Here is a 57093-nt window from a genome sequence, read left to right as displayed (position 1 = left end):
ACAGCGGCGCAACAGTCACACTGGCTGCGCCCGCACAGCGCGTCATCAGTCTCGCGCCGCATGTCACCGAACTGCTGTATGCCGCGGGCGGTGGCGCGAAAATGGTCGGCGCTGTGTCCTATAGCGACTATCCGGCTGAAGCGAAACAACTGCCACGCGTTGGCGACAACAAGGCGCTCGACCTCGAACGGATCGTCGCGTTAAAACCCGATCTGATTGTCGTGTGGCGGCATGGCAATGCACAGCGCCAGCTTGATCGCCTGCGCGAGATGCACGTGCCGCTATTCTTTAGCGAACCGCATCATCTCGAGGATGTTGCCGTGTCGCTGACGAAGCTCGGGCAATTGCTCGGCACCTCCTCGACCGCCGACGCAGCGGCGGCAGCATATCGCCGGGACATCGCACAGTTGCGCACGCAGTATGCGAACCGGCCGCCTGTCAGTGTGTTCTATCAGGTGTGGGATCAACCGTTGATGACGCTCAACGGCGAACATATGGTCAGCGATGTGATTGCGCTATGCGGCGGCCGCAATGTGTTTGCGAAACTCGAACCGCTGGTGCCGACCGTTTCAACCGAAGCAGTGCTCGCAGCAAACCCGGAAGCGATCTTCACCGCCGCGCCCGGCGCGACCAAACCGGACACAACCCTGCCGAAACTCAATACATGGCGCACATGGCCGAGTCTGAAGGCGGTGGCGAACAACAATCTGTTCGCCATCGACGGCGATCTGATCAACCGGCCGGCGCCGCGTATTGCGCAAGGGGCGAAGCAGATGTGCGAAGACCTGGATCTGGCGCGTTCGCGGAGGAAAAGCGGCGCGCCGTGACGCAAGCCCTCACGCATTCCACCTCACCAGCGCCCACTGCTGCGCCTCATCATCCCTGCGCAACCACACCACCCCGGCCATCTCCAGCGACCACCGTAGACTACGTTCCAGCGGGACGTCCAGCACCAGCGAAGCGATCACCCGCATGACACCGGCATGCGTGACGACATACGCCGGCGACAATTCGCGCGTCTGCGCGAACGCGTCGAACCACGCCCGCACCCGCGCGACGAATTGCGCGACGCTCTCGCCGCCGTGCGCACGCGCGTGTTCGAAGTTGGCCGCCCACTCGTCGAGCAGCTCTCGATCGATCGCGTCCCAGCGCTGCTGCTCCCAATCACCGAAGTCCATCTCTTTCAGCCGATCGTCATGACTAAGCGCACAGCCGAAATCGTTCGCCATGACGGCCGCCAGCGTCGCGCAACGTGTCAACGGACTCGACATCAACACACGCGGCGGCGGTACCTGCAAGGTGGCCAGTTTCAATGCGAGGGCACTTGCCGATATCTCGGCGTCCTCGGCGAGCGCCACGTCGCTGTGGCCGTAGCACACGCCCGAATCGAGCGCGACGGCCGGATGACGGATCAGGACGATATCCATGCGAGCCCCACGAGGTAGATGCTCAGTTCAAAGATCTGTTGCGCGAAGCCGAGGCAATCGCCGGTGTAGCCACCGATGCGTCTGACGAAATAGCGGCCCAATGCAAAGCGCAGTGCCATCAATACCGCGAACGTCACGCAGGCGAAGCGCCAATTCGGCGAATCCAGCCCGTTCGGCCAGAGCAACAACGGCAAACCGAACACCGCGGCGCACAGCAACGCGGGACCGCTCAAGCGCTGCGCGACCGGTTTGGCCTTGCCTTCGGCGCGCACATAGTCGAGCGTGGCCAGATAGCTGATCGCAAACACGCGGCTCGCCGCATGCGCGGCAATCATCAGACTTGCGGCTCGCATCGGCGGCAACGCGGAGAGCGTTTGCCACTTCAGTGCTAGCGCGATCACGAGCGCGATGGCGCCGAAAGCACCGATGCGCGAATCATGCATGATGCGCAACACGTCCTCGCGCGTATAGGCGCCACCGAACGCATCGACGCAATCGGCGAGGCCGTCCTCGTGAAACGCGCCGGTCACGAGAAGCGACACGGCCATCGACAGCAGCACCGCTACGCCGGGTGGAAAGACGTGCAACGCCGCGAGATAGACCAGCGCGCTCAATCCGCCGATCAATAGACCGACGAGCGGAAAATAACGCGCCGCCGCATTCAGATAGTGCGGCTCATAGCCGACCCAACGCGGCACCGGCACGCGTGTGAAATAGCTGAGCGCCGTGAAGAAATAGCGCAGCTCCGCGAGCGGGTTCATGAGTAAGCCGAATACACGTTTCTGTATGACGGCGCCTCGTGTAACAGCGCTTCGTATAACGGCTCAAGCATCGCGATTCGCGACGCCGGCCGATTCGAAGCTCGCCATTTCGTTGACGAACGCCACCGCCGCGCGCAGCAGCGGCACTGCAAGCGCCGCGCCGGTGCCTTCGCCGAGACGCATATCGAGCGAAAGTAACGGCAGTGCGCCGAAATGATCGAGCATGCGCCGATGCCCCGCCTCGTTCGACGCATGCGCGAACACACAATACTCGCGCACGTTCGGTGCGAATGCATCGGCTACCAGCAATGCCGCGGTCGCGATGAAACCGTCGATAAGGATCGTCATGCGGGCCTGCGCGGCAGCGAGATACGCGCCCGTCATCATGGCAATTTCGAAACCACCGAACGTGGCGAGCACCGTGAGCGGATCGTTGGACACAGCGTGATGCGCGAGCGCCGACGCGAGTACGTTGCGCTTTTTCGCGAGACCCGCGTTGTCGAGACCCGTACCGCGGCCGACGCATTCGTCGATCGGCACGCCGCACAGGCGGCTCATCAGACACGCGGCCGACGACGTATTCGCAATGCCCATCTCGCCGAAGCCGATCACGTTGGTGCCGAGCGACGCGTGATACCGCACGCGAGCCGCACCCGCCTGCATCGCGGCAACCGCCTGTTCGTGCGTCATCGCGGGTTCACGCGCGAAGTTGCGCGTGCCGGCCGCAACTGGAATGTCGATGAGACCGTCAGTCGATGGCAGCGGCGTCGCAATGCCTGAGTTAACTACTTCGAGCTCGACGCCCGACACGCGGCTCAAAGCGTTGATCGCCGCGCCGCCCGCGAGAAAGTTAGCGGCCATTTGCGCGGTCACCGCTTGCGGATAAGGGCTCACGCCTTCCTGCGCAATACCGTGGTCGCCTGCGAACACGATCATCGCTGGACGTTCAACCGTGGGGTGCGTCGTACGCTGGATCAACCCCATCTGGCGCGCGAGCGTCTCGAGCCGCCCAAGACTGCCGGGCGGCTTGGTCTTGGTATCGATGATGTGTTGCAGTTCGGCACGCAGCGTTTGATCGAGCGGTTCGACTTCGGTCAATCCCGGCAAACCTGGCAAAGAGGTCATAGACGTTTCTAGAAGAGAGAATGTTTTTATAAAGCGCTTAGCCTGCCGTTGTGTCATCAGCGGTAGTCGATTCGTGACGCGAGCGCGGCGCGGGAATCAACGCCTCATGCTCACCGTCGCGAATCAGAATCAGCGGATAGCCGAATGCGCGGCTCGTCAGCGTAGGCGTTAGCACATCGTGCACCGGTCCAGCATACGCTCCGCCGTTGCCGTCGAGCAGCAACGCGTGCGTCGCAAAGCGGCGCGCGAGGTTCAGGTCATGGCACGAAAACATCACTGTACGCCGAGGCTCGCGCGTCCAGGCGGTCAGCGCTTCCAGACAGTCGATCTGGTGGTGCAGATCCAGATGCGAGAGCGGTTCGTCGAGCAGCAGCAACGGCGCCTCCTGGCACAACACCGCCGCCAGCGCGACGCGTTGACGTTCGCCGCCGGAAAGCGACAGCACATCGCGCGCAGCGAATGCGGTGAGACCCAAACCATCCAATGCGGCATGCGCGGCAGCGCGATCGGCCTCGCCCTCCCACCCCCAGCCGGTCAGATGTGGAAAGCGGTTCAGCATCACGATATCGAGCACGCTCGCGCTGAAAGCGTCCGCTGCGCTTTGCGGCATCAGCGCGCGACGCTGCGCGAGCGGCAACGGCTGCCAGTCGGCGAGACGCACACCGTCGAGTTCGACATGCCCCGTCGACGGTTGCGCCAGACCGGCGAGGGTGGATAGCAAGGTCGTCTTGCCCGCACCGTTGGGGCCGGCGATACACCAGATCTCGCCGGCATAGAACGTATGCGTGAACGCGTCGAGCAAGGTGCGCATGCCCACACGTAAGGTGAGGCGTTGCGCGCTGAGCGCAGGATGCGGAACGTTGTGTGCGTTCATCATCGGCGCCTGCGCAACAGCATCCACAAAAACACCGGCACGCCGACGATCGATGTAATGACACCGACGGGCAATTGCCCCGGTGCAATCACGGTACGCGCAATCAGATCCGCGCCCATCACCGCGACACCGCCACCAAGCGCCGCAGCGGGCAGCAGCATGCGCTGATCGTTGCCGAACGCGAGCCGCAACATATGTGGCACCACGAGCCCGACAAAACCGATGGTGCCTGCCGTGGTCACCGCCGCGGCGGCCGCCAGCGACGCCACCAGATACACGCGCAAACGCAGCGGCATCACAGCGACGCCGAGCGCCTGCGCGGCGGCGTCGCCCCGCAGCAGCACATTCAGACGCGGCGCTGCAGGCACGATTGCCACTAGCACAACGAATAGCGCGGCGAGCGCGGTCCACGGCATCGCGCCGCCATTCAGATCGCCGGTCAGCCAGAACAGCATGCCGCGCAGACGACTGTCTGGCGCGAGGTTGAGCAGCAACGTAATAACCGCGCCCCAGCCGGCCGCGATCACCGCGCCGGTCAGCAGCAAACGTGGCGATGTATCTTGCGGCTCGCCTCGCCACAACTCGCGACGAGCGAGGCCGAGCACCAGCAGGATCGACACGAAGGCGCCTGCGAACGCGCTGGCATCGACGATCCACCACGCGCAACCGGCGATCATCGCGACCAGCGCGAACGTCGCCGCACCTCCCGACACACCTAACACGTAAGGTTCGGCCAACGGATTGCGCAACAGCACTTGCAGCAGCGCACCCGCCAGCGCAAGCAACGCGCCGCAAGCGAAACCGGCCACCGCGCGCGGCAAGCGCAGCTTGCGCACGATCTCGCCGGCCAGATCGGCGGACTCGACATGCGACGCATGCGAAGGCAGCAGCGCCGCCAACACGTGCGCAGGCGCGAGCGACACGCTGCCCAGCGCGAGCGACGCCATCAGCACAGCCAGCGCGATGCCCGCGAGCGCGAGCCAGATCGCGGCTGCGCGCTTCGCACTCATCACGCGCAGCGTAGTCGTGGGCATCGGGCTTGAGCTGCGGTTCATCGGTGCCTTCTCATGCAAGTACATTCGTCACTGCTGCTGCCAACCAGCCGCGACAGACGCACCACGTCGCGGCGAGTTATACGATTAGGCCGTTTCATAGTTCTTGTTTAACAGGTTCGGGATTCGCGCGGCCACGTACCACGCCTTCGCGGCAGCCTCGCAGAGGCGAGCAACGCCACACGAGCGAGGGGGACTGCATGGGATGATATTCCTGTGGATAGCGTGCCCGGCCCGCCTCCCCGCCGGCCGATGCGTAATGAGGCACCAGCGGAGGCACCGGCGAGGCACCCGCATAAGCACCCGCGCTATTTTACGTTTTTACGTTTGCGCTGGGACGACCCGCTCCCCGTAGCCGATATTCGGGCTGGCGGCACATCGATCGCGCCTTCCCACGCGTCACGCGCGGTGGCACACTCGCGGGTTCAGCTTCAAACACGCGATCAGAATCGACCTGCATGACAAATGCGGTCGCTTACCGTTGCGGGGGCAACTCAGGTTCGCGCGCTCAGGCAAACGGCGCGCCCTGCTTCCCGTTTAACTGCGTGCACGGTGGACAAGCGCGCGCGGGCACCAGAGTGCGGCCAGTTTAGGAGCGGCCTTCGGCTCCGTCAAGAATGGTTAATCCGTGCGCAATCTGTTCTGTTATGTGCAGGTTATTGTCCGATGCACGAGTCGTTTTTCATCATAAGGTCGATAAAAGCCTGCACAAAGCGATGTTGTTACGTCTCGAAACGAGACAATTGTCGGAACCTGCGGCATTCCGCGCTAAAATGCGATGTCTTTAGAGGACGCAGCAGATGCTCACCGAACTCGAAACACTTTCACAAAATATCGGCAAGCTGATCGCGATCAGCCAACGCCACAATGAAGCGCGGCTCGCGCTCGAAGATCAGCTCGCCCAAGCGCGTGCCGAAGCAGAGGCCACGCGCACTGAACTCGCGTTGATGCGCGAAGAGCGCGATGCACTGCAGGCGGAACGCGACACGCTGTCGGCAAAGATCGACGACGCACAGGTACGCCTGAATGCGATCCTCGAAAAGCTGCCGCGGGCTCGCGCGCATAGCGAGCCAGACAATCAGCTCGATCTGCTCGAGGCCGCGCCGCATGAGGTCGAAGCGGAGAGCGACGTCACCCGCCATGGAGAAAATGCATGACCACCAAGCAGATCGAAGTATCGATTCTCGGCGTGCCCTATCGCCTCGCCTGCTCGCCGGAAACTGAAGGCGCGCTGCTTGAAGCGGTTGCACGCGTCGACGCCGAGATGTCGAAGATCCGCAACAACAGCAACGTACGCGGCACGGATCGCATTGCCGTCATGGCCGCGCTGTCGCTGGCATCGGAACTGCTTAAGCTGCAATCGAGCGTGCGACACGGAGAAGCATTTCCCGCAGAAGAAATCCGGCGTACAATGCATCAAATGAACGAACAACTGGGTACTGTGATTCAGCAGTACAGCGTGCAGTAAGTATCTAGTGGCCGGTCCTGAGACCGGCTGCGGATTCAAGCGAAATGCATGAGCGAAGACTCACGCAAACGGTTGAATCCAATCGGTTTGACTTCCCTGCCTGGTTCGCCAAGGTCATATATTCCTTGAACCAATGCCATGTGCACGGTTGTGGAAATTTGTAGCACGGGTGTGCGCGTCACTCTGTCTGATGTACCCGAAGTGCTGCTAACTGCGACCAATTCTGAACCCCCGGTTCAGGATGCCGGCCTAGCGGCTAAGGCGGGGACCTATTCAAAACGGCATCGGACTTCGGTTCGGTGCCGTTTTTCTTTGGGCCTCGATTTTTCTTGCTGCATCAACCCCTTAACGTTCAATTCGATTCATGCGCTACTGGCTAATGAAGTCCGAACCGGACGAAGCAAGCATCGACCATCTCGCCCAGGCGTCACAACACACGTTGCCGTGGACGGGCGTGCGCAACTATCAGGCGCGCAACTTCATGCGCGACATGATGCAGGTCGGCGACGGCGTGCTGTTCTATCACTCGAGTTGTCCTGAGCCGGGCATTGCGGGACTCGCGGAAGTATCGTCCACCGCCTATCCCGACCCAACTCAATTCGACAAGAAGAGCCCCTACTACGACCCGAAGTCGTCGCAGGAAACGCCGCGCTGGCTGCTCGTCGATGTGGCGTTCAAGAAGAAGGTCCCGTTGATTCCGCTTGCCGCGCTGCGCGAGCATGAGGAATTGAAGGACATGCGCGTGCTCGCCAGAGGCAACCGCCTGTCGATCACGCCGGTCACTGAAGCCGAATGGCGCTTCATCACCAGGCGTCTCGTTTGACGTTGCATACGCACATGCGACCCACTGTCGCATGCAATCATGCGCAATGCTGCCTGCGGATGAAGGCAAAGCTTGAAGAAACGTCAAATTAGGGAACCAAGCCCAGGTTACAAGCGCCTAACGGACTCGCAAACGTTGTGCCAATGCATGACGTTCGCACCAATCGTGCACAACCTGTTCAAGCAAGGAGTCCAAGAATGACGAAAAACACCGCACGTGCACTCGCTCTCGCTCTCGTATGCGCCGCCCCTGTCGCGCTCGCGCTGACACCGACCATGGCCCGCGCGCAGAGCGTAGCGCAGTATCAGCCCGCGGGCGTGCTCTCGCTGAATGCGCAGGCAAGCGCTGAAGTGCCGCAAGACGTTGTCGACATCACGCTGTTCTACGAGCAGGAAGCGAATGATCCGTCCGCGCTTACCTCGACGCTGAATCAGCGTGCCGATGCCGCTTTGGAAAAAGCCAAGGGTGTGAACGGTGTCACGGCTCGCACCGGTTCCTTCTCGATCTACCCGTCCACCGATCGTGACGGCCGCATTTCCGCATGGCGTGGTCGTACCGAAGTTGTGCTCGAATCGCACGACTTCGCCGCGGCGTCGAAGCTCGCAGGCCAGATGGCATCGATCATGCAGGTCGGCAACGTGCAATTCTCGCTGTCGCCGGAAGCGCAGCGTACTGCGGAGCAGAAGCTCACGGGCGAGGCCATCAAGTCGTTCCGCGAGCAAGCGGCTTCGTCGGCGCAAGCGTTCGGCTACAGCGGCTATTCGATTCGTGAAGTCAACGTCGGTCACAACGGCGTCATGCCGCGTCCGATGATGATGATGAGCGCGCGTGCAATGGGTGCCGATGCGAAGGCATCCGCGCCGGTACCGATTGAAGGCGGTACGTCGACCGTGACTGTCAACGTGTCGGGCTCGGTGCAGATGAAGTAACGCGTTTTACGCTAGACGTCATGCTGTAAAGGAAAAAGCCACGGCATGCCGTGGCTTTTTTCATTGGCTGCTCACTACGATAAAGCGTAGCGCTCAGTTCGCGCCGGCCGCCTGCACCGGTTCGCGCCGCGCGCGGCGATAGGACCACACCAGCAGCCCGATACCAACGAGGATCATGGGCAGCGAGAGCCATTGACCCATTGAGAGACCCATGGCGAGCAGGCCCAGGAAGTCGTCCGGCTCACGTGCGAATTCCACCGTGAAGCGGGCCAGCCCGTAGCCGATCAGGAACACAGCGGAAATGGCGCCCATCGGCTTCGGTTTGCGCGAGAAGAAGAACAGCACGAAGAACAGCGCCACGCCTTCGAGCGCAATCTCATACAACTCCGACGGATGACGCGGCAGCATGTGATATTGCGCGAACACTTCGTTCAGATGCCATTGCGCGGCCAGTTGCGGATGCGTGGTGAGCCATGCGGCGTCGTCCGGCGCGGCGCCTGGAAAGAGCATCGCCCACGGCGCCGTCGGATCGGTCACACGGCCCCACAACTCGCCATTGATGAAGTTGCCGAGGCGTCCTGCCGCGAGCCCCGTGGGCACCATCGGCGCGACGAAATCGGTGACCTGCAGCCACGAGCGTTTGCGCTGATACGCGAACAGCACCATCGCCAGCGTCACGCCGAGAAAGCCGCCGTGAAACGACATGCCGCCTTCCCACACCTTGAAGATGTCGAGCGGATGCGCGAAGTAAAAGCTTGCCTTGTAGAACAGCACGTAGCCGAGCCGGCCACCGAAAATCGTACCGAGCACGCCGTAGAACAGCATGTCGTCGATGTCTTTGGCGGTCCAGCCTTGCGCGGCGACATACGGCAAACGCAGCCGCAGCCGGCCGACAACGATCGCCGCGATGAAGGCGACGAGGTACATCAGTCCATACCAGCGCACAGCGAGCGGCCCCAGATGAATGGCAACGGGGTCGAAATTCGGGTGAATGAGCATCGTGTTGTTATGGGCAGTTCAGGTTCAGAAGCGGATTTCTAGTCGGTTTTCAGGTAACAGCCAGCGGTTTGCGCACCCTGCGGCGCATGCGTTGGACGGTTCGGCTTGCAATGCGTTCGCGGCAGCGTCGAGTCTAAACGCAAGGCGCCGCGAACTGCGTCTCGATGGTGGCCGCATGGACGCGCACGATCTCGATGAAGCCGGCCAGCACCGGACTCACCTCCGCCGTGCGCCAGACCAGCCCCGTCTCGATCGCCGGCACCGATCCGGCGAGCGACCGGTACACAACCCCCGTGCGGCGCAGGTTACGCAACGATTGCGGCACCAGTGCGACGCCGATTCCGGCCGACACGAGGCTCACGATCGTCTGCATCTGGATCGCCTCCTGGCCGACCCGGGGTGCGAGGCCCGCCATGCCGTAGCAATCCATAATCATGTCATAAAAGCTTGGCGCCAAACGTCTTGGGAAGATCACGAGCGCCTCGTCGGCGACATCGCGCAGGCTAATCGGCGTGTCCAGCCACTCGGCGCGCGGGTCTGCCTTGGACCCCGCGGCGCTGCCCACGCGCGCCGCCGTTTCCGTCGACATTGCGATCACCAGCGGCTCGCGGGCGATCGGCAGCCACGAGAGCTGGGTGGCATGGCGTGACGGTAGAGGCGCGATCACGAGGCCCGCATCGATGCGACCGGCCACGAGTTCGTCGACCTGCACGTCGCTGGTGGCCTCGGTCAATTCGAGGCGCACCCGTGGATGGCGGGCGCCGAAATCGCGCAGTAACGGCGGCAGCAGGCCGTAATCAGCCGTTGAGACGAAAGCCAGCGATAACGCCCCCGCCTCGCCTCGCGCGACGCTCTGCGCGAGCGGCCGCAACCCCTCGGCACTCGCCAGCAGGCGCTGTACTTCCGGCAGCAAATCGGCGCCCACCGAGGTCAGTTCGACCGAGCGCTTGGTGCGTGCGAACAGCGCCACGCCGAGCGTCGCCTCCAGCGCGCGGATGGCCTGCGACAACGGCGGCTGCGTCATGGAAAGGCGCGCCGCCGCCCGTCCGAAGTGCTTTTCTTCGGCGACGGTCACGAAATAGCGCAACTGGCGCAGGTCAGGGATAGCAGGCAGCATGATTGATACATTTTACGACCTAATCGAGCCTGAATAATATATTGGACACGCGCTTAGCAAAACTGCATCCTTGTGCGACGCGTCGGAACTAAACTGGACTGAAGCGCCGTCGTACCTGCCGGCAAGTGCATTGGCGACGTCGGCGCAGCGCCTGCCGCACCCACTGGGCGGCAAACACGCAGCACGGATCAAAACAAAACAGATCGGAGTTCCCCATGGCATACAACCGTCGTTCGAAGAACATCACGCAAGGCGTGGCGCGTTCACCGAACCGCTCGATGTACTACGCACTTGGCTATCAGAAAGAAGATTTCGACAAGCCGATGATCGGCATCGCCAACGGCCACTCGACCATCACGCCGTGTAACGCGGGCCTGCAGCGTCTGGCCGACGCGGCCGTCGCCGCGGTCAAGGGCGCCGACGCGAATCCGCAGATCTTCGGCACGCCGACGATTTCGGACGGCATGTCGATGGGCACCGAAGGCATGAAGTATTCGCTCGTGTCACGCGAAGTCATCGCCGACTGTATCGAGACGTGCGTGCAAGGTCAGTGGATGGACGGCGTGGTCGTGATCGGCGGCTGCGACAAGAACATGCCGGGCGGCATGATCGGCATGTTGCGAACAAACGTGCCAAGCATCTACGTGTATGGCGGCACGATCCGTCCGGGCAACTGGAAGGGCACCGACCTGACCATCGTGTCGTCGTTCGAAGCAGTGGGCGAATTCACGGCCGGCCGGATGTCGCAGGAAGATTTCGAAGGGGTCGAAAAGAACGCGTGCCCGTCTACGGGTTCGTGCGGCGGCATGTACACCGCCAACACGATGAGCTCGTCGTTCGAAGCGCTGGGCATGTCGCTGCTGTATTCGTCGACGATGGCCAATCCGGACCAGGAAAAGGTCGACTCGGCGGCCGAATCGGCACGCGTGCTGGTCGAAGCGGTCAAGAAAGACCTGAAGCCGCGCGATATCGTCACCAAAAAGTCGATCGAAAACGCGGTGGCCGTGCTCATGGCCACGGGCGGCTCGACCAATGCGGTGCTGCACTTCCTCGCCATCGCGCACGCGGCTGAAGTGGAATGGACCATCGAAGACTTCGAGCGCATGCGCAAGAAGGTGCCAGTGATCTGCAACCTGAAGCCGTCGGGCCAGTTCGTGGCGACCGATCTGCACAAGGCCGGCGGCATTCCGCAAGTCATGAAGATTCTGCTCGACGCAGGTCTCCTGCACGGGGATTGCATCACGATCACCGGCAAGACGATCGCTGAAGAACTGAAAGACGTGCCGAGCAAGCCGCGCGCCGACCAGCAGGTGATCTTCCCGATCGAGCAGGCGCTGTACAAGGAAGGCCACCTGGCGATCCTCAAGGGCAACCTGGCCGTTGACGGCGCGGTCGCCAAGATCACCGGACTGAAGAACCCGGTCATCACCGGCCCGGCGCGGGTGTTCGACGACGAGCAAAGTGCGCTGGAAGCCATTCTGGCCGACAAGATCGTCGCCGGCGACGTCGTCGTGCTGCGTTACCTCGGCCCGAAGGGCGGCCCTGGCATGCCGGAAATGCTCGCGCCGACGTCGGCGATCATCGGCAAGGGGCTCGGCGAAACCGTCGGCCTCATCACCGACGGCCGCTTCTCGGGCGGCACGTGGGGCATGGTGGTCGGTCACGTCGCGCCGGAAGCGTTCGTGGGCGGCACGATCGCGTTCGTGCAGGAAGGCGACTCGATTACGATCGACGCGCACAAGCTGCTCCTGCAACTGAACATCGACGACGCCGAACTGCAACGCCGCCGCGCGGCATGGCAGCAACCGAAGCCGCGTTACACGCGCGGCGTACTGGCGAAGTACTCCGCGTTGGCACTGCCGGCCAACAAGGGCGCGGTAACGGGCTAAGCGCACTTTGGGCGCACGCTGATTCGCCCCGGTTCTCCGGGGCGAACCCGTAGCACGGTTCGAAGCCACGTAAGTTGCATAAGCTACGTAAAAGCGCAAAGGGGCGCACGGGAAACCGTGCGCCCCTTTCCTTTTATAATGCGTGCACCACGAGTCGGGCACCTGCACCGACGGAGACCAGAATGAAATCAATGTCGTATGCAGCGCTTGCAGCGGCCGGCGTGCTGAGCGTTGCGTTAGGCGCCGGCAGTCCGGCGGCACACGCGGAGACCCCCGCCGGCCTCGTGCTTGCCCAGCAGCAGAACTGCATGAGTTGTCACGCGGTGACGCGTCCCTTCATGGGGCCGGCGCTGCATGACGTCGCCGCGAAATACGCCGGCCGCGAAGATGCCGCCAGCTATCTGAAGCACAAGATTCTGGATGGCAGCACGGGGGTGTGGGGCTCAGTGCCGATGCCCGCAAATACACAGCTCACCCCCGATCAGGCGGCTACGCTGGCGAGCTGGGTGATGACACTCAAATGATGACGCTCAATTGAACGCCGCTTGGCGAAAGGGGTGAGCGCGCCTGGATAAAGACGCGCCCTCTGCCACGGTCAGGCGTTGCCCGAGCGCCGCGCGATCTCCTGATTAACCGCTTCCTTTACCCAGCCGGTCAATTCAGTCTCCAGAGCCAGCGCCACTTCGCGCGTAATCTGGTTGACGAGCCATGACGTGTGATCCTGCAACGCATCGCGGCAACGCGCTTCGATGATGCCCCGCCCCTCGCCCGTCAGAAAGCCCGCGAACCGTCCACGCAAACGTTCGGCGATGACATCCGCATCGAGATTCGCGTGCGGCTGCGCGGGTGATTCGTAAGCCATATCCGGCGGCACGGTCGCGCCGGCCTCGATCGGCGCATGCGGTTCAGCCCGATCGAAAACGCCTGCTGACGGCACAAAGGCCGGCTCATGTGCGTGCCGGTGATCGGCTGCGTGGTGCGCTCTCGCGCGTTTTTTCGGGTGAGCGTGTTCTGCCGGATGCACGTGCTCTGTCCCATGCGCGGGCTGCGGTGTGCGCGCCGGCTCTTCCTGCGCGTGCAAGGATTCCGGTGCAGGCACGGATTCCGGCACCAGGACCGGTTCATGTGCGGTCCCGGGATCAGACACTGACTGAGTAGCCGACGCATGATGCGCCGGGGCAGGATTGCCCGGTACGAGAATCTCGTGCAGAACCGGGATCGAACTATCGTTAGGATCGGACACGTGCACTCTCCGTGTTTGAGTCCAGCCTGAAGCAGGCCGCGTACGCGTCGAATCCCTATGACAAAACACCACGCGACGCGGTCGAGATGAAACCTAGCTGCCTTGCTTGTAGTTGTTCAAAGCATAGCCGCGATCACGATAGAAACGATAGCGTTCGCGGCCCGCAGCGAGTTCGTCGTGTGCGTTACCGACCACTTCCAGCAATCTTTCGAAGCGCGCGAACTGCGCCGGCACCGTGGCGCCGAGATTGAGCAGCACCTGATGGTGCGGCACATCATCGAGGCTCGACGCCAGCACGATCGGCGTTTGGGCGGCGAGCGGCGAGCCCGCCATGCAGTGCGGCACGAAGTCGAGTGGTGAGAACGTCCACAATTGTTCGTCGAAAGCCCGCAGGCGCTCGGGCTCAGCCAGCACGATGGTCGGCTGGCCCGCCTGATACGCCTTGCGGATCAGGCGGCACGCATACAGCAGCGAATCGCCGACGTTCGAGTGAAAATCGATTCTCGTCATCGGCGGCTCCGCTTTGCGTCTACCGCTACGCCCACAACCTTACTGCAATGCGTCATTGTGCAGCGCGACCGTCCGCGGCCCGATCGATCAGGAACTGCGCGAGCAACGGCACTGGACGGCCGGTCGCGCCCTTCGCCGCCCCGCTCTTCCATGCGGTGCCCGCGATATCCAGGTGGGCCCACGGATACGCTTCAGTGAAGCGCGACAGGAAGCACGCTGCCGTCACGCTGCCCGCCGGACGACCGCCGATGTTGGCGAGATCGGCAAAGTTCGACTTGAGCTGATCCTGATACTCGTCGTCGAGCGGCAAGCGCCATGCCGGGTCGGAAGCTTCACGCGAGGCATCGAGCAGTTCGCCCGCCAGCGCGTCGTCTTTCGAGAACAGGCCGCTGTTGTGATGACCCAGCGCGATGATGCAGGCGCCCGTCAGCGTGGCGATGTCGATCACCGCTGCCGGCTTGAAGCGCTCGGCATAGGTCAGCGCGTCGCACAGGATCAGCCGGCCTTCGGCGTCCGTGTTCAGCACTTCGATCGTCAGGCCCTTCATGCTGGTGACGATGTCGCCCGGCTTGGTGGCCGTGGCCGACGGCATGTTCTCGACGGCCGGGATGATGCCGACCACGTTGATTTTCAGGCCCATTTCGGCGACGGCGCGCAACGTGCCCAGCACCGAACCGGCGCCGCACATGTCGTACTTCATCTCGTCCATGCCTTCGCCCGGCTTCAGCGAAATGCCGCCGGTGTCGAACGTGACGCCCTTGCCGACCAGCACCACCGGCGCGGCTTTCGCGGCGCCGCCCTGGTACTGCAGCACGATGAACTGGGCCGGTTCGACCGAGCCCGCTGTGACCGACAGGAACGAGCCCATCTTCAGCGCTTCGCATTGCTTCTCGCCGAGCACTTCGACCTTCAGCTTCCAGTCTTTGGCAAGCTTCTTCGCCGTGTTGGCGAGGTAAGTCGGCGTGCAGACATTGCTCGGCAGGTTGCCGAGGTCGCGCGTCAGGTCCATGCCGTTGGCAAGCGCGGCGCCCTGCTTGGCAGCCAGCTTGGCGGCCTTCTCGTCGCCGGTATTGACGCTGAACACGATGCGCTTCAAGGCGCGCGCTCCGTTCTCCGGCTTGCTCTTCATCTGCGTGAACTTGTAGGTCAGCTCGCGCAGCGCGAGGATCGCGGCGCGCACGCCCCAATCGGCCGAGCGCTCGAGGATCGGCAGTTGGGCGAGCGTGAAGGTGACCTGGACGATCTTGGTGCCGAGCAGTGCGCGCCAGGCGGCCCGCACGGCTTCGCCGTAGGCTTTCTGACTGAAAGCATCCTGCTTGCCGAGGCCGACCAGCAGCACGCGCGAAGCGCCGATGCCTGAGACTTCGTGCAGGAACAGCGTGGTGCCGGCCTTGCCGTCCATGTCGCCTGCCTTGATGATGCGGGTCAGCAGGCCCTTGGTGGCCGCGTCGATCTCCAGCGCAGCGCCCGAGAGCGTTTGCGACTCGAACACGCCGATTACGATGCAATCGGATTTTCCGGTCAGGAAACCGTTTGACGAGCCTTTGGTCCAATCACAGGCTTTTATGCTAAAGTCCATCGCGCTTGTCCTCGGATAAAGTCTGGGCTTAGGATGAAAGCCGCAATTATCCGCTATTTTTCCCGCGGCGGCTGCACCGGAGGCGTGACGGGAACCAATCCGTGCGTCACTGAGAGCGCCCCCTCTCATCACCAATAATGATCTTCGAACGCTCCCTCCAGCGCGAACTCGCGTATACGGCTGGTGCCGTGTTCATGGTTCTGCTCACGCTCGTGCTGACGACGATGATGATCCGCATCGTCGGCTTCGCCGCTTCGGGCGAGATCGACCCGCGCGACGTGCTGGTCCTGATCGGCCTGACCGTGATCGGCTACGTGGCCATCATGCTCGTCGCGACCCTGTTCGTGTCGATCCTGTTCGTCCTGACCCGCTGGTACAAAGACTCCGAGATGGTCGTCTGGCTCGCCTCGGGTGTCAGCTTGACCCGCTTCATCAAGCCGATCGGTATTTTCGCCACGCCGATCATCATTCTCATCATGTTCTTCGTGTTCGTCGGCTGGCCGTGGTCGAATCAGCAGAGCAAGCTGATCCGCGCGCGCTTCCAGCAGCGTGACGAAGTCTCGCTGCTCGCGCCGGGTCAATTCCGGGAGTCGGCCGTCAATCACCGCGTGTTCTTCATCGAGAAGATGTCGCCCGACCAGGCGCGCGTCGAGAACGTGTTCGTGACCAGCACGGAAAACGGCAAGGTCAACGTGGTCGTGTCGAAAACCGGCCATACCGAAACACACAAGAACGGCGACCGCTTCGTCGTGCTGGAAAACGGCCGCCGCTACGACGGCGAACCCGGGCACCCCGATTTCCGCATCATGGAATTCGAACGCTATGGCCTGAAGATCCAGAGCCAGCCGGTCGTCAATACGCCGACGACCACCGGCTTGCCTACGCTCACGCTCCTGCGCAACCCCACTGACGACAACCTCGCCGAATTCGTCTGGCGCGCGGGGCTGCCGCTGATCGCGATCAACCTGATGCTGCTGGCGATTCCGCTTGCGCACCAGAACCCGCGGCGCAGCCGCACGATCAATCTGGTGATGGCGGTCCTGATCTATCTGACGTACTCGAATCTGTTGAACGTGGTGCAGTCATGGGTCGAGCAGGGCAAAATGTCGTTCGGCGTTGGGCTGTTGGGTCTGCACATCATCGTGGCGGTGATCGTCGCGTTCATCTTCTGGCTGCGTGTGCGTAACCGGCCGCTATTCACGCGGGCGATGTTCCGCCGTTCGCAGGGGACCTGACCGATGCGCATCTATGAAAGGTACTTCGCGCGTCAGATCTATCTTACGTTCGTCTTTATTCTGTTCGCGTTTTCCGGTCTGTTCTTCTTCTTCGACCTGATCAACGAACTGAACTCCGTCGGCCACGGCAACTACAAGTTCCAGTACGCGGTGCTGCGCGTCGCGCTGCAAACACCGTCGCGCTTTTACGAAATCATTCCAGTCGCTGCGTTGATCAGCGCGATCTACGTGTTCGCGCAAATGGCGGCGAACTCCGAGTACACGATTTTTCGCGTGTCCGGCCTCGCCACCAATCAGGCGCTGCGCTCGCTCATGAAAATCGGCATTCCGCTGGTGTTCCTGACTTACCTGATTGGCGAAGTGGTCGGCCCGTACACCGATCAGTTGTCGGAACGCGTGCGGCTCGAGGCATTGGGGTCGTCGGTATCGACCAACTTCGAGTCGGGCGTCTGGGTAAAGGACACGCTCACCGCGCGAGCGGACGGCGAGCAGGTGACACGCTTCGTGAACGTCGGCGAATTGAAGCCGGACGCGACGATCAGCAACGTGCGGATTTACGAATTCGATTCGAAGTTCCGCCTCGCGAACGTGCGGATTGCGAAGAGCGGCACGTATCAGCCGCCGGGTCATTGGCAGCTGACTGGCGTGACGGACACCCAATTGATCGACGTCCCCCCTCCTCCGGGCACGCCGGCCGATGCATTGAATCCGGTGTACCGTGCAAAGCAGGTAGAGTTGCCGGAGTATTCGCTGCGCTCGGAACTGACACCGCAGATCTTGTCGGTGCTGCTGGTGTCGCCGGACCGGATGTCGATGTTCAATCTGTTCCGCTACATCCAGCATTTGACCGAGAATCATCAGGACACGCAGCGGTATGAAATCGCGCTGTGGCGCAAGCTGCTGTATCCGTTCGCGGTGTTCGTGATGCTGGTGCTGTCGCTGCCGTTTGCGTATCTGCATACGCGCGCCGGCGTGGTGGGTGTGAAGGTTTTCGGCGGGATTATGCTGGGGATGAGTTTCCAGTTGTTCAACACGCTGTTCTCGCATATCGGCACGTTGAATACGTGGCCCGCGCCTTTGACCGCGGCTACGCCGGGGCTCGTTTATCTGGTGCTTGGTCTGGTCGGATTGAAGTGGGTTGATCGCCATTAGGAGCCTGTGTTATGGCTACGCATGGGATGGTGTTGTTTGGGCATGGCGCGCGGGATGTGCGCTGGCGCGAGCCGTTTGAGAGGCTCGCAGAGAAGGTTCGCGCTGCGCGCGGTTCTGATGCTGAGGCTGGACCGGTTTTGTTGGCCTTTCTTGAGTTGATGGAGCCGGATTTGCCTACGGCTGTGGGGGCTCTTGTCTCCGACGGGTGTTCTGTTGTGACTGTTGTGCCTGTGTTTTTTGGGCAAGGCGGGCATGTTCGCAGAGATCTGCCGGAGGTGATCGAGCGGTGTCGTGGGGTGTATCCTGCGGTTGAGATTACGTGCGCTACGGCAGTTGGTGAGGATGAGGCGGTGTTGGACGCTGTCGCTGAGTATTGCCTTCGGCAGGTTTGAATTTTTTCCTCGCGGGGCGGTGGTTTTACACCCGCGGTGTTGGTGTTTTCTTCTTTTTTCTGCCGGCGCGGCGCTTGCTTGTCTGTGTGCCTGCGGCGTTGGCCTTTCCGTGAATTGTTTGCATGCTCGTGGTTGTTGTCTGCTTGCCTACGGCGTTGGCCTCTCCTTGATTTCTTATTGGTTTATTAGCGTTGCCCCTGTGCGGGGCGGCACCTACTTTTCTTTGCCGCCGCAAAGAAAAGATAGGCAAAAGAAAGCGGCTCGAACCCCCTGCTAAGCGGGTCTCTCGCACAGTAACGGTAGTGGTGCATCTGGAATCCGTGCCCTCGCACCTTCAGCGATAGTGACAAAGGACTCATCAGCTCCCACTCCGCACTGCGTGCGTCGCGGATGGGTATGCGTGGGAAACCACCGGCTTTGTTTCCGCGCGGTGGGAGCCATCGGCTTCGCCTCGGCGAGGCACCCGTGCATCTCGAAGGCGAGTTCCACAAGCGGTCGTGGTGCCGATCAAAATGCGAGAGCGAAACCGCATCGGTCGGTTGGTGAAGTACGCGTCGGCGCGCGCAGCGCCGCCGGAAGTATGACGCCCGTGTCACCAGGGCTGAATGCGCGAGAACACAGATTCCAGATGCACCGCTGCCGTTACTGTGCGAGAGACCCGCTAAGCAGGGGCTTCGAGCCGCTTTCTTTGCTTATCTTTCTTTGCGGCGGCAAAGAAAGTAAGTGCCGCCCCGCACAGGGGCAACACTAATAGACCACTAACAATTCAGGGAAAGGCCAACGCCATAGGCGGACAGACGGAACAAGCGCCACGAAGGCAAAAACCAAACCTTAAGCCGCAACCAAAATCCCATCCGCGGAGCGGACGACCCGCTGCCGAGCAGCAAAAGCCTCCCCGATCATCAGAAGACTAGGCTGCGAAGCATCCAGCCACTGCTGAGCCTCACCGCAGGCGAGTTCCGAAAGCGTGAGCGTGAGCATCCGCTCACGAGCCGTACTACAGGCTTCGACGATCGCCACCGGAGTCGCCCCATCGCGCCCAGCGTCAATCAACTCCTGCGCGATCTCAGGTCCACTATCCCGCCCCATGTAAAACACGAGTGAATCAGCATTCACCTGCTCACGAATCGCCGCAGTATCCGCCGCCCGGCTATGCGTAGCCAACGCCACACTGCGAGATACACCGCGAAGCGTCAATGACCGCTTTAACGTTGCCGCACTAGCCAGCGCCGCCGTAATCCCAGGCACCACCTCATACTCAACCCCTGCAGCTTCCAGCGCCCGCATCTCTTCATCGGCACGCCCAAACAACATCGGATCGCCACCCTTCAGACGCACCACGACGTCGTGCTCCAAAGCGGCATCCACAATCTGCTTGTTGATGAACTGCTGCGCCGTCGACAACTGCCCACAGCGCTTGCCCACCGCTATCCGCCGCGCGTGGGACGGCGCGTAGTCGAGCATCGCGGGTTCGACGAGCGCGTCATGCAACACGACATCCGCCATGCCAAGCAGCCGCGCGCCCCGAACCGTGATGAGATCCGCGGCCCCTGGCCCTGCACCGATCAGATACACCTTACCCATTCGCCTCAACCCCATTCGTCCGGTTCGTGCAAAACCCAAAGCGCGACAGCGCGTCAGTCACCTACTCAGCGACTCAAGCTGAAAACGCCCGAATCATCCCAGCCGCGACGGTGTGATGCGTCGCTTCATCGATCAGCACGAATGCGCCCGTGCCCTGATGCGAGTCGTACACGTCGCACACCAGCGGCTTTTGCAACGTCAGCGAAACGCGGCCGATGTCGTTCATCGTCAGGTCCTTGCGATCGGTCGCCTGCGACAGCGTATGCACGTCGAGCACTTCCTTGATCGCGCCGATCCGAGCGAACACCGTGTTGGTGGCCTGCTTCAGCAAGTACTTGCGTTGCGTCGACAGCGGCGTGTCGTCGAACCAGCACAGATCGGCTTCCAGCTTCTTCGCCGGCTCCGGCGCCGCTTCGCTCAACACGAAGGTATCGCCACGCGACACGTCGACGTCTTCCGCCAAACGGATCGTCACGGTTTGCCCCGCAAACGCGCGGTCCACTGCTGCCGTGCCGCCAATCACTGGCGCAATGATCTCGGCGACCGTTGCTTCGCGGTTCGCCGGCAGCACGACGATCGTGTCGCCGACCTTGACCTCACCCGCTTCGACACGGCCCATGTAGCCACGGAAATCGTCGGCCTGGCTGCCGTCCTGACGCGCGACCCATTGCACCGGGAAACGCAGCGCCTGGCCCGTCGGAACATCGACCGGCAACGCCTCGAGCAAATCGAGCAGCGGCTCGCCGGCGTACCACGGCATGCTTTCGCTAGCCGTCACGATGTTGTCGCCCTTGAGTGCCGACACCGGCACGAAACGCACATCGTCCAGACCCAGTTGGCGCGCGAGTTCGACATACGCATCGCGAATCTCGTTGAAGCGCGTTTCGCTGTAGTCGACGAGGTCCATTTTGTTGATCGCGACGATCGCGTGCTGCAGGCCGAGCAGCTTCACGATCGCGCTATGACGCTTGGTTTGTGGCAGCAGTTGCGCCACGCCGTCGACGAACGTCACACGGGTCGCGTCGACCAGGATGATCGCTGCGTGCGCGGTCGATGCGCCCGTCACCATGTTGCGCGTGTATTGCTCGTGCCCCGGCGTGTCGGCAATGATGAACTTGCGCTTCGCCGTTGCGAAATAGCGGTAGGCCACGTCGATCGTGATGCCCTGTTCGCGTTCGGCTTCGAGGCCGTCCGTCAGCAGCGACAGATCGATTTCATCGCCAACGGTACGCTTATTCTTTGCGCGCGACAGTGCCGAGAGCTGGTCGGAAAGCACTGCCTTGCTGTCGTACAGCAGGCGGCCGATCAACGTGCTCTTGCCGTCGTCGACGCTGCCCGCAGTAATAAAACGCAGCACGCCGAGGTCTTCTGGTTGGTGAATACCGCTCATGATTGTCTTGCCCTCTGTCGATCGGAGTTAGCGCAAAGCACTTACTCCGATCCCATGCAACTTGTTGCGGTCGATCGGAGTTAGGGCGAAGCACTAACTCCAGTCCCGTATTAGAAATAACCTTGCTTCTTACGCTGTTCCATCGCGGCTTCGGAAACCTGATCGTCCATCCGCGTCGCGCCGCGCTCCGTGATCTCAGTCACGGCCGTTTCGGCGATGATCTTCTCGAGATCATCGGCATCGCTTTCCACCGGGCACGTGCAGCTGATATCGCCCACAGTGCGGAAACGCACCAGCGCAGTTTCGCTAGTCTCGCCTTCACGCATCGGCGTGAGCGGCGTGACCGGCACGAGCAGGCCGTTGCGGCGCACGATCTCGCGTTGATGCGCGTAATAGATCGACGGCAGTTCGAGTTGTTCGCGGGCGATGTATTGCCACACGTCGAGTTCGGTCCAGTTCGAGATCGGGAACACACGCAGATGTTCGCCGTTATGCAGACGCGCGTTATACAGGCTCCACAGTTCCGGGCGCTGTGCCTTCGGATCCCATTGGCCGAATTCGTCGCGGAACGAGAAGATCCGTTCTTTTGCGCGAGCCTTTTCTTCGTCGCGACGTGCGCCGCCGATCAACGCGGTGTACTCGTGTTCCGCGATCGTTTCGAGCAGCGTCACGGCTTGCGCAGCGTTGCGCGAATCCAGTTCGCGGCGCAGCCGCACAGTGCCGCGCTTGATCGAATCTTCGACGTGACCCACCACCAGTTCAGCGCCGATCTCTTTCGCGCGGCGATCGCGGAAGTCGATCACTTCGTCGTAGTTGTGGCCGGTGTCGATATGCACGAGCGGGAACGGCAGCACGGTCTTGCGATTCGCGCCAATGCCGAAGGCCTTCAGCGCGAGGTGCAGCACCACGACCGAATCCTTGCCGCCCGAAAACAGCAGTGCGGGCTTGCTGCATTCGGCGACCAGTTCGCGCAGGATGTGAATCGACTCGGCTTCGAGCCAATCGAGGTGATCCATCCGGTTCGCCGTGTTGGTAAGCGGTGCATTCACAGTGGAATCGAGCGTGGTGCTCATGTTTGGGTCCTTCGTTGATTCGCGTCGCAAGCGGTTGTCTGCGACGCGGAAGTATTCAAATCGGTATGTGCGGCGTTCAGGCCAAAAACCAAGGCCTGAACCGCCTGAATGCTTTATGCCGAACCGTTCTCGCTGCTGCTGACGGGGATCGGCGTAATCGTCGTGATGTGCAGCCCACATTCCTTCGTATCGCGCGACTCCCACCACCAGCGCCCTGCCCGGCTGTCTTCACCGGGACGGATCGCGCGGGTACAAGGCTCGCAGCCGATGCTCGGGTAACCACGCGCATGCAGCGGATTGACCGGCACGTCCAACGCTTTCAGATAGTCCCACACGTCAGCTTCGGTCCAGTCCGTCAGCGGATTGAACTTGGCGATATTGCGCGCCGCATCGTGCTCTTCCTCGTGCAGTTCGGCGCGCGTCACCGACTGCTCGCGGCGCTGCCCTGTCACCCATGCGCTGACGTCCGACAGCGCGCGGTTCAACGGCTCAACCTTACGGATTTCGCAGCAACGCTTGCGCAGATCGACGCTTTCGTAAAACGCGTTCAGACCATGCGAACCGACATATTCTTCAACCGCCGCAGATTGCGGATGAAACTGCTCGATATCATACCCGTAGCGCTCTTTCACGCGATCAAGCATCCCGAGCGTTTCTGCATGCAAACGGCCCGTGTTCAGCGAGAAAATGCCGATCTTCACGCCGCGCGACAGAATCGCGTGCGTGAGCAGCATGTCTTCCGCTGCGAGGCTGCTGGCGAGCTTCACGTTCGCGTGACGCGCGGCGATCGAGTCGAGCAGCGCATCGAGGCGCTCGACCTTCGCAGCGAGCGCCGGCGTGAGCGATTGGACGTCGCTCATGCCGAGACCTTTGCCAGTTCGCCCGCTTCGCGGCGACGGAACAGCGGCGACGAGTTCACGGCGCCCTGATAGTTGAAGCTGAATTCGTCGAAGGCCTTGAGCGCGTCGTCGAAGTCTTTGTCTTCACGCAGTGCATACGCGTCGAAGCCACAGCGGAACATGAACGTCAGTTGATCGCGCAACACGTCGCCGATCGCACGCAGTTCGCCCTTGTAGCCATAACGCTCGCGCAACAGGCGGCCGATGCTATAGCCACGGCCGTCGCGGAACACCGGGAAATCCACGCCGATCAGCGCGATCGTGTCGAAGTCGCCGACGATATCCGCCGGTTCGCTATCCGGCGCGAGCCACACGCCGATTTCAGCAGCGCTGCGCGAAGCGATCAGCGCATCGCGCTCAGTCTGCCACAGCGCGAGCGGCACCAGCACTTTACCGGCCGGCAAGGCATCGACTGCGGGCAGCGTGCCGTCTTCAGCGGCGCGCACCACCGTCCAGTCATCGTTGACGATCGCGCGGTTCTTGATGATAGAAGCCATCTGTTCAGTATCCTTTTCGCAGTTACGCGTGAGCCGGTTGACGCGAGGCGTACACGCGTTCCTTGAACGGGGTCATGCCGATGCGGTTGTACGTTTCGACGAAGCGTTCGCCTTCGTGGCGGTTTTCCACGAACGTATCGATCACCTTGCTGATCACGTCCGGCATTTCTTCGGCCGAGAACGACGGGCCGATCACACGGCCGAGATGCGCGCCGGTGGCGCCCGTACCCTGCTCGCCGCCGAGCGTCACCTGATACCACTCCGAGCCGTCCTTATCGACGCCCAGAATGCCGATGTTGCCGACGTGGTGGTGACCGCAGGCATTGATACAGCCCGAGATGTTCAACGACACGTCGCCGAGGTCGTACACGTAGTCGAGATCGCTGAAACGTTCCTGAATCGCCAGCGCGATCGGAATCGACTTCGCATTCGCGAGCGAGCAGAAATCGCCGCCCGGGCACGCAATGATGTCGGTCAGCAAACCGATGTTCGGCGTCGCGAAACCTTGCGCCTTAGCCTTTTCCCACAGCGCGAACAGGTCACGCTTCTTCACGTTCGCGAGAATCAGGTTCTGTTCGTGCGACACACGGATTTCGCCGAGCGAGTATTCGTCGGCCCAATCGGCGACCGCTTCCATCTGCGCGTCGGTGGCATCACCCGGGGCAATCGTGGTCGGCTTCAGCGACAACGTGACGGACGAATAACCCTCTACCTTGTGCGGACGCACGTTACGTTCGACCCAACGGGCGAACGCACGGTTTTCCAGCAAATGCTTTTCGAACGATGCATCCGTGTCGGCCAGCTTTTCATACACAGGCGGCTGGAAGTATTGCGACACGCGGTCGACTTCCGCTTGCGTCAGCGTCGACGGACCGTCCTTCAGGTGTTGCCATTCTTCTTCGACCTGCGCCGAGAATTTCTCCGGGCTCAAGGCCTTCACGAGAATCTTGATACGCGCCTTGTACATGTTGTCGCGGCGGCCATAGCGGTTATACACACGCAGCACGGCTTCGCAGTAGGTCAACAGGTGTTGCCACGGCAGATCTTTACGGATGATCGCGCCAATGATCGGGGTACGGCCCATGCCGCCGCCGGCCAGGATGTCGGCCACCAGCTCGCCCTGCTCGTTCTTCTTCAGATACACGCCCATGTCGTGAATCTGCACGGCAGCGCGGTCTTCCTTCGAACCCGACACGGCGATCTTGAACTTACGCGGCAGCCAGGCGAATTCCGGGTGGAACGTCGACCATTGGCGCAGGATTTCTGCCCAGGGACGCGGATCGACCACTTCATCCGGCGCCACACCGGCGAACTGGTCGGCCGTGATGTTACGGATACAGTTGCCCGAGGTCTGGATGCCGTGCATCTGGACGGCCGCGAGCTTACGCAGGATTTCCGGCGTTTCTTCGAGCTGGATCCAGTTGTACTGGATGTTCGAGCGCGTCGAGAAATGGCCGTAGCCGCGGTCGTGCACACGCGCGATCTCCGCCAGCACGCGCATCTGGTCGCTGCGCAGGTTGCCGTACGGAATCGCGATGCGGTGCATGTACGCGTGACGCTGCATGTACAGGCCGTTCTGCAGGCGCAGCGGACGGAACTCCTCTTCGCTCAATTCGCCCGACAAGCGGCGGCGAACCTGATCGGCGTATTGCGCGACCCGCTCATCGACGATGGTCTGGTCGTACTGATCGTATTGGTACATTTGGGGACCCCACAATTTGCGTGACACACGGCGGTCCGGTTCCGCCGCGGCTTGAATACCTCTGTTTGTCAGGTCAGGCGAATGAGGGTTTAGACCCATCTCTCATTTGCTTATGACAAATACAGATATCCATATTGAAAAAGATGGACAGATCGTAATAAACTCGCCTTATATTTCAAACGACTAAAAAATTCTTTTGATATGCGGAGAGGTTATATATGAACCTGCATCAATTCCGCTTCGTCCGCGAGGCTGTGCGGCAGAATTTCAATCTGACCGAAGCGGCCAAAGCCCTGTTTACAAGCCAGCCGGGCGTCTCCAAGGCGATCATCGAGCTGGAAGACGAGCTGGGCGTCGAAATCTTCACCCGGCACGGCAAGCGCGTGCGCTCGCTGACCGAGCCGGGGCGCATCATTCTTCAGTCGGTTGAGAAGATTCTGCAGGAAGTGGAGAGCCTGAAGCGGGTCGGTAAAGATTACGCAGCCCAGGATCAGGGCAATCTGGTGATCGCCGCCACCCACACCCAGGCACGCTACTCACTTCCGGCCGCCATCGCCGAATTCAAGAAGCGCTTCCCCAAAGTTCACCTTTCAATTCTGCAAGGCAGCCCAACCCAGGTCGCCGAGATGGTGATCCACGATCAGGCCGATCTCTGCATCGCCACCGAAGCGATCGCTAACTATAAGGAGCTGGTCTCGCTTCCCTGCTTCCAGTGGCACCACGTCGCCGTGATGCAACCGGATCATCCGCTACTCGACCGCAAACTTTTGTCACTGGATGATCTGAGCCAGTATCCACTGATTACCTACGACAACGCGTTCGCCGGCCGCACCAAGATCAACGAGGCGTTCCGCCTGCGCGGCTTGCATCCGGACATCGTGCTGGAGGCGATCGACGCTGACGTGATCAAAACCTACGTCGAACTGGGCCTGGGCGTCGGCATTATGGCGGACATCGCGTTCAACGCCGAGCGCGACCGCCACCTGCGGGCGATGCCGGTCGGCCACCTGTTCGGCAGCAACGTGACGCGAGTCGCGCTGAAACAGGGTGCCTATTTGCGCAGCTATGTGTATACGCTCGTCGAACTGCTGTCGCCGAGCATGAACCGCAAGCTGATCGAACAGGCGCTCAAAGGCGAGCACGAAACCTACGAACTTTGATATCACCCCGCTTCCCGCTACGGAGACCCTTCGATGACGTCGTATAAGAAAAAAATCAGCGGCCTCGCCGCTCTTGGCGCGCTCATGCTCGCCACCGCAGCACAGGCCGACATCAAGGTCGGCATCGATCTGTCGAGCACCGGCCCTGCGGCCGCGATCGGCATCACCAGCAAGAACGCGATGCTGATGTGGCCGGCCACGATCGCCGGCCAGAAAGCCGACTACATCTTCCTCGACGACGGCTCCGATCCGGGCAACGCGGTGCGCAACATTCGCAAGCTGATCAATGAAGACCACGTCGATGTGATCGTCGGCCCGAATATCACGCCGGCGGCGATGGCCGCGCTCGATCCGGTCGCCGAAAGCCAGACGCCGATGATCACGCTGATCGGCTCGGCGAGCGTGGTCGAGCCGCAGGAAGGCAAGAAGGTGTGGGCCTACAAGATGGCGCAGACCGACAGCGCGATGGCCGACGTGATGACGCGCTACATGTCGAACCATAACGTGAAGACGGTGGGCTTCATCGGTTTCGCGGACGGCTACGGCGAAAGCTGGCTCAACGAATTCAGCAAGTTCGCGGCCCTGCGTCATATCCAGTTGGTGGCGACGGAACGCTATAACCGCACCGACGCCAGCGTCACCGGCCAGATCCTCAAGCTGATGGCCGCCAAGCCCGACGCGATCCTGATCGCCGGCGCCGGCACGCCGACCGTGCTGCCGCAGCGCACCCTGATCGAACGCGGCTTCAAAGGCCCGATCTATCAGACGCACGGCATCGCCACGCCCGAGTTCATCAAGCTGGGCGGCAAGGACGTTGAAGGCACGCTTTTCCCGACCCAGCCGGTCGTGGTGGCGCGCACGCTGCCGGCCGATCATCCGGCGAAGAAGGCGGCGCTCGCGTTCACCAACGAATACGAAGCGAAGTACGGCCCGGGAAGCGTGACCCAATTTGCGGGCGATGCAGCAGGCGTGTATCCGCGTTTGCAGGACGCAGTGGCGCGCGCGTTGAAGACGGCGCAGCCGGGCACGCCGGCTTTCCGCGTTGCATTGCGCGACGAACTGGAGCACGCGCATGGGCTGGTCGTGCCGAACGGTGTGGTCAACACCAGCCCGAAGGACCACGTGGGTCTGGATCAGCGCGCAAGCGTGATGGGCATCATCAAGAACGGCAAGTTCGTTTACCTGAGTCAGTGATCGGGTCATGCGTGGCGAGTTCCGTCCCGGTCATCCACGCGCATCCCACTGCCCACAGCCACCATCTGTCGGCCTGAGTTTGTCACCGTTAGTCAATATGCACACCTGCCGCCCGAGCACACCGTTCGGGCGGCGCGCGTCGTGCAAGCTGCGTGTAACATGCTGACGGCCAGCTTGCAGTGAACGGCGAGTCCTGGCTAATTTGCCGATTCCGTGCGAGCGTGGGGCGCCTTGAGACCACCAGGCCGCCGCCGCGTATCGCCAGTTCGTGAAGTCCGTCAGACCGCGCATGCTAAAAACCAGAAAACGCATCATCATCGCCGCCGCCGTGGTTATCGTGATCCTCGCCATCGCGATTGCCCGGGCCATCGGCAAGCGCAGCGCCCCCGCTGCGGCCACCGATCCAGTCTCTTCCGTCATCGAATTCGCGCCGGACGATCTCACCGCCGTCAGCCGCCGCACGCTCTCTGAAACGCTGCCGCTAACCGGTTCGCTGCGCGCGGTCACGCAAGCCGCGGTCAAATCGAAAGTCGCCGGCTCCGCGCTCGGCGTGATGGTGCGTGAAGGCGATTCGGTCAAGACTGGCCAGATCCTCGCGACGATCGACGCCCGCGACTATGTTGCCCGCGCCGAACAGACCCGCGGCCAGATGGCGGCGATGGCCGGCCAACTCGACATCGCCAAACAGACGCTCGACAACAACCGCGTGCTGGTCGAGAAAGGCTTCATTTCGAAAAACGCCTTCGACACCGCTCAAAGTCAGTATCAGATCGCCCGCGCGAATCTCGACGCGGCGAAGGCGGCACTGGCGTCGTCGAATCTGTCTTTGGACGATACCGTCGTGCGCTCGCCGCTCGATGGACAGATCGCCTCGCGCTCGGTTGAACCGGGCGAGAAACTTGCCGTCGATACCAAGCTGTTCGACGTGGTCGATCTACGCACACTCGAACTGGAAGCGCCGGTGCCGGTCGGCGAGATCGGGCGCGTTCGCATCGGCCAGCCGATCCAGATCGCCTTCGACGGTATCGACACCCCCATCCAGGGCGCGATCACACGCATCAACCCGGCCGCGCAAGCCGGCTCCCGTTCGATCATGGTGTATGTGCAGGTCGCCAACCCGACGGGCACGCTGCGGGTCGGCATGTTCGGCACCGGCACGATCTCGGTCGGCAGCCGGCAGAACGTGCTGGTCGTCCCGGCCACTGCCATCCGTACGGACGGCACGGCCCACAGCGTCTATGCGCTCGCCAATGGCAAGCTGGTCGAGCAGCCAGTACAGACCGGCGCGACCGGCGATGCAGATGGCGACACATGGACCGAGATCGTCGGCGGTCCATTGGCGCCTGGCCAGCAGATCGTGAAGAACAATCTCGGCTCATTGCGGATCGGCAGCACGGTACATGTGGTGCAGCCCGCTCAGCCCGCCCAGGCTGTACCGCAAGCGGCTAGCGTGCCGAGCGCCCCGAGCACCATTAGCGCGCGCTGACCGGAGCCCCTGCCTATGTGGTTCACCCGCATCAGCATCGGCAACCCGGTGCTCGCCACGATGATGATGATGGCGCTTCTCGTCATCGGTCTGTTCTCTTATCAGCGGCTCAAGGTCGATCAGTTCCCGGACATCGCGTTCCCCGTCGTGGTCGTGCAGACCGCGTATCCGGGGGCGTCGCCGGAATCGGTCGAGTCGGACGTCACCCGCAAGATCGAGGAAGCGGTCAACACGATCAGCGGCATCGACGAAATCACCTCGCGTTCATACGACGCGCAGTCGGTCGTGATCGTGCAATTCGATCTTTCGGTGGATGCGGTGCAAGCCGCCCAGGACGTGCGCGACAAGATCGCACTGATCCGCCCCGATCTGCGTGACGGCGTAAAGGACCCGCGTGTGCTGCGCTATGACCCGTCGGATATGCCGATCATCACGGTGGCTATCTCGAACGCGCCGGGTGCGTCGTTGTCCACGCGCGATCTCACTACCGTCGCCGATCAGATCGTACGCAAGCGGCTCGAAACGGTACGTGGCGTCGGCTCGGTCTCGCTGGTGGGCGGCGTGAAGCGGCACGTGCAGATCGACGTGAATCCGGAGAAGCTGCAGGCGCTTTCGATCGGCGTCGATCAGGTGATTCGCGCGGTGCAGAACGAGAATCAGGAGATTCCGGCCGGGCCGCTCACGTCGAGCAATGTCGAACAGACCGTGCAAGTCAAAGGCCGCTTCGAGAAACCGGACGACTTCAAACGCATCATCATCGCGCGGCGCGGTGCGCAGTCGGCGATTCCGACTGCTTCATCGGCGACGCAACCGGTCACGCTCGATCAGGTCGCCGACGTGGTGGACGGTCAGCAGGAACCCGACAGCATGGCGTTGCTCAACGGCCAGCGCGCGCTGTTCCTGTCGATCATCAAGGCGCAGGGCGAGAACACTGTCGATGTCGCGCACGGCGTACGTGACGCCGTCGCTCTTCTGCAACCGCAACTACCGCCCGGCGTCAAACTCGACATTACCGACGACTCGTCGATCAACATCGAAGAAAGCGTCAACGAAGTGAAGCGCACCTTGCTCGAAGGCGCGCTGCTGACGGTGCTGATCGTGTTCCTGTTCCTCGGTTCGTGGCGCAGTACGGTGATTACCGGTCTCACCCTGCCGATCGCGCTGATCGGCACCTTCGCGGTGATGTACGCGTGCGGCTTCACCATCAACGTGATCACGCTGATGGCGCTGTCCTTATGCGTCGGCTTGCTGATCGACGACGCGATCGTGGTGCGCGAGAACATCGTGCGGCACGTCCAACTCGGCGCGGACCATCGCACCGCCGCGCTCGACGGCACCAAGGAAATCGCGCTCGCCGTGCTGGCGACCACCTTTTCGATCGTCGCGGTATTTTTGCCGGTGGGCTTCATGGGCGGCATCATCGGCCGCTTCTTCCATCAGTTCGGCATCACGGTGGCCGCCGCCGTGCTGATCTCGATGTTCGTGTCGTTCACGCTCGATCCGATGCTGTCCTCGATCTGGCCCGACCCCGATCTGCACAACGCGGACACCGGCCGCAAAGGCTATCGCTATGGACGCATCATCGAACGTTCCCTGCATCTGTTCGACAGGCAGATCGACCAGCTCACCGCGTTCTATCAGCGCCTGCTCGGCTGGTCGCTGAAACATCGCGCAATCACTTTGGCCGTGGCTGCGGCCACGTTCTTCGGCAGCCTGTTTCTGGTGCCGTTCGTCGGCACCGAGTTCGTGCCGAATGCAGACTTCTCCGAAACGCAGATCGGGTTGAACACGCCGGTGGGCGCCTCGCTCGAAGCCACTTCAGAGAAAGTGAAGCAGGTACAGGCGATTCTCGCCACCTACCCCGAAGTGCGCTTCAGTTACGCGACGGTCAACTCGGGCAACACGCAAGCTAAAAACACCGCGCTAATCACCGTGCGCCTGAAAGACCGGCGCGACCGCACGCGCGGCATGGTCGAATTGAACGACGCATTTCGCGCGCGGCTCGCCTCGGTGGCGGGTGTGTCGATCACCGAAATCGGCATGCCCGACGGCGCCGGCAGCACGAAGGCGATCCAGTTGAGCTTGCAGGGCGACAACATCGACGAACTGCGCCGGCTTTCGGATGCGGCTCAGGCACGGATGGCCAGGATCCCGGGTCTGGTCGACCTCGATTCGAGTCTGAAGGCGGATAAGCCGATCGTCGCAATCAACGTGAAGCGCGAACTGGCGTCCGACCTCGGCGTGGGCGTGGCCGATATCGGTACCGCACTGCGGCCGCTGCTCTCGGGCGATGCCATCAGCACATGGCGCGCGCCCGACGACCAGGACTACGATGTCAGCGTGCGCCTGCCGCGCTCGCAGCGCAAGGACGTCGACGATCTCGCCAGGCTGATGATCGCAACCAACCGCACCGACGCGAACGGTGCACCAGTGCTGGTGCCGCTGCGGCAGATCGCGGATATCGTCAAGACGACCGGACCCGATGTGTTGAACCGGCGCGACCTGCAACGCGAAGTGATGCTGTCGGCGAACGTCAATGGCCGCTCGCCTGGCGAAGTCGCCTCGGACGTCGCCAAGACGCTCGACGCGATGCATCTGCCGGCGGGCTACCACTATCGATTCGAAGGCTCGACCAAGAGCATGAACGAATCCTTCGTGTACGCGGTGGAGGCGCTCGCGCTCGCGGTGATCTTCATCTACATGATTCTCGCGTCGCAGTTCGCGAGCTTTGCGCAGCCGCTCGCGATCATGGCTTCGCTGCCGCTTACGCTGATCGGCGTGCTGATCGCGCTGCTTCTGTTCGGCAGTACGTTGAACATGTTCTCAATTATCGGCTTCGTGATGCTGATGGGTCTGGTGACGAAGAACGCGATTTTGCTGATCGACTTCGCGAATCAGGCTCGGCGCGGCACCCTGCTCGACGCATCCGGCAAGGGCCGCGTCATGGAGCGGCGTGAAGCGCTGCTCGAAGCGGCGCGCGTACGTCTGCGGCCGATTCTGATGACCACGCTGGCGATGATCTTCGGCATGCTGCCGCTTGCAGCGGCGCTCGGCGAAGGCGGTGAGCAACGCGGGCCGCTCGGGCAGACGGTGATCGGCGGGGTGATTACGTCGTCGATTCTGACGCTGGTGGTGGTGCCGGTGGTCTACACGGTGCTGGAGGACTGGGCGGATTGGCTGCGGAAAAAATTCAGCACAGCCAGCACCTTCAAACTGGAGCAATAGCCGCGAATGATCACGCGGACGCCGCGCATCCGGCGTTCGCCGTACTTCCCAATGTACTGTTCAAGAAGAGAGTCGCTCACCGTTCCTGACAAGCTCAAACGCTGCCCGATATGCCTAGGAACGCATTCCGGAAAGCTGACAACGTCCGGTCGGATCCATCGGCGAAGTCGTCCAGCATCTGAACGACGGCACGGGCCAGCATGTCGCGCCTCAGCGTGTCGTACACGGCATCGTCCGAGAGGATTGCCGAGACGGCATCGAACGTTACGCGCGAAGCAATCTGCCGCGATTCGCGGCCTGGCAGCGCCGACGCCGCAAGACCGACATCGAAATCATGCAGCTCAAGCAAGTCTGCACCGTCCACCCAGATGCGATCCGTATTGCCCGCGTCGCAGTAGTTGCGAAGAATCAGAAGCAGGTCCGATGCGTCGGTATTCCTGGCGGCACGCCGGTCGTGCCATGCAAGAATTTTTAGAAGGGCAAGGCACGGCAGGCTCACAACTGGCACTACGAGGCGTTCACCAATGTCCATCTCGACAGACGTATCGACGGCCTCCCGGAACCCGAGAACATTCATCACAACGTCGCCCCGGGGCGGCCAGGTGATCAACCCTTCAGGGGCCTCGAGATCGCCGAACGGAACAAGGTCCAACGGTACCGGCCGACCGACGTCCGGATCATCAAAAACCAGGGTGTGCTGCGCCTTAATGCTCGCCCTGAAGAGTCCTGTCTGCTCGAGCCCGGCAATCAGGGCACCATACGCATCCCAACTGACCGCACAAACCGCAACGTCGACATCGCGCGTGGCACGCTCCGCACGAATGCCGTGCACATGCCAAAGCACTAGATCCCGTGCGGTTGCGCCTGCCACAACAAACTTCACGCCGAGCTGATGCGCGGCCTCCTGGACCCTGGCAAGCAGCGCAGCGGTGACGGGGTGCACGGGCCGCTCCTCGGCAACCTTAAGGCTGGGTAATGTACTGCTCATAGATTTGCGTGGCGACGGAAAGATTTCGGCTGTCGCCTGATGCGACGAGATCCGCGTAGATGAGCAACGGGTGGACTAGCGGCTGGCGGTCAGATGTCACCCACGCACGCTCGAGAGACTCTGGCCAGAACGATTCAAGAATCTCGACATCGCCACGTGGATCAGGGCGCAACCGGGCGCTCAGCAAGAACTGACTGCCAAGCGAAGCACGGCTGTACAGGGTGATGTTCGCGGCCTTCAATTCATGCGTCAGGATATCGGCCGCCGACTCGCCACCGAGTCGAGCGTCGAAACTTGCAAAGTCGAACACGCGCCACCAGTCGGGCGTCGTGCTTGCAAAGCGCCGCGCACCAAGTTTGAATCGCAGGCGGGTCTGATAGAGACTGCTCCACTCGAACACAAATTTCTGCCAGTCCGGAAAGATGCGCTTGCCGCTGCTCTTCAGCGCGACGAGCCCCCGGACCTGCAGATCGTCGATGACCTGGTTCGCCGTGCTCAATGCCACGCCAGAGGCTTGCGCGATAGTTCTATACGGTTGCGAGGCGAGGCCAGGCTGCGTCGCTATCGCGAACATCACCTGCAGTCCTTTGCGCGTGGTGGCACGTCCGGTCTGCGGCCTTTGCAAATGTTGCGGTTTTGGCCGGCCGCTGATCATGACAATACCTTCGGGCTCGCTCAGAAAAGCGTTGCCCGCCGAGTCCAGAAACGGCACGTTCTGCTCGATCAGACGGCCGGCGAGTTCCGGGCCGACGTGGGGCGCGACCAGCATGAGCGGGCGTTGGACCAAACGTGGTTCCGTCGCATGAGGACGATTTTGCGCGAGAAGAATGTTTGCGATATCCACTGCACTTGCCCGTGTTGAGATGAACACGGGCATTTCGAATTTCCGGCCGGATAGGTTGAATTCGATTGCAGCACCGCCGTACGGAACGAGCGTGCGAACCAGCTTCGCCTTGTAGACGCAGGTCGAGCGTCCGAATGCATCGCACGCTTCTTCAAGAATCTGCGTTTCAAGAAACGAATTGGCGGGGCGCGGCATGGTTTGCTCGTGTACGATTTTTATTAATGTACGATAAAATCGTACATATGAAATAAATCGTACAAGCCTCTGCTCGCTACTCGGGGGAATTTGCGCGGGTACCGCACGCGCAATGCCGACACAGCTCACCGACCTCCGACAGGCAGGCGGCGCGGCGGATTGCTGCTAAAGTGCATACCTTCAATTCGCCGTTTCCCCCATCATGCGCACCACCCGAGCCATCCATGCCGTCGAACGGCTGAAAACCCGCAGCGGCAATCCGCTGTTCGCCGCGATCAGCCTGTCCGGCGGCCTGTTTTACCTGGTCGACAAGTCAAGTGGTACGGACAAGAAAGTCTCCGACCCGCTGACGCTCGACGACTTCGTCAAATTCGTTGACGGCTTCGGACCGCCGAAACCGCGCAAGGCGAGCAAGCTCGATATTGCGTTCGAAGCGCAGCTCAAGAAGAGTAAGGGCAACTAGGTAACGCCGCGACTCATTTGACGACCGAAAATATCCGCTCCATGACCAAGACAAGTGCCAGGTCCGTCAGCATCGCGCCGGACCACAATCAACCCACCCTGTCGAAGGGCCAGAAAGCGTTCAACACGCTGATCAAACAGATCGAAAAGCGGCGTGCCAGCTTGCGCGCGTGGGAAGAGTTCGCGCCGGCTTTCCAGCAAAAATACGTGAATGAATTGCTGCCGTTGACGCAGAAGATGCAGCATTTGCGTGCGCAAATGGCGCACCTTCTCGACGAGCAGAGCAACCAGAAACGTATCACCCAGACCGAACGGCGCACCCTTTCAGCGGTGATTGTCGATCTGGCGGCCAGGTGTCTCGGGGAAGCAGATAGCGACGAGCTGAAAGCGCTGTACAACCGGCACAGCGGGTCCAACTACGACGACGAAAGAGCGTCCGAGTTAGACGAAATGAAATCGATGCTCGAGACGGTACTAGGCGTCGAACTGGATGACATCGACATGAACTCACCCGATGAAGTTCTGGATCGTCTGCAGGACCATATCGAACAGGATGACGCCGCGCAAGCGGCACAACATCAGGCGCGCCAGGCGCAAAGCGCCCCCAAAAAGAAGACGGCGAAGCAGATGGCCGCCGAGACACGCCGCGAGGAAGAAGAGGCACAACTAAGCCGCTCGATTCGCGAGGTATATCGTAAGCTGGCCAGCGCGTTGCACCCCGATCGCGAAAGCGATCCAGAGGAGCGCAAACGGAAAACCGCGCTGATGCAACGCGTCAACGAGGCCTACAGCAAGAACAACCTGCTGCACTTGCTCGAATTGCAGCTGGAACTTGAACACATCGATCAGAATGCGATCGATAACCTGAGCGAAGACCGGCTCAAGCATTACAACAAGATACTGAAGGAGCAGGTAGGCGAACTCGACGACGAAATCATGTTTGCCGAAATGGCGTTCAAGGAGCGCTACGGGCTCGACCCGATGGCGTCCATCACGCCCAAGAGGGCCATGTACGGGCTGACGGAGGACGTTTTTATGCTTCAGGAACAGATCGACTCGCTCGAGTACGATCTGGTGGAATTCCAGGACCTCGGCACGCTCAAGACCTGGTTGAAAATCCGGCGGCGTTGAAATTGAACGGCTCGCTTCGCCGCCGGGCGTGTGCGTCACGCGTCCGCGATCAACCGGGTTCTATCTCGCGCCACTGTCCATCTGCAGCATGACTTGCCAGCACGGCCTCAATAAACCGGAGGCCGGCTACACCGTCATCGACCGTTGTGAGTAGCAGGCTTTCGGTGGGCAACGGTTGACCCGCATCCAACGCTTCGATCTGTAACGCTGCATCTTTGTACAACTGCGCGAACGCTTCCAGATAACCTTCTGGATGCCCCTGCGGCACGCGCGTTGCGTGCGCGGCGGACGCGCCGTTCACACGTCCGCGCGTCAGGCGCTCTGCCGTTCCGCCTAGCGGCGTGAGCCACAATTCGTTCGGATTCTCCTGATCGAAGGCCAGACTCGCTTTCGTCCCATATACCCGCAGACGCAGCGCATTCTCCGCGCCGCTCGCCACCTGGCTCGCCCACAGCATGCCGCGCGCACCGTTCGGATAGCGCAGCATCGCCTGCACATGGTCGTCGATACGGCGTCCCGGCACGAACGTGTGCAATTCGGCGGATAGCGACGACGGCGTCATCCCCGTGACGAAGGCAGCGAGATGGTATGCATGCGTGCCGATATCGCCGAGACAGCCAGCGGGACCCGCTAACGATGGATCCGTGCGCCAGCCTGCCTGCTTGTTCGTGCCGCTCGTTTCTATCGGTTCAGCCAGCCAGTCCTGCGCATATTCGACTTGCACCACGCGTATTTCGCCAAGCTCGCCTTTCTCGACAAGCTCGCGGGCATGGCGTACTAACGGGTAACCGGAATACGTGTGCGTCAACGCCAACAGCTTGTTCTTCTCGCGAGCGAGTCGTGCCAGCGCCTCGCCTTCTGCCAACGATATCGCCAGCGGCTTGTCGCATACCACGTGGATGCCCGCTTCGAGAAAAGCCGTCGCCACCGGCGCATGCAGATGATTCGGCGTAACGATCGCGACCGCGTCGATACCGTCGTCGCGCGCGGCTTCGGCGTGCGCCATGTCGCGCCAGTCTGCGTAGCTGCGCGCGATACCGGCTTCGGCGGCGCTCGCTTGCGCACGCTGCGGATCGGACGACAATGCGCCCGCCACCAGTTCGAACCGATCGTCGAGCCGCGCCGCGATCCGATGCACCGCGCCGATAAACGCGCCCTGCCCGCCGCCGACCATACCGAGTCTGAGTCTTCTTTGTGGCATCGCCCCCAATCCTTTGCGATCTGCTTCTGCCGCTTCACGCTTCACAGTTAGCCCGCAGGCAACTCGCCGTCAGATGTGCGTTAAATGCCAAGCACCCGCTTTAACTGTGCCGCATCCACGCCGCTGCCAGCGAAATCATCGAACGCATGGTCGGCCACGCGAATAATGTGCCGGCGAATAAACTCCGCGCCTTCACGCGCGCCGTCCTGGGGATGCTTTAACGCACACTCCCATTCCAGCACCGCCCAGCCTGGAAAGTCGTATTGCGCCATCTTCGAGAAGATCGCGCCGAAATCGATCTGCCCGTCGCCAAGGGATCGGAAACGCCCCGCGCGTTCAACCCAGCCGCTATAGCCGCCATACACGCCTTGCTTGCCGTTCGGACGAAACTCCGCGTCCTTCACATGGAACGCCTTGATACGTTCGTGATAGATATCGATGAAGGCAAGGTGATCGAGCTGCTGCAGCACGAAATGGCTCGGGTCGTAGAGAATGTTCGCGCGCGGGTGCTGTTTCACTGCGTCCAGAAAGCGCTCGAAGGTCACGCCGTCGTGCAGGTCCTCGCCCGGATGCAGTTCATAGCACACGTCAACGCCGGCTTCGTCGAACGCATCGAGAATCGGCGTCCAGCGGCGCGCGAGTTCTTCGAAGGCGGTTTCTATCAAGCCTGCCGGACGCTGCGGCCACGGATAGAGATACGGCCACGCCAGCGCGCCGGAAAACGACACGTGGGTGTTCAACCCCAAACGTTGCGACGCCTTGGCCGCCAGTTTCATCTGATCAACCGCCCACTGCGTGCGCGCAGCAGGATTGCCCCGCACATGCTGCGCGGCAAATCCATCGAACAACGTGTCATAGGCCGGATGCACCGCGACGAGTTGTCCTTGCAAGTGCGTCGACAGTTCGGTGATCGTCACGCCCGCATCTTCCGCGATCTCGCGCAACTCGTCGCAATAGGTTTGACTCGCCGCCGCCTGTTCAAGATCGATCAGGCGCGTATCGCACGGTACCTGGATCCCCTTGAAGCCGAGGCTCGCAGCCCAGCCGGCCAGATGCGCGAGGTTGTCGAACGGCACCTCGTCACCCATGAACTGGGCGAGAAAAATCGCCGGCCCTTTGATGGTTTTCATCGTACGGTTCCTCGAACTATGGCGCGCCTGTCATGCCTCCGCGATAGAAACACGGCAAGCACGCTCCGGATGCCCAGGATCAGAACGGCGAGTCAGGAAAGTAGAACTGCTGCGCGTTTTCCTTCGTGATCAGCACCGACGGAATGATCGTGGTCGGCGGCAGTTTGTCGCCCTTCAGACGCGCTTCGGCGGTGAGCTTGATCGCGTCGTAGATGAATTTCGGCGAATACGACACGTCGGCCTTGATCATCGGTGCGCCGTCCATCACGTTCTTCACCATGCCCTTCGAACCGGCACCGCCAAACACGATCTTGATGTCGGAACGCTTGGCCTGCTCGATCGCCTTGAGAACGCCCACGGCCATGTCGTCGTCCGCGGCCCAGACGGCGTCGATATGCTTGAAGCGCGTGAGATAGTCCTGCATCACCTTGAACGCGTCGTCGCGATTCCAGTTCGCGTACTTGGCGTCGAGGATCTTCATATTCGGATAGTTCTTGATCACGTTCGTGAAGGCGGTCCAGCGTTCGTTGTCGAGCGTGGTCGGAATGCCGCGCAACGCGACGATGTCACCCTTGCCATCGAGTGCTTTCGCCAGATACTCGGCGGGAATCTTGCCGAACGCTGTGTTGTCACCCGCGACGTAGGCATCCTGTGCGCTGGTATCCGTCAAACCGCGATCCACCACGGTGACATACACGCCCTTCTTCTTCACCTGGGCGACGGGCTGCGTGAGCGAAGCCGACTCATACGGGAAAATCACCAGCGCGTTGATCTTGTTCACCGTCACCAGATCCTGCAACTGGTTCGCCTGTTCGGGCGCGCCAGCCGCGGTCTTCACGATCACCTTCAGATCGGGATGCGCTTTCTCCAGATCGGCTTTCGCCTTGTTCGCCCACCAGACGATGCCGCCCGTGAAGCCGTGGTCGGCAGTGGGAATCGCGACGCCCAGTATTACCTTTTCATCGGCGCGCGCAATGTTTGCCGTGCCCAGTATCCCCAACGCCAGCATGCCGGCGCCGACCGCTCGAATGACCTGCTTCATGGTTGTGTCTCCTTTAGTGAGGCGTTCACGCGCCCCGATTCTGGAACTTGCCGTTGTATCCCTTGAAGCTCAACGCCTGCTACCTACCGCCGTCCGCGCTGCACGAACGCGACGAAGATAATCACGACGCCCTGCACCGCCGCATTCAGATACACACTGATGATGCTGGTCAGATTCAGAATGTTGGCGATCACCGAAAGCAGGATCGCGCCGATTACCGTACCGACCACGCGTCCTTCGCCGCCCTTCAGCGCCGTGCCGCCCACCACCACCGATGCAATCGCTTCGAGCTCCCACAGCAAGCCGGTGGTCGGCGTGGCTGAGCCAAGGCGCGGCACGTACAGCACGGTCGCCACGCCGACACATATCCCGAGCAACACGTACGTAATGATCTTCACGGTATCGACGCGGATCGCCGCGTAGCGCGCGACCTGCTCGTTGGAACCGATCGCTTGCACGTGGCGGCCGAACGCGGTGCGATTGAGGATCAACGCGCCACCCGCTGCGACGACCAGGAACACCCAGATCGGAACGGGCACGCCAAACAGACTCGCGTAGTAAACCGGCCCGTACAAGTCGGACAGCGAGTTATCCAACGTCAGCGCGCCGCCATCCGCGAGCCACGTCAGCACCGCGCGGAAAATCCCCAACGTGCCCAACGTAACGATGAACGGCTCGATGCGCCCTTTGGTAATCAGCAGCCCGTGCGCGCAGCCGAACAAACCGCCGAGCACCAGCGCGAACACAATGCCCAGCGTCACAATCAGCAAAGGCGCGAGCGTATGTCCGCCGACACCGGCAGCGAGTCCATTCATCAGCCAGATCATGCTGCCCGCGATCAGCGCCGCCATCGACCCGACCGACAGATCGATGCCACCCGAAATGATCACGAAGGTCATGCCGACCGCGATGATGCCGATGAACGAGGTGCGCGTGAGCACGTTCATCAGGTTATCGAGCGTCGCGAAATCGCGGTTGAGCAGCGTGCCGACGATGCACAACACGATCAGCCCAACGAGCGGCCCGAGCGCATACAGACGATGCGCAAAACGCAACGCGCGGCCGGATTGGACGGCTTCAGTGGGTGCCGGTCGCATGGGCGATCAACTCCTCTTCGGTCAGATGCTCGAGCGTGAGCGTGGCTTGCAGGCGTCCCGCGCGCATTACGGCGACGCGGTGACACAAGCCGATCAGCTCGATCAGTTCGGATGAGATGACGATCACCGCGTGGCCCTGCGCGGCGAGACGATGGATCAGGAAATAGATGTCGCGTTTCGCGCCGACATCGACGCCGCGAGTCGGTTCGTCGAGCACGATCACGTTCGGATCGGGCTGCAGGAACTTGGCGAGCGCGAGCTTCTGCTGATTGCCGCCGGAAAGCATGCGCGCGCGGCTCGACAGATCGCCCGTGCGAATGCCGAAGTCGCTCACGGCTTTCGTCAACGCCGCACGCCCCGCTTTCATATCGAGCAGCGGATGCGCGTAGCGTTCGAGCGTCATCAGCGTGACGTTGTCCTGCAGGCTTAGATTCACATGCAGGCCTTTGCCTTTGCGGTCCTCGCTCAGATAGGTGAGACCATGGCGCATGGCGTCGCGCGGGCTCTTCAGATCGGCGCGGCGACCGGCGATATCGATGCGGCCCGCCGTGCGTTTGCGTAGACCGATGATCGCTTCGAACGCTTCGGTGCGGCCCGCTCCGACGAGTCCCGCAAAGCCCAGCACTTCGCCGGCGCGCACCTCGAAGCTCAGGTTCTCCACCCAGTCCGGTACGGCGAGACCATCGACTTTCAACGCGATCGGCGCGTCGGCAGGCACGGCGATCTTGTCGGGGAACATATCGGACACATCGCGCCCGACCATCAGATTCGCCATCTGCTGCCGCGCGAGTCCCGCGGTTTCGCTGCGCGCGACGAAGCGGCCATCTCGCATCACGATTACTTCGTCGGTGATGCGCTCGACTTCATCGAGTTTGTGCGAGATGTAGACGATGGTCACGCCATCGGCTTTCAGCTTCGCCATCAGCGTGAAGAGCCGTTCGGTTTCGGAAGGCGTGAGCGTGGCGGTCGGCTCATCCATGATGAGCAAACGCGCGCGGCGCGACAGCGCCTTTGCAATCTCCACCATCTGCTTTTCGGCGACGATCAACTCGCGCACTTTCGTATCCGGTGCTTTCTGGAGGCCGACCTGCGCGAGATAGCGCGCGGCCTCGGCGCGCATTGCGGCATCGTCGACGAACCAGCCGCGCTTTTTTTCATGGCCGAGATACATGTTCTGCGCGATCGTCAGATGCTCGGCGAGATTGAACTCCTGGTGAATCAGCACGATGCCGGCCGTTTCCGCATCGCGAGACCCGATGAACTGCTGCGCGTGGCCGTCGACCAGCAAGGTGCCCGAGGTCGCCGTTTCATAACCGGCGAGGATCTTCATCAGCGTCGATTTGCCCGCGCCGTTTTCGCCGAGCAAACCGTAGATGCGCCCCGGCGCCAGGTCAAAGCTCACGCCGTGCAGCACGCGCACCGGCCCAAAGTCTTTGCGGATATCGTCGAAGCGAATGGCGAGGCTCATGACTCACGCGCTCCTGCGAATCACGAGCCGATGCGGCAGCAGCACGCCCGGCACGTTCGCCAGCGGATTCGCGAGCCGCTGCAGCAGCAGGCGCGCGGCGGTTTCGCCGAGTTCGCGCATCGGCTGGGCGATGGTGGTCAGCGGTGGATCGATCTGCGCGGCGAGCGAAATATCGTCGAAGCCGACCACCGCAACATCGTCCGGCACGCGCTTGCCGACGTTGCGCAAGCCATGGATCACACCGATCGCCAGCGTGTCGGAGACGGCGAAGAGCGCGCTCGGCGCGTCAGGCTGTTGCATCAGCAACGCCGCCGCCGATGCGCCCGCTTCGTAGTCGAGACTGTTCAGGTTCATGCGCCAACGCTCGTCCGGCGTGATGCCGGCTTCGGTCAATGCGTCCAGATAGCCTTGCTGACGCTGCCGCGCGTACAGATAGTCGACGTCCGAATTGATCAGCCCGATGCGCCGATGGCCGCGCGCGAGCAGATGCCGCACCGCGTCGCCCGCCGCCTGATAGTTGTCGATGCCCACATACGGCACACCCATCGCCGGATCGAATTCGCAACACGCGACCCACGGCAACGCGCTGGAGGCCTCGCCGAGCGCCTGCTGGATGGTGGCGGGATCGAGGCAGATCGCGCCATCCGCGCGACGGCGGCGCAGCAGATCGAAATAGCTGCGCTCGCGTCCCGGGTCGGCACCCGTGTCGCATAGCAGCATGAAATAGCCGTGCTGGCGCGCGACGCTGTCGATGCCGCGCACGATCTCCGCGTAGAAGGGGTTGCCGACGTCGGGCACCATCGTCAGCAGCAGGCGGCTTTCGGCGGTGCGCAGGTTGCGCGCAAGTTCGTTGACGCGATAGCCGCTGGCGTTGACCGCCGCCAATACCTTGTCGCGCGTGGCAGGCCGCACGTTCTCGTGGCCGTTCAGCACACGCGATACCGTCGCCACCGAGACGCCCGCCTGCTCCGCCACCTGGGCAATCGACAGGCCTTCGACCGGCCGCGGCGGCTGCCCCTCAGGCGGCGGGCGCGTCGTCGTCGACGTCGCGGGGGCTGGTTTGGACACCGACTTGGACAAGTGAATGCGCCTCAAAAATGTAATCGATTACATTTTTGAGCGATGAAAGCGGGAATCGCAAGGACGGATCGCTAGGGATTAACACGGGGTCGGGCCGGCGCGGCGCGACCCCGTCCAGGGTGCGGCCCAGCAGCGCACTGCCCGCGGCGGGGTCGGTTCGCGCCGCCATTTGGTACAATCCCGCAGTTACCCTGCCGTGGCCTGCGTGCTGCGTTGCAACGTCCCGTTGCAACGCCGGAGTCGTACCCCGAGGCCGCCAGTCAGTGGCACAGAATTGCAAACTCGCCAAACCACACTGCCGAATCCACCATGAACATCGAGCAAGCGCGTTTCAACATGATCGAACAGCAGATCCGCCCCTGGGAAGTGCTCGACCAGGACGTGCTGAATCTGCTCTCGATCGTCAAGCGTGAAAACTTCGTCCCCACGGTCTACCGCGATCTGGCCTTCGTCGACTTCGAAGTGCCGCTGCCGGCCGGCCAGCACATGCTGGCGCCGCGCGTCGAAGCGCGCGTGCTGCAGGAGCTGGCGGTGAAGAAACACGAAAGCGTGCTCGAAATCGGCGCAGGCTCGGGTTACATGGCCGCCCTGCTCGCGCACCGCGCGCAGCACGTGCTGACGGTCGATATCGAACCGGAACTGGCGGAACTGGCGAAGAACAACCTGATCGCCAACGGCGTGCTGAACGCCGAAGTCGTCACCGGCGACGCCTCGCGCGGCTGGGCCAACGCTGCACCGTACGACGTGATCTGCGTATCGGGCGGCCTGCCGGTGCTGCCGCAGGAAATCCTCGAACATCTGAAGATCGGCGGCCGTCTGGCGGCTTTCGTCGGCACCGCGCCGGTCATGAAGGCGCAGGTCATCACGCGTATCGACGAGAAGCAGTACCGTATCGCCGACGTGTTCGAAACCTATGTCGAGCCGCTGATTAACGCCGTGCAGCCGCCGCGCTTCAAGTTTTAATTCGCACGTTTTTCTGGACGCCGGCACGCCGCCGTCCTCTGAACTGGATGTCCTGCTGATGCAAAATCTGACCGCTCCCGCACTCGCCGAATGGCTCGCCGATCAATCGCGCGCCGCACCCGTGCTGCTCGACGTGCGCGAACCGTGGGAAATCCAGACGGCGTCGATCGCCGGCGCCGTGTCGATTCCGATGCGTGAGATCCCCGCGCGCAGCGAAGAGCTCGACGACGACGCGCAAATCGTTTGCGTGTGCCATCACGGCGCGCGCAGCGCCCAGGTCGCGATGTTCCTCGAATCGCGCGGCCACACCAACGTCTTCAATCTGCAAGGCGGGATCGACGCGTGGTCGCGTCAGGTCGATCCGTCCGTTCCGACCTACTGACCGCACGGTCACGATGATCCGCCAGCGGGCGCCGGCCCTCGCGGCCGCTCTGGCGCTTGCTTGCGCGGTTCTCGCGGGTCTTCCGATCACTGCGCAGGCCGTCGGCCTCTCCCAGCTTTACGACGAAGCACTCTCGAACGACGCGCAGTTGCAAAGCGCGCGCGCGGCGCTTGCCGCCAATAGCGAAGAGCTGCCGCTCGCTCGCGCCAAACTGCTGCCGCAAGTCTCGGCGTCGTTCACCGCGAACCGCCAGAGCACCGATTTCGGCGGTGGCTTTCCTTCCTCGTACGGCAACAGCAACGGCTATACGATTTCGCTCACGCAACCGCTGATTCACGTCGATAGCTGGTACGGCTATGCGCAGGGCAAGCTTGCGGTGGATTCCGCGCAGGCGTCGTTTGCGCAGGCGCGGCAGGATCTGATCGTGAGGCTCGGCCAGGCCTATTTCGACGCGCTCGCCTCACAGGACAGCCTTGCAATCGTGCGCTCGCAGAAGGCGTCGATCGCGCTGCAGCTCGAATCCGCCAAGCGTTCATTCGAAGTGGGCAACACAACAATCACCGACACCAACGAAGCTCAGGCCAAATACGATCAGGCGATTTCGCAGGAAATCGCCGCGCAGAACGATCTTGCGGTGAAGCTGGCAGCGTTGCAGCAGATTGTTGGGCATCCGGTCGAACATGTGGACGGATTGGCCGCCGGCGCACCGCTGCCGCCGCCCGTGCCTGCCGACATCAATCTGTGGGTCGATGCGGCCACTGATGCGAACTATCAGGTCGCGTTGATGCAGATCGCGCTGGAAACAGCGCAGCGCGAGACATCGAAAGCCAAGGCGGGCCATCTGCCGACCGTCGACCTGGTTGCGAGTCGCTCGCGCAGTAGTCTCGGTGCGGCCGGCGCGGGTAACTTCGGTGGCAATTTCGGCGGCGGCTTTGGAAGCGGTGCGAATACGCCGGCGCCGGGCACACCGGCGCTCGCTGCGGAACTGGGCAACCTCGGGTCCACGTACACGAACAGCACGATCGGCGTGCAGCTCACAATCCCGATCTTTGCAGGCGGTGCGACGCAAAGCCGTGTGCGTCAAACGCTCGCACTCGAAGACCAGGCTGCCGCCGATCTCGATACGGCTCGGCGCAATGCCGCGCTGTCGGCACGCCAAGCTTTTCTCGGTGTGGTGAGCGGGCTCGCGCAAGTGCGCGCGCTGCAGACCGCCGAGCGATCAGCGAACACCTCGCTTGAATCGAATCTGCTTGGTTATCAGGTCGGCGTGCGGATCAATATCGACGTGCTTAACGCGCAGGATCAGCTGTTTTCGGCGCGCAGAGATCTGGCGAAGGCGCGTTATGACACGCTGATCAATAGCCTCAAGCTGAAGGCTTCCATCGCGAATCTCACTGATCAGGACGTGCTGCAGTTGAGCGCGCTGCTATCGCCGGTCGACGATGGTTCGTTGACGGCGCTGCCAAACGTGCCGACAGTGCAGCATCCGGGTGTCGCTGCCAAAGGCGCTGCGGGCAAGCTCGGGCGACGGGCTTTGCCGAATGCGGCGGCGCCGCAGCAGTAAGCCGGGCCGCTTAGTCTCTTTCGTTCCCTGATTGACCCTCTGCCTGCGCAACGTTTCACTCGTTGTGCGTGGGCTGTCTGCTGCTTGTCGCCGTGTGCTGGCACCTATCGTCCTTCGCACGTCCTCAGCGCGGGACGGTCTTCGACATCCCTGACACTCTCCTTTCATTGCGACGTTTCTCGTCTCCGCTGCAGAACTCTCGCACGGTTTCCTGATCATCATCCGGGCACCATGCTCCGACTATTTTGGGGAGCATGGGATGAGACTTCTGAAGATCGCGATGCTGGCTGCAGCGCTGTTGCCGATCGCGGCCTACGCAACGTTAGGCGGCGCACCGGGCACCGGCACATCCTCTCCGACGATGCTGCGCGCTACGCCTCAGTCTGCCACCGCGTCAGGCACGGGTGCAGCCAACACAACCGCCACGGCGCCCTACACCGTGCGTGAATCGCGCGACGCCGCCGGCATCACTGTCCGCGAGTATGTACTGCACAGCAATGTCGTGTTTGCCGTCACCTGGCAGGGCCCGGTGCGTCCAGATATGAGAGCGCTGCTCGGCAGCTATTTCCCGAACTACGTTTCCGCAAGCGAAGCACGTCCGCTCGGCACCGGCGCACTGAACGAACGCCGCGGTGAGCTTCAGATCGAATCGTCAGGCAGACCGGGCCGTTTATTCGGCATCGCGTACCTGCCTCGCCTCATGCCCGCGAATGTCCGCGCAGCCGATCTGCCATGAACGAGACGCCGATTTCACGGGAAGACAACAATATGAAAACCTCTAGCAAGACACTCTGGGTCGCGATGGCCGCCATTGGTGTCGCGCTTTCCGCATGCGGCGGCGGTGGCGGCGATAGCACTACCAGCGTACAAAACTCCTCCATCAACTGGCCAGCCACGCCGAGCTGGCCAATCACGCCCAACCCTCCGTCGCCGCCGTCTCCGGTTGCTGACAACAACACGGTGCAGATTGTCGTCGATACCTCGATGGGCAGCATCAACATGCCCGCCGTTTCTATTGTGCTGTGCGGGCCCGGGCAGCAGGACCGCAGCCAATGCGAGACCATCGATCGCATGGTGCTCGATACCGGCTCAGTGGGCGTGCGCGTGATGGCGAGCGCAGTCAGCACCAAGCTCAAATCCCAACTGCTGCTGCAAACCACACCCGTCGCCAATCAAACCAGCCCGTTACCACTCGCTCAATGCGCGCAGTTTGCCTCCGGCTTCACATGGGGCTCGATCAGGCGCGCTGACGTGACGATTGGCAGCAAGAAAGCAAGCAATCTTCCGATTGAACTGATCGGCGACGGCTCCTACACCACGCCGTCGAATTGCATATCGAACGGCGGCCCGGATCTCAGCACAGCCCGGGCACTCGGCGCCAACGGCATCATCGGTATCGGTCACAGTGTGTACGACTACCCGGCTGCCGCAGAAGCGGTACTGGCGGCGAACTACTATGCCTGCGGGTCAACGAACTCCTGCGTGGGCACGACGGTGCCGCTCAACCGGCAGGTCATGAACCCGGTCGCGGCGTTCGCCACCAATAACAATGGCACGATCATCCGCTTGCCTGCATTGCCCGCAGGGGGCCACGCCAGTGTCACGGGTGAACTGGTGTTCGGCGTCGGCACCCAGTCGAACAATATGCTGCCCGCCACAGCAAACGTCCTCGCCGTGGATCAGTACGGCTACTTCACGACCCAGTATCAGGGGCGCGTGATCACCACCAGCGCAATCGACAGCGGCACCAATGGATTCGGCTTCGACGACGCCACGATTCCGACGATAGGCGAAGACGCATATCAGTGGTACGCACCGTCGAGTGCACTCAGCCTGTCGGCAACGATGGAAGCCACCAGTGGCGCTGGCAAGCCGATTATGGTTCCGTTCTCAATCGACAACATCCAGACCGTGACCGCAAACAACTACGCGGCCTACGACAATATCGGCGCGCCCCTATCGAGGTGGTTCCTGTGGGGCTTGCCATTCTTCTATGGCCGTAACGTGTATACGGTGCTCGAAGGCGCCACGGTAGGCACGCAAACCGGACCGTTCGTGGCGTTCTGATGGCCGCGTTGATTTGACACGAATGCAGCAGGAGGCCGGCGTCAGAAGGTGCTGGCTTCTTGTTGCGTCGTTCGCCGCATCAAGAGGCGTTCCGCGGATGGATGCGCCGGTTCGTTACGCCCACTTATGCAAGCGTCGTCGCCCGCGTCGTCTTGCACCCAAGGCGAGTTTTCCGACATTCAGTTCGGAGCTTTCCCACAGTCTCATTAATCGCCCGCAGGCAACATGCTCCGACCTGTTTTCTGGAGCAATGTGATGAAATTTGTAAAGATCGTCTTGGCCGTGTCGGCGCTTTTGCCGCTCGCCTCGTATGCAGCGTTGGGTGGTGTACCGAGTGCGGGTTCAGCCCCGAAGTCCTTGCTCCAATCGGCAGCGTCCGCTTCCTCTCCTGCATCTGCTGCGGCTTATACCGTGCGTGAGTCGCGCAATGCCGACGGCGTCACGATCCGCGAATACGTACTGCCTACCAATGTCGTGTTTGCCGTCACATGGCAAGGGCCCGTGCGCCCCGACATGACCGCGTTACTTGGCAGCTATTTTCAGACCGCAATCTCAGCATCCCAAAGCCGCGCGCGCGGCACCGGTCCATTAATCGAACGCAACGGCGACTTTCAGATCGAGTCGATGGGCCGAGCAGGAAGCTTCTTCGGTAAGGCAGTTCTGCCGCGCCTTGTCCCCGCCAATGTCCGTGCTGACGATTTGCAGTGACACGGCACATCGATTTCACGGAACACAAGAAACATGACGACCCGCAATAAAAAACTTTGCTTCGCCCTGCTTACGGCCAGTCTGGCTCTTTCAGCCTGCGGTGGTGGCGGTGGCGACGACGGCAATTCGAACGCGACGAAGGACAACGAAAAACCGGCGACGCCAACGCCTTCGCCTGCGCCGAGCCCGGTGCCTACGCCGAGTCCCGCTCCGTCCCCTACGCCAAGTCCGACTCCGACTCCGGCACCGAGTCCCACTCCGAGCCCTGCTCCAGGTCCAGATATGGGCACTGGTGGCGTTCCGACTCCGAGCCCGGCGCCGACTCCGACGCCGACGCCAACTCCTACGCCGACACCGACGCCAACTCCGACCCCGACCCCGACGCCCTCCCCCGTGGCCGATGTCAACACGGTCCCGATCACGGTGGAACGATGGACAGGAAATTTCCCCAATCAGCCCTACGCGACCGTCACCATCTGCATCCCTGGTGTACAGGGCGCAAACCAATGCGCAACGATCGACCACATGCTGGTTGACACCGGTTCAGCTGGGGTACGCGTCCTGGCAAGCGCCTTGGGCTCGGCAGTCACCGGTCGCCTGCCAGCGCAGACCGGCGCAACCGACGACCCAACCAGCGGTGCGCCGATTGCCGAATGCACGCAATTTTTATCCGGATACACGTGGGGTCCGATCAAGCGCGCCGACGTAACGATGGGCGGTAAGGTAGCGGGCAACCTGCCGATCCAGGTCATCGGCGACGGGTCGTATGCCACGCCGTCAGATTGCTTGTCGAATGGGCTCTCGAATCTCGGCACAGCGGCCGGCCTGGGTGCTAACGGTGTGATCGGTATCAGTTCGGCGGTGCGCGACTGGCCGCTCGCAGCCCAAACCCCCTTATCGGCAACTTACTACTATTGTCCGTCCACGGGTTCGTGCAAGGGCACGCGCGTACCGCTCGACACGCAGGTCATGAATCCTGTCGCTAACTTCACGTCGGACAACAACGGCACGATCATCCGTCTGCCCGCGTTGCCGGCAGGCGGACAGGCAAGCGTCACGGGCGAACTGGTGTTCGGAATCGGCACTCAGCAGAACAATGCATTACCGTCGAATGCCAATATCATTCCGCTGAACGACAACGGCTTCTTCACGACCGTGTATAAGGGCGGCACGTTCGTCCAAGGCGCTATCGATAGCGGTTCGAACACGAACACTTTTCGGGACGGGACGATCCCGGTCGATCAGTGGTACCGTTACGCCCCGTCGACCACACTGAGCCTGTCCGCCGCACTCAAATCCGGCAATGGCGTGACTGCCCCCGTAACCATACCGTTCCAGGTGGCCAATATGGCCAGCCTGATGGCGGGCCAGTACGCCGCGCATGATGATCTCGGCGTATATACGTCGTCGTCCAGTTACTTTATTTGGGGGTTGCCGTTCTTCTACGGCCGCAACGTGTACACGGCATTGAACGGCTCCCGCGCAGGCACGCAAACCGGCCCGTTCGTCGCCTTCTGATCGGCTTTGGACGCGCACATGTAGCGCAAAAGGCCGGCGCCTTATGGCGCCGGCCCTTCGTCTTTCTGCCTGAAGACCGAGTCCTGCCCACCCGCTAATCCGCCTCCCTCAACACCTCCGCCACCGCCGCAAAGATATCATCGATCTGCGCCTCTTCAATAGTCAACGGCGGCGAGAACGCCAGAATATCTCCGGTGTAGCGCGTCAGCACACCCGTCTCATAACAACGCACAAAAACATCATAAGCACGCGCGCCAGGCGCTCCGGCACGCGGCGCCAATTCCACCCCACCCACCAATCCAAGATTGCGCACATCGATCACATGCCTTTCGTCGCGCAGCTTATCAAGCTGCACCACAGCCTCGCGGTGCCGTCGAGAATGCGTCGGCCATCGTGGGGCGTGTAGTACATCCCCTTCGCGCTCGGCAGCAGACGCGGCGCGCTCTTGAACTGACGGTTCGCAGCAAAGGGCATCCAGAACGCGGACATATCGGTGGTTTGACGCTGGCGCGCTCATTCATATCGTGTCCCCTCGCGTGGGTGGTCTTCCAGTGAAGGCAGAGCGCGGCGCATGCACAAAGGGGCGGCGGACTTGCACCGCCGACGCCCGCTGGCCGATGGATACGCTTCGTTGCGGCGCGGCTCGCACCTGAACAAGGCGCAAGCCCTGCTCCTGCACCAATTTCGCGCCATGTTACGCATAACTTACGTCGCGCATCACCGCGCTGCAGCACGCAATTCGCGGACTTCATGTCGAAATTACTACATGGCATGTGCCTTGCAATACACAAGCGGCAAGTCATGCGGGATAAGCCCTGCTGGCTGAAATCGACGCCCATAAACAGTCACCATCAATGGCAAGGGGAAATACATGAAACGTCGTAGTCTGTTGAAGTTCGGCTCCATGTCGGGCGCATTGGCGCTTGCTGGTCAGGTTCCGTTTGCTCATGCGCAATCGGATAGCGGTCCGATCAAAGTAGGCGTTCTACATTCCTTGTCAGGCACGATGGCGATCTCGGAGACATCGCTCAAAGACACCGCGCTGATGACCATCGCGGATATCAACAAGAACGGCGGCGTCATGGGCCGCCAACTGCAGCCGGTGGTGGTCGACCCGGCGTCGAACTGGCCGCTGTTCGCCGAAAAAGCACGCCAACTGATCACCCAGGAAAAGTGCGCCGTGGTGTTTGGCTGCTGGACCTCGGTGTCGCGCAAATCCGTGCTGCCCGTGTTCGAGGAACTGAACGGCCTGCTGTTCTACCCGGTGCAGTACGAAGGCGAAGAAATGTCGCGCAACGTGTTCTACACGGGCGCCGCGCCGAATCAGCAAGCGATTCCGGCGACTGAATACCTGATGAGCACGGAAGGCGGCGGGGCCAAACGTTTCTTCCTGCTGGGTACCGACTATGTGTACCCCCGCACGACCAACAAGATCCTGCGCGCGTTCCTCAAGTCGAAAGGCGTGCAGGAAGCCGATATCCAGGAGGTCTACACGCCGTTCGGTCACAGCGACTATCAGACCATCGTCGCGAACATCAAGACCTTCTCGCAGGGCGGCAAGACCGCGGTGATCTCGACGGTCAACGGTGACTCGAACGTGCCGTTCTACAAGGAACTCGGCAACCAGGGGCTGAAGGCGTCCGACGTGCCGGTCGTCGCGTTCTCGGTCGGCGAAGAAGAACTGCGCGGCATCGATACGAAGCCGCTGGTCGGCAATCTCGCGGCATGGAACTACTTCATGTCGCTGCGCAACCCGACTAATGAGAAGTTCAAGAAGCAATGGGCTCAATGGGTCAAGGACAATAACCTGCCGGGTGGCACCAAGCGCGTGACCAATGACCCGATGGAAGCGACCTTCGTCGGCATCCATATGTGGAAGCAGGCGGTCGAAAAGGCAAAGAGTGCCGACGTCGACAAGGTTCGCGTGGCGATGATCGGCCAGACCTTCAACGCGCCCTCGGGCTTCGTGCTCGAAATGGACGGCAATCACCATCTGCACAAGCCAGTGATGATCGGCGAAGTGCGTGCCGACGGCCAGTTCAACGTGGTCTGGCGGACCAAAACAGCTATTCGCGCTCAGCCATGGAGCCCGTTCATCGCCGGCAATTCGAGCAAGCCGGATGTGGTCAGTTCGATTCCCGCATTCCTGAAGCGCTCGCGGATTGTGTGAGCCTAAGCCTGAATCTGGGCAGAGCCGGGGCTGAACCGCAGCTCTGCCCGACAGGACGCTGCAAGTCGCAAGACAACGGCGCGGCACCGGTGCATCACCGTGATGCCGCGCCGCATCGCCGGTTCTTCTTCAAAGGCCATCATGGCGTTTTCATTTCTGAAATTTGCACGACGCAGCATCGGCGGCCTCGCGCTCGCGCTTGTCGTTAGCACGCCGCTTGCCGCCTTCGCGCTCACCCCGGCCGATGTCGCACCGCTCGCCGGCGATGACTTCGACGCGAAATCCGCGGCAATCGACAAGCTGATTGCCAACCACGACAAGGAATCGCTCGCGGTGCTCAAGGCCCTGTCCGAAGACAGCGCGCTCACCACCGATTCCGGCGCCGTGCTGCTGCAGGACGGCGACACGGCACGCGATGCCGTCACCGGCAAAACGGTCGCTGCGGGCGACGCGCAACCGGTCACCCTGAACAACCTGCTGCGCTCGAAAGTGGCAGGCGCACTCTCGGGCCTGCAACTCGATTCGCCCGACGCCGCTACACGCGACGCAGCCATCACCGCGCTGCTGCAAAATCCCGATCCGTCGATCAAACCGCTCGTCGATGCGGCGCGCGTGAAGGAAACCGACCCGGCGCTCAAGAAGCGCCTCGACACGCTGTGGGCAATGACCGCGTTGCACGACGCCGACCCGGCCAAACGTCTCGAAGCCGTGCAACTGGTCGCCGCGCGGCACGATCTTGACATGAACGAACTGCTGCGTCCGCTCGTCGCGAAGAAGCCGGACGGCAGCTTCAACGAAACCGACGAGCGGGTGCGTGCCGCCGCGCAAAGCGGCATCGACGAACTCGATTCGATCCAGCGCCGCAGCCAGATCGCGGGCACGCTGTTCGCGGGCTTGTCGCTCGGCAGCGTGCTGCTGCTCGCTGCATTGGGCCTCGCGATCACGTACGGGCTGATCGGCGTGATCAACATGGCGCACGGCGAATTTCTGATGATCGGCGCGTACGCAACGTACGTCGTGCAGAACCTGTTCCAGCGCTTTGCGCCGGGCGCGTTCGACTGGTATCCGCTGCTCGCGGTGCCGGCTTCGTTCGCCGCCGCCGGGCTGGTCGGCATCGTCCTCGAGCGGCTGGTGTTGAAACACCTCTATGGCCGTCCGCTCGAAACGCTGCTGACCACCTTCGGCGTCAGTCTGATCCTGATCCAGGCGACGCGCATGCTGTTCGGCGCACAGAACGTCCAGGTGATCAATCCGGCATGGATGAGCGGCGGCGTGACCGTGCTGCCGAATCTGATCCTGCCGTACAACCGGCTGGCGATTCTGGCGTTCTCACTGATCGTCGTCGGGATTGCATGGGCTGTCCTGACCAAGACTCGCCTGGGTCTATTCGTGCGAGCCGTCACGCAAAACCGGCGGATGGCCGCGTGCGTCGGCGTGAAGACCGCGCGCGTCGATACCTATGCGTTCGCGTTCGGCGCGGGCATTGCCGGCCTGGGCGGCTGTGCGCTGTCGCAGATCGGCAATGTGGGCCCGGACCTCGGCCAGAGCTACATCATCGATTCGTTCATGGCCGTGGTGCTCGGCGGCGTCGGCCAACTCGCCGGCACGGTGATCGGCGGCTTCGGGCTCGGTCTCGTCAGCAAGGCGATCGAACCGTTCTGGGGCGCGGTGCTCGCCAAGATCGCCGTGCTGGTGCTGATTGTGTTGTTCATCCAGAAGCGTCCGCAGGGCATGTTCGCCCTCAAGGGCCGTAGCGCGGAGGCATGAGATGACGACTGCTACCTCATCGGCTCACGTCGGCGCGGCGAGCGGCGCCGACGCAGCCGCAGCCGGACGCGAAGCGCAGTCCGGCTTCGCGCTCGGCTTGCCGCCGCGTCCCGCATTGCTATCGCGCCGCGCATGGCTCGCACTGATCGCGCTGATCATCGTGTTCGGCCTTGGTGTGCCCTTCGCCACGCTAGTGGTCCCGGAGACGAGCGCGTTCCATCTGTCCGCGTATGCGATGACGATCACCGGCAAGTTCATGTGCTACGCGATTGCCGCGCTGGCACTCGATCTCGTGTGGGGTTATTGCGGCATTCTGAGCTTGGGACATGCGTTGTTCTTTGCATTGGGCGGCTACGCGATCGGCATGTACCTCATGCGCTCGATCGGTCACGAAGGCAAATACGGCAGCGATCTGCCTGACTTCATGGTGTTCCTCGACTGGCACCAGCTGCCGTGGTACTGGCAGGGCACGCAGCATCTCGGTTATGCGCTGTTGCTGGTGGTATTGGTGCCGGCGGTGGTCGCGTGGGTATTCGGCTTCTTCACGTTCCGCTCGCGGGTGAAGGGTGTGTATCTGTCGATCATCACGCAGGCGATGACGTTTGCCGCCATGCTGCTGTTCTACCGCAATGAAACGGGTTTCGGCGGCAACAACGGCTTCACCGACTTCAAGCGCATCGGCGGTTTTCCGATTACGCATCCGGGCACGCGTACGGCCCTGCTGCTGATCACGTTTGCCGTGTTGATTCTGGCCTTTATCGGCGCACGGGCCATTGTCACGTCGAAGCTCGGGCGTGTCGTGACCGCGGTGCGTGACGGCGAAACGCGCTTGATGTTCCTCGGCTACAGCCCGCTCGCGTACAAGCTTTTCGTGTGGACTGTGTCCGCGATTCTGTGCGGGATTGCAGGTGCGTTGTATGTGCCGCAGGTCGGCATCATTAACCCGGGCGAGATGTCGCCGGGCAACTCGATCGAAATGGCGATCTGGGTTGCGGTGGGTGGGCGCGGCACATTGATCGGGCCGATCATCGGCGCGTTCGCTGTGAATGGCGCGAAGAGTTTTTTCACGGCGAACTTCCCTGAATACTGGCTGTTCTTTCTTGGCCTGATTTTCGTGCTGGTCCCGCTGTTGTTGCCGAACGGCATCATGGGTCTGATCGAAACGGTGACGCGCAAGAGGAACCGCCCATGAACGAAAACCCGATGGTTCCTGATCTTGCGTTGCCTGAAGAGCCTGCTGAACGGTCGTTGAGCGGCGTCGCCAGTATGGGGCACGCGGTGGTGCCGGGCGAGATCGATATTTCGCACGGGACGATTCTGTACCTTGAAGATGTGACCGTGAGTTTCGACGGGTTTCGCGCGTTGAACGCGCTGAGTTTGTCGATCGATGCTGGAGAACTGCGTTGCATCATCGGGCCGAACGGCGCGGGCAAGACGACGATGATGGATGTCATCACCGGGAAGACCGAGCCGGATTCCGGCAAGGTTTTTCTGGGGCAGTCGATCGACCTGACGCGGATGAATGAGCCTTCTATTGCGCGCGCCGGCATTGGGCGCAAGTTTCAGAAGCCTACTGTTTTTGAGCAGCATCCTGTGTGGGAGAACCTTGAGTTGGCTATGAAGGCTGACAAGGGTTGGTGGGCTTCTTTGCGGGCACGACTCGATCGTGAGGCGCAAGCGCGGATTGAAGAGACGTTGGCTTTGATCGGGTTGGAGAGCGAGGCACGGCGGCTTGCGGGTGAGTTGTCACATGGGCAAAAGCAGCGGCTTGAGATCGGGATGTTGCTGATGCAGCAACCGGCGCTTCTGTTGCTCGATGAGCCTGCGGCTGGCATGACCGATGACGAGACCATGCAGTTGGCTGAGTTGCTTAATCACCTGCGTGGGACGTGTTCGATGATGGTTGTCGAACATGATATGGAGTTTGTCGCGGCGCTGTCGGGTGAGAAGGGAAAGGTGACAGTGATGGCCGAAGGCCGCGTGCTGGCGCATGGTACTTTGGATGATGTCAAACGGGATGAGATGGTGATTGAGTCTTATCTTGGGAGGTGATTTGTTTTTTTTGCCTTCGCGGCGCTTTCTGTCTGTATGCCTACGGCGTTGGGCTTTTCTGGATCTGGATTTTTTGGCCTTTCCTTGAATTCTTAGTGGTCTATTAGTGTTGCCCCTGTGCGGGGCGGCACTTACTTTCTTTGCCGCCGCAAAGAAAGATAAGCAAAGAAAGCGGCTCACCCCGCTAGCTCATAAGTGGGTCCCCTGGGCTTGGAGGGGGCAGTGGTGCATCTGGAATCCGTGCCCTCGCACATTTGGCGTCAGTGACAAAGCGCTCATCAGCTCCCACTCCGCACTGCGTGCGTCGCGGATGGGTCTGCGTGGGAAACCAGAGGCTTCGTTTGTGCATGGTGGGGGCCGTTGGCTTTACCTCGCCGAGTTGCCCGATAACTTGATGGCAAGCCGCATCAGCGGATGCGGCAACGGCAACGGCAACGGCAACGGCAACGGCAACGGCAACGGCAACGGCAACGGCAACG

Annotated in this window: 51 protein-coding genes, 1 other RNA gene, 1 pseudogene and 1 riboswitch (1 of these 54 only partly in view); of the genes and pseudogenes, 28 read left to right on the top strand and 25 right to left on the bottom strand. The window is 61.8% G+C overall.

The window, feature by feature from the left end:
* Positions 1-827, top strand: the 3' portion of a protein-coding gene (locus tag PQQ96_RS20110) for a cobalamin-binding protein (RefSeq protein WP_408295510.1). The gene continues 85 nt to the left of window position 1, outside the view; 827 of the gene's 912 nt are visible here — the last part of the coding sequence; the start codon falls outside the window, past its left edge; the stop codon is at positions 825-827.
* 9 nt (positions 828-836) lie between these two features.
* Here the strand turns inward: PQQ96_RS20110 and cobC are convergent, their stop codons facing one another.
* The 5 genes from cobC to PQQ96_RS20085 form a co-directional block, all read right to left on the bottom strand.
* Positions 837-1427: an alpha-ribazole phosphatase gene (gene cobC / locus PQQ96_RS20105; RefSeq protein ID WP_408295507.1), complete on the bottom strand. Its 591-nt coding sequence runs from the start codon at positions 1425-1427 to the stop codon at positions 837-839.
* The gene (locus PQQ96_RS20100) at positions 1412-2188 is read right to left on the bottom strand and encodes an adenosylcobinamide-GDP ribazoletransferase (RefSeq protein ID WP_408295505.1); all 777 of its coding nucleotides are present in this window, start codon (positions 2186-2188) and stop codon (positions 1412-1414) included. Before PQQ96_RS20100 ends, cobC begins: the two co-directional genes overlap by 16 nt.
* A 63-nt stretch (positions 2189-2251) precedes the next feature.
* Positions 2252-3313 carry a nicotinate-nucleotide--dimethylbenzimidazole phosphoribosyltransferase gene (gene cobT / locus PQQ96_RS20095; protein WP_408295502.1) on the bottom strand — a complete coding sequence of 354 codons (1062 nt, stop codon included), beginning with the start codon at positions 3311-3313 and terminating at the stop codon, positions 2252-2254.
* 37 nt (positions 3314-3350) lie between these two features.
* A complete protein-coding gene (locus PQQ96_RS20090) occupies positions 3351-4190 on the bottom strand; it encodes an ABC transporter ATP-binding protein (RefSeq protein ID WP_408295499.1) in 840 nt (279 codons plus the stop codon).
* On the bottom strand, positions 4187-5242 hold the full coding sequence (locus PQQ96_RS20085) for a FecCD family ABC transporter permease (RefSeq protein ID WP_408295496.1): 1056 nt from the start codon (positions 5240-5242) through the stop codon (positions 4187-4189). The genes PQQ96_RS20090 and PQQ96_RS20085 overlap by 4 nt, the downstream gene beginning before the upstream one ends.
* A gap of 333 nt (positions 5243-5575) precedes the next feature.
* A riboswitch (cobalamin riboswitch) is annotated at positions 5576-5830 on the bottom strand.
* A gap of 209 nt (positions 5831-6039) precedes the next feature.
* Between PQQ96_RS20085 and PQQ96_RS20080 the strand changes: the two genes are divergently transcribed.
* From PQQ96_RS20080 to PQQ96_RS20060, 5 genes are all read left to right on the top strand, one after another.
* A complete protein-coding gene (locus PQQ96_RS20080) occupies positions 6040-6396 on the top strand; it encodes an ATPase (RefSeq protein ID WP_408295493.1) in 357 nt (118 codons plus the stop codon).
* Complete coding sequence (locus tag PQQ96_RS20075) at positions 6393-6707, top strand: cell division protein ZapA (protein WP_408295491.1); 315 nt, start codon at positions 6393-6395, stop codon at positions 6705-6707. The genes PQQ96_RS20080 and PQQ96_RS20075 overlap by 4 nt, the downstream gene beginning before the upstream one ends.
* A 90-nt stretch (positions 6708-6797) precedes the next feature.
* Positions 6798-6979: non-coding RNA, 6S RNA (ssrS, locus tag PQQ96_RS20070), on the top strand.
* A 92-nt stretch (positions 6980-7071) separates the two neighbouring features.
* Entirely contained in the window at positions 7072-7530 is a 459-nt protein-coding gene (locus tag PQQ96_RS20065) for an EVE domain-containing protein (RefSeq protein ID WP_408295488.1), read from the top strand.
* 197 nt (positions 7531-7727) lie between these two features.
* On the top strand, positions 7728-8459 hold the full coding sequence (locus PQQ96_RS20060; RefSeq protein ID WP_408295485.1) for an SIMPL domain-containing protein: 732 nt from the start codon (positions 7728-7730) through the stop codon (positions 8457-8459).
* 93 nt (positions 8460-8552) lie between these two features.
* Here the strand turns inward: PQQ96_RS20060 and lgt are convergent, their stop codons facing one another.
* Positions 8553-9458 carry a prolipoprotein diacylglyceryl transferase gene (gene lgt / locus PQQ96_RS20055; protein WP_408295482.1) on the bottom strand — a complete coding sequence of 302 codons (906 nt, stop codon included), beginning with the start codon at positions 9456-9458 and terminating at the stop codon, positions 8553-8555.
* A gap of 133 nt (positions 9459-9591) precedes the next feature.
* Entirely contained in the window at positions 9592-10575 is a 984-nt protein-coding gene (locus tag PQQ96_RS20050; RefSeq protein WP_408295479.1) for a LysR family transcriptional regulator, read from the bottom strand.
* A gap of 215 nt (positions 10576-10790) precedes the next feature.
* Between PQQ96_RS20050 and ilvD the strand changes: the two genes are divergently transcribed.
* A complete protein-coding gene (gene ilvD, locus PQQ96_RS20045) occupies positions 10791-12464 on the top strand; it encodes a dihydroxy-acid dehydratase (protein ID WP_120303515.1) in 1674 nt (557 codons plus the stop codon).
* 182 nt (positions 12465-12646) lie between these two features.
* Positions 12647-12988 carry a c-type cytochrome gene (locus PQQ96_RS20040; protein WP_408295476.1) on the top strand — a complete coding sequence of 114 codons (342 nt, stop codon included), beginning with the start codon at positions 12647-12649 and terminating at the stop codon, positions 12986-12988.
* Positions 12989-13059: 71 nt separating this feature from the next.
* Here the strand turns inward: PQQ96_RS20040 and PQQ96_RS20035 are convergent, their stop codons facing one another.
* The 3 genes from PQQ96_RS20035 to PQQ96_RS20025 all read right to left on the bottom strand — a co-directional run bounded on the left by PQQ96_RS20035 (position 13060) and on the right by PQQ96_RS20025 (position 15796).
* Positions 13060-13707, bottom strand: coding sequence for a DUF2486 family protein (locus PQQ96_RS20035; RefSeq protein ID WP_408295473.1), 648 nt, complete (start codon positions 13705-13707; stop codon positions 13060-13062).
* 93 nt (positions 13708-13800) lie between these two features.
* Complete coding sequence (locus tag PQQ96_RS20030; protein WP_408295470.1) at positions 13801-14217, bottom strand: DNA polymerase III subunit chi; 417 nt, start codon at positions 14215-14217, stop codon at positions 13801-13803.
* A gap of 52 nt (positions 14218-14269) precedes the next feature.
* On the bottom strand, positions 14270-15796 hold the full coding sequence (locus PQQ96_RS20025) for a leucyl aminopeptidase (RefSeq protein ID WP_408295467.1): 1527 nt from the start codon (positions 15794-15796) through the stop codon (positions 14270-14272).
* Between the two features lie 137 nt (positions 15797-15933).
* Between PQQ96_RS20025 and lptF the strand changes: the two genes are divergently transcribed.
* From lptF to PQQ96_RS20010, 3 genes are read left to right on the top strand one after another with little or no spacing between them, the layout of a single operon-like run.
* Entirely contained in the window at positions 15934-17031 is a 1098-nt protein-coding gene (lptF, locus tag PQQ96_RS20020) for an LPS export ABC transporter permease LptF (protein ID WP_408295465.1), read from the top strand.
* 3 nt (positions 17032-17034) lie between these two features.
* Complete coding sequence (gene lptG, locus PQQ96_RS20015) at positions 17035-18183, top strand: LPS export ABC transporter permease LptG (protein ID WP_408295462.1); 1149 nt, start codon at positions 17035-17037, stop codon at positions 18181-18183.
* Between the two features lie 11 nt (positions 18184-18194).
* The gene (locus tag PQQ96_RS20010) at positions 18195-18575 is read left to right on the top strand and encodes a sirohydrochlorin chelatase (protein WP_408295459.1); all 381 of its coding nucleotides are present in this window, start codon (positions 18195-18197) and stop codon (positions 18573-18575) included.
* Between the two features lie 831 nt (positions 18576-19406).
* Here the strand turns inward: PQQ96_RS20010 and cobA are convergent.
* The 6 genes from cobA to PQQ96_RS19980 form a co-directional block, all read right to left on the bottom strand.
* Positions 19407-20159, bottom strand: a complete 753-nt coding sequence (gene cobA, locus PQQ96_RS20005) for a uroporphyrinogen-III C-methyltransferase (RefSeq protein WP_408295456.1) — start codon at positions 20157-20159, stop codon at positions 19407-19409.
* 73 nt (positions 20160-20232) lie between these two features.
* On the bottom strand, positions 20233-21549 hold the full coding sequence (locus tag PQQ96_RS20000; RefSeq protein ID WP_408295453.1) for a sulfate adenylyltransferase subunit 1: 1317 nt from the start codon (positions 21547-21549) through the stop codon (positions 20233-20235).
* Positions 21550-21659: 110 nt separating this feature from the next.
* Positions 21660-22622: a sulfate adenylyltransferase subunit CysD gene (cysD, locus tag PQQ96_RS19995; RefSeq protein WP_054042851.1), complete on the bottom strand. Its 963-nt coding sequence runs from the start codon at positions 22620-22622 to the stop codon at positions 21660-21662.
* Positions 22623-22735: 113 nt separating this feature from the next.
* The gene (locus PQQ96_RS19990) at positions 22736-23482 is read right to left on the bottom strand and encodes a phosphoadenylyl-sulfate reductase (protein ID WP_408295450.1); all 747 of its coding nucleotides are present in this window, start codon (positions 23480-23482) and stop codon (positions 22736-22738) included.
* Positions 23479-24018, bottom strand: coding sequence for a DUF934 domain-containing protein (locus tag PQQ96_RS19985; RefSeq protein ID WP_408295447.1), 540 nt, complete (start codon positions 24016-24018; stop codon positions 23479-23481). The genes PQQ96_RS19990 and PQQ96_RS19985 overlap by 4 nt, the downstream gene beginning before the upstream one ends.
* A 22-nt stretch (positions 24019-24040) precedes the next feature.
* The gene (locus tag PQQ96_RS19980) at positions 24041-25720 is read right to left on the bottom strand and encodes a nitrite/sulfite reductase (RefSeq protein WP_408295444.1); all 1680 of its coding nucleotides are present in this window, start codon (positions 25718-25720) and stop codon (positions 24041-24043) included.
* 218 nt (positions 25721-25938) lie between these two features.
* On the opposite strand from PQQ96_RS19980, the gene PQQ96_RS19975 reads away from it, so the two are divergent.
* From PQQ96_RS19975 to PQQ96_RS19960, 4 genes are all read left to right on the top strand, one after another.
* Positions 25939-26880, top strand: coding sequence for a CysB family HTH-type transcriptional regulator (locus PQQ96_RS19975; protein WP_408295442.1), 942 nt, complete (start codon positions 25939-25941; stop codon positions 26878-26880).
* 33 nt (positions 26881-26913) lie between these two features.
* Positions 26914-28074: an ABC transporter substrate-binding protein gene (locus PQQ96_RS19970; protein ID WP_408295439.1), complete on the top strand. Its 1161-nt coding sequence runs from the start codon at positions 26914-26916 to the stop codon at positions 28072-28074.
* Positions 28075-28363: 289 nt separating this feature from the next.
* Positions 28364-29560: an efflux RND transporter periplasmic adaptor subunit gene (locus tag PQQ96_RS19965; protein WP_408295436.1), complete on the top strand. Its 1197-nt coding sequence runs from the start codon at positions 28364-28366 to the stop codon at positions 29558-29560.
* Between the two features lie 15 nt (positions 29561-29575).
* Positions 29576-32785 carry an efflux RND transporter permease subunit gene (locus PQQ96_RS19960; protein WP_408295433.1) on the top strand — a complete coding sequence of 1070 codons (3210 nt, stop codon included), beginning with the start codon at positions 29576-29578 and terminating at the stop codon, positions 32783-32785.
* Positions 32786-32879: 94 nt separating this feature from the next.
* Here the strand turns inward: PQQ96_RS19960 and PQQ96_RS19955 are convergent, their stop codons facing one another.
* Entirely contained in the window at positions 32880-33773 is an 894-nt protein-coding gene (locus PQQ96_RS19955) for a nucleotidyl transferase AbiEii/AbiGii toxin family protein (protein WP_408295431.1), read from the bottom strand.
* Entirely contained in the window at positions 33748-34812 is a 1065-nt protein-coding gene (locus tag PQQ96_RS19950; RefSeq protein WP_408295428.1) for a type IV toxin-antitoxin system AbiEi family antitoxin, read from the bottom strand. Before PQQ96_RS19950 ends, PQQ96_RS19955 begins: the two co-directional genes overlap by 26 nt.
* 202 nt (positions 34813-35014) lie before the next feature.
* Here PQQ96_RS19950 and PQQ96_RS19945 point away from each other — a divergent pair, with 202 nt between their 5' ends.
* Positions 35015-35275, top strand: a complete 261-nt coding sequence (locus PQQ96_RS19945; RefSeq protein WP_408295425.1) for a hypothetical protein — start codon at positions 35015-35017, stop codon at positions 35273-35275.
* Between the two features lie 41 nt (positions 35276-35316).
* A complete protein-coding gene (locus PQQ96_RS19940; protein WP_408295422.1) occupies positions 35317-36405 on the top strand; it encodes a molecular chaperone DnaJ in 1089 nt (362 codons plus the stop codon).
* Between the two features lie 49 nt (positions 36406-36454).
* Here PQQ96_RS19940 and PQQ96_RS19935 read toward each other — a convergent pair whose 3' ends face one another.
* The 6 genes from PQQ96_RS19935 to PQQ96_RS19910 all read right to left on the bottom strand — a co-directional run bounded on the left by PQQ96_RS19935 (position 36455) and on the right by PQQ96_RS19910 (position 43423).
* The gene (locus PQQ96_RS19935; protein ID WP_408295419.1) at positions 36455-37606 is read right to left on the bottom strand and encodes a Gfo/Idh/MocA family protein; all 1152 of its coding nucleotides are present in this window, start codon (positions 37604-37606) and stop codon (positions 36455-36457) included.
* An 80-nt stretch (positions 37607-37686) separates the two neighbouring features.
* On the bottom strand, positions 37687-38736 hold the full coding sequence (locus PQQ96_RS19930) for a sugar phosphate isomerase/epimerase family protein (RefSeq protein WP_408295417.1): 1050 nt from the start codon (positions 38734-38736) through the stop codon (positions 37687-37689).
* A gap of 79 nt (positions 38737-38815) precedes the next feature.
* Positions 38816-39778 (bottom strand): substrate-binding domain-containing protein, encoded by a 963-nt coding sequence (locus PQQ96_RS19925; protein WP_408295414.1) that lies wholly within the window; start codon positions 39776-39778, stop codon positions 38816-38818.
* Between the two features lie 83 nt (positions 39779-39861).
* The gene (locus tag PQQ96_RS19920; protein WP_408295411.1) at positions 39862-40875 is read right to left on the bottom strand and encodes an ABC transporter permease; all 1014 of its coding nucleotides are present in this window, start codon (positions 40873-40875) and stop codon (positions 39862-39864) included.
* Positions 40856-42343, bottom strand: coding sequence for a sugar ABC transporter ATP-binding protein (locus PQQ96_RS19915; RefSeq protein ID WP_408295408.1), 1488 nt, complete (start codon positions 42341-42343; stop codon positions 40856-40858). Before PQQ96_RS19915 ends, PQQ96_RS19920 begins: the two co-directional genes overlap by 20 nt.
* Positions 42344-42346: 3 nt before the next feature.
* A complete protein-coding gene (locus PQQ96_RS19910) occupies positions 42347-43423 on the bottom strand; it encodes a LacI family DNA-binding transcriptional regulator (RefSeq protein WP_408295405.1) in 1077 nt (358 codons plus the stop codon).
* A gap of 309 nt (positions 43424-43732) precedes the next feature.
* On the opposite strand from PQQ96_RS19910, the gene PQQ96_RS19905 reads away from it, so the two are divergent.
* The 7 genes from PQQ96_RS19905 to PQQ96_RS19875 all read left to right on the top strand — a co-directional run bounded on the left by PQQ96_RS19905 (position 43733) and on the right by PQQ96_RS19875 (position 50625).
* A complete protein-coding gene (locus PQQ96_RS19905) occupies positions 43733-44386 on the top strand; it encodes a protein-L-isoaspartate O-methyltransferase family protein (RefSeq protein ID WP_408295402.1) in 654 nt (217 codons plus the stop codon).
* A 58-nt stretch (positions 44387-44444) separates the two neighbouring features.
* Complete coding sequence (locus tag PQQ96_RS19900; protein ID WP_408295400.1) at positions 44445-44768, top strand: rhodanese-like domain-containing protein; 324 nt, start codon at positions 44445-44447, stop codon at positions 44766-44768.
* A gap of 13 nt (positions 44769-44781) precedes the next feature.
* Complete coding sequence (locus tag PQQ96_RS19895; RefSeq protein WP_408295397.1) at positions 44782-46332, top strand: TolC family outer membrane protein; 1551 nt, start codon at positions 44782-44784, stop codon at positions 46330-46332.
* A 259-nt stretch (positions 46333-46591) separates the two neighbouring features.
* On the top strand, positions 46592-47068 hold the full coding sequence (locus tag PQQ96_RS19890; protein ID WP_408295394.1) for a DUF2844 domain-containing protein: 477 nt from the start codon (positions 46592-46594) through the stop codon (positions 47066-47068).
* Positions 47069-47100: 32 nt separating this feature from the next.
* Entirely contained in the window at positions 47101-48399 is a 1299-nt protein-coding gene (locus PQQ96_RS19885; RefSeq protein WP_408295391.1) for a DUF3443 domain-containing protein, read from the top strand.
* 255 nt (positions 48400-48654) lie between these two features.
* Positions 48655-49107, top strand: coding sequence for a DUF2844 domain-containing protein (locus PQQ96_RS19880; protein WP_408295389.1), 453 nt, complete (start codon positions 48655-48657; stop codon positions 49105-49107).
* 33 nt (positions 49108-49140) lie between these two features.
* Entirely contained in the window at positions 49141-50625 is a 1485-nt protein-coding gene (locus tag PQQ96_RS19875; protein ID WP_408295386.1) for a DUF3443 domain-containing protein, read from the top strand.
* Between the two features lie 94 nt (positions 50626-50719).
* Here PQQ96_RS19875 and PQQ96_RS19870 read toward each other — a convergent pair.
* Positions 50720-51049, bottom strand: a pseudogene (locus PQQ96_RS19870) (aminotransferase class III-fold pyridoxal phosphate-dependent enzyme); the annotation flags it as partial.
* A gap of 447 nt (positions 51050-51496) precedes the next feature.
* Here PQQ96_RS19870 and urtA point away from each other — a divergent pair.
* The 4 genes from urtA (at position 51497) to urtD (ending at position 56614) form a co-directional block, all read left to right on the top strand.
* Positions 51497-52795: an urea ABC transporter substrate-binding protein gene (gene urtA, locus PQQ96_RS19865; RefSeq protein ID WP_408295384.1), complete on the top strand. Its 1299-nt coding sequence runs from the start codon at positions 51497-51499 to the stop codon at positions 52793-52795.
* 141 nt (positions 52796-52936) lie between these two features.
* Entirely contained in the window at positions 52937-54562 is a 1626-nt protein-coding gene (gene urtB, locus PQQ96_RS19860) for an urea ABC transporter permease subunit UrtB (RefSeq protein WP_408295381.1), read from the top strand.
* 1 nt (position 54563) lies between these two features.
* Positions 54564-55754 carry an urea ABC transporter permease subunit UrtC gene (gene urtC, locus PQQ96_RS19855; RefSeq protein ID WP_408295378.1) on the top strand — a complete coding sequence of 397 codons (1191 nt, stop codon included), beginning with the start codon at positions 54564-54566 and terminating at the stop codon, positions 55752-55754.
* Complete coding sequence (urtD, locus tag PQQ96_RS19850) at positions 55751-56614, top strand: urea ABC transporter ATP-binding protein UrtD (protein WP_408295375.1); 864 nt, start codon at positions 55751-55753, stop codon at positions 56612-56614. The genes urtC and urtD overlap by 4 nt, the downstream gene beginning before the upstream one ends.
* Positions 56615-57093 lie beyond the last annotated feature (479 nt).

The sequence above is a fragment of the Paraburkholderia sediminicola genome (assembly GCF_046027825.1).
In the GTDB taxonomy this organism is placed as follows: Bacteria; Pseudomonadota; Gammaproteobacteria; order Burkholderiales; family Burkholderiaceae; genus Paraburkholderia; species Paraburkholderia sediminicola_D.
The sequence above is the reverse complement of the archived record's forward strand: the minus strand, read 5'-3'. Positions and strand labels throughout refer to the sequence as shown.

What these genes read in the sequence shown, in the direction of transcription:
- lptF (WP_408295465.1), top strand. Translation starts at nt 15,934, where the DNA reads ATGATCTTCGAACGCTCCCTCCAGCGCGAACTCGCGTATACGGCTGGT.
- PQQ96_RS19875 (WP_408295386.1), top strand. Translation starts at nt 49,141, where the DNA reads ATGACGACCCGCAATAAAAAACTTTGCTTCGCCCTGCTTACGGCCAGT.
- PQQ96_RS19980 (WP_408295444.1), bottom strand. Translation starts at nt 25,720, where the DNA reads ATGTACCAATACGATCAGTACGACCAGACCATCGTCGATGAGCGGGTC.
- PQQ96_RS19915 (WP_408295408.1), bottom strand. Translation starts at nt 42,343, where the DNA reads ATGAGCCTCGCCATTCGCTTCGACGATATCCGCAAAGACTTTGGGCCG.
- PQQ96_RS19895 (WP_408295397.1), top strand. Translation starts at nt 44,782, where the DNA reads ATGATCCGCCAGCGGGCGCCGGCCCTCGCGGCCGCTCTGGCGCTTGCT.
- PQQ96_RS20085 (WP_408295496.1), bottom strand. Translation starts at nt 5,242, where the DNA reads ATGAACCGCAGCTCAAGCCCGATGCCCACGACTACGCTGCGCGTGATG.
- PQQ96_RS20080 (WP_408295493.1), top strand. Translation starts at nt 6,040, where the DNA reads ATGCTCACCGAACTCGAAACACTTTCACAAAATATCGGCAAGCTGATC.
- PQQ96_RS19975 (WP_408295442.1), top strand. Translation starts at nt 25,939, where the DNA reads ATGAACCTGCATCAATTCCGCTTCGTCCGCGAGGCTGTGCGGCAGAAT.
- PQQ96_RS19950 (WP_408295428.1), bottom strand. Translation starts at nt 34,812, where the DNA reads ATGCCGCGCCCCGCCAATTCGTTTCTTGAAACGCAGATTCTTGAAGAA.
- PQQ96_RS20060 (WP_408295485.1), top strand. Translation starts at nt 7,728, where the DNA reads ATGACGAAAAACACCGCACGTGCACTCGCTCTCGCTCTCGTATGCGCC.
- PQQ96_RS19940 (WP_408295422.1), top strand. Translation starts at nt 35,317, where the DNA reads ATGACCAAGACAAGTGCCAGGTCCGTCAGCATCGCGCCGGACCACAAT.
- PQQ96_RS20000 (WP_408295453.1), bottom strand. Translation starts at nt 21,549, where the DNA reads ATGAGCGGTATTCACCAACCAGAAGACCTCGGCGTGCTGCGTTTTATT.
- PQQ96_RS20100 (WP_408295505.1), bottom strand. Translation starts at nt 2,188, where the DNA reads ATGAACCCGCTCGCGGAGCTGCGCTATTTCTTCACGGCGCTCAGCTAT.
- lgt (WP_408295482.1), bottom strand. Translation starts at nt 9,458, where the DNA reads ATGCTCATTCACCCGAATTTCGACCCCGTTGCCATTCATCTGGGGCCG.
- PQQ96_RS20090 (WP_408295499.1), bottom strand. Translation starts at nt 4,190, where the DNA reads ATGATGAACGCACACAACGTTCCGCATCCTGCGCTCAGCGCGCAACGC.
- PQQ96_RS19880 (WP_408295389.1), top strand. Translation starts at nt 48,655, where the DNA reads ATGAAATTTGTAAAGATCGTCTTGGCCGTGTCGGCGCTTTTGCCGCTC.
- urtA (WP_408295384.1), top strand. Translation starts at nt 51,497, where the DNA reads ATGAAACGTCGTAGTCTGTTGAAGTTCGGCTCCATGTCGGGCGCATTG.
- PQQ96_RS19935 (WP_408295419.1), bottom strand. Translation starts at nt 37,606, where the DNA reads ATGCCACAAAGAAGACTCAGACTCGGTATGGTCGGCGGCGGGCAGGGC.
- PQQ96_RS19890 (WP_408295394.1), top strand. Translation starts at nt 46,592, where the DNA reads ATGAGACTTCTGAAGATCGCGATGCTGGCTGCAGCGCTGTTGCCGATC.
- cobC (WP_408295507.1), bottom strand. Translation starts at nt 1,427, where the DNA reads ATGGATATCGTCCTGATCCGTCATCCGGCCGTCGCGCTCGATTCGGGC.
- ilvD (WP_120303515.1), top strand. Translation starts at nt 10,791, where the DNA reads ATGGCATACAACCGTCGTTCGAAGAACATCACGCAAGGCGTGGCGCGT.
- PQQ96_RS19965 (WP_408295436.1), top strand. Translation starts at nt 28,364, where the DNA reads ATGCTAAAAACCAGAAAACGCATCATCATCGCCGCCGCCGTGGTTATC.
- PQQ96_RS20040 (WP_408295476.1), top strand. Translation starts at nt 12,647, where the DNA reads ATGAAATCAATGTCGTATGCAGCGCTTGCAGCGGCCGGCGTGCTGAGC.
- PQQ96_RS19945 (WP_408295425.1), top strand. Translation starts at nt 35,015, where the DNA reads ATGCGCACCACCCGAGCCATCCATGCCGTCGAACGGCTGAAAACCCGC.
- PQQ96_RS19990 (WP_408295450.1), bottom strand. Translation starts at nt 23,482, where the DNA reads ATGAGCGACGTCCAATCGCTCACGCCGGCGCTCGCTGCGAAGGTCGAG.
- cobA (WP_408295456.1), bottom strand. Translation starts at nt 20,159, where the DNA reads ATGGGTAAGGTGTATCTGATCGGTGCAGGGCCAGGGGCCGCGGATCTC.
- PQQ96_RS19885 (WP_408295391.1), top strand. Translation starts at nt 47,101, where the DNA reads ATGAAAACCTCTAGCAAGACACTCTGGGTCGCGATGGCCGCCATTGGT.
- PQQ96_RS19900 (WP_408295400.1), top strand. Translation starts at nt 44,445, where the DNA reads ATGCAAAATCTGACCGCTCCCGCACTCGCCGAATGGCTCGCCGATCAA.
- PQQ96_RS20050 (WP_408295479.1), bottom strand. Translation starts at nt 10,575, where the DNA reads ATGCTGCCTGCTATCCCTGACCTGCGCCAGTTGCGCTATTTCGTGACC.
- PQQ96_RS19905 (WP_408295402.1), top strand. Translation starts at nt 43,733, where the DNA reads ATGAACATCGAGCAAGCGCGTTTCAACATGATCGAACAGCAGATCCGC.
- PQQ96_RS20075 (WP_408295491.1), top strand. Translation starts at nt 6,393, where the DNA reads ATGACCACCAAGCAGATCGAAGTATCGATTCTCGGCGTGCCCTATCGC.
- PQQ96_RS20065 (WP_408295488.1), top strand. Translation starts at nt 7,072, where the DNA reads ATGCGCTACTGGCTAATGAAGTCCGAACCGGACGAAGCAAGCATCGAC.
- cobT (WP_408295502.1), bottom strand. Translation starts at nt 3,313, where the DNA reads ATGACCTCTTTGCCAGGTTTGCCGGGATTGACCGAAGTCGAACCGCTC.
- urtB (WP_408295381.1), top strand. Translation starts at nt 52,937, where the DNA reads ATGGCGTTTTCATTTCTGAAATTTGCACGACGCAGCATCGGCGGCCTC.
- PQQ96_RS19955 (WP_408295431.1), bottom strand. Translation starts at nt 33,773, where the DNA reads ATGAGCAGTACATTACCCAGCCTTAAGGTTGCCGAGGAGCGGCCCGTG.
- PQQ96_RS20030 (WP_408295470.1), bottom strand. Translation starts at nt 14,217, where the DNA reads ATGACGAGAATCGATTTTCACTCGAACGTCGGCGATTCGCTGCTGTAT.
- urtC (WP_408295378.1), top strand. Translation starts at nt 54,564, where the DNA reads ATGACGACTGCTACCTCATCGGCTCACGTCGGCGCGGCGAGCGGCGCC.
- PQQ96_RS20010 (WP_408295459.1), top strand. Translation starts at nt 18,195, where the DNA reads ATGGCTACGCATGGGATGGTGTTGTTTGGGCATGGCGCGCGGGATGTG.
- PQQ96_RS19920 (WP_408295411.1), bottom strand. Translation starts at nt 40,875, where the DNA reads ATGCGACCGGCACCCACTGAAGCCGTCCAATCCGGCCGCGCGTTGCGT.
- PQQ96_RS19970 (WP_408295439.1), top strand. Translation starts at nt 26,914, where the DNA reads ATGACGTCGTATAAGAAAAAAATCAGCGGCCTCGCCGCTCTTGGCGCG.
- lptG (WP_408295462.1), top strand. Translation starts at nt 17,035, where the DNA reads ATGCGCATCTATGAAAGGTACTTCGCGCGTCAGATCTATCTTACGTTC.
- cysD (WP_054042851.1), bottom strand. Translation starts at nt 22,622, where the DNA reads ATGAGCACCACGCTCGATTCCACTGTGAATGCACCGCTTACCAACACG.
- PQQ96_RS20025 (WP_408295467.1), bottom strand. Translation starts at nt 15,796, where the DNA reads ATGGACTTTAGCATAAAAGCCTGTGATTGGACCAAAGGCTCGTCAAAC.
- PQQ96_RS19985 (WP_408295447.1), bottom strand. Translation starts at nt 24,018, where the DNA reads ATGGCTTCTATCATCAAGAACCGCGCGATCGTCAACGATGACTGGACG.
- urtD (WP_408295375.1), top strand. Translation starts at nt 55,751, where the DNA reads ATGAACGAAAACCCGATGGTTCCTGATCTTGCGTTGCCTGAAGAGCCT.
- PQQ96_RS19930 (WP_408295417.1), bottom strand. Translation starts at nt 38,736, where the DNA reads ATGAAAACCATCAAAGGGCCGGCGATTTTTCTCGCCCAGTTCATGGGT.
- PQQ96_RS19960 (WP_408295433.1), top strand. Translation starts at nt 29,576, where the DNA reads ATGTGGTTCACCCGCATCAGCATCGGCAACCCGGTGCTCGCCACGATG.
- PQQ96_RS19925 (WP_408295414.1), bottom strand. Translation starts at nt 39,778, where the DNA reads ATGAAGCAGGTCATTCGAGCGGTCGGCGCCGGCATGCTGGCGTTGGGG.